50 protein-coding genes and 1 pseudogene are annotated in these 51,824 nt (G+C 70.1%); 16 read left to right on the forward strand and 35 right to left on the reverse strand.

The window, feature by feature from the left end; translation table 11 throughout:
• Positions 1 to 140: 140 nt before the first annotated feature.
• The 4 genes from AB0D27_RS30355 to AB0D27_RS30370 all read right to left on the reverse strand — a co-directional run bounded on the left by AB0D27_RS30355 (position 141) and on the right by AB0D27_RS30370 (position 1,903).
• Entirely contained in the window at positions 141 to 635 is a 495-nt protein-coding gene (locus AB0D27_RS30355; RefSeq protein WP_362515231.1) for a DUF3618 domain-containing protein, read from the reverse strand.
• A complete protein-coding gene (locus AB0D27_RS30360; RefSeq protein WP_362515306.1) occupies positions 632 to 1,045 on the reverse strand; it encodes a phage holin family protein in 414 nt (137 codons plus the stop codon). The genes AB0D27_RS30355 and AB0D27_RS30360 overlap by 4 nt, the downstream gene beginning before the upstream one ends.
• Before the next feature lie 64 nt (positions 1,046 to 1,109).
• The gene (locus AB0D27_RS30365) at positions 1,110 to 1,772 is read right to left on the reverse strand and encodes a hypothetical protein (protein ID WP_362515233.1); all 663 of its coding nucleotides are present in this window, start codon (positions 1,770 to 1,772) and stop codon (positions 1,110 to 1,112) included.
• Positions 1,769 to 1,903 carry a hypothetical protein gene (locus tag AB0D27_RS30370; RefSeq protein WP_362515235.1) on the reverse strand — a complete coding sequence of 45 codons (135 nt, stop codon included), beginning with the start codon at positions 1,901 to 1,903 and terminating at the stop codon, positions 1,769 to 1,771. Before AB0D27_RS30370 ends, AB0D27_RS30365 begins: the two co-directional genes overlap by 4 nt.
• Before the next feature lie 172 nt (positions 1,904 to 2,075).
• Between AB0D27_RS30370 and dapA the strand changes: the two genes are divergently transcribed.
• Entirely contained in the window at positions 2,076 to 3,017 is a 942-nt protein-coding gene (gene dapA / locus AB0D27_RS30375) for a 4-hydroxy-tetrahydrodipicolinate synthase (RefSeq protein WP_362515237.1), read from the forward strand.
• Here the strand turns inward: dapA and AB0D27_RS30380 are convergent.
• Positions 2,953 to 4,146, reverse strand: a complete 1,194-nt coding sequence (locus AB0D27_RS30380) for a WD40 repeat domain-containing protein (RefSeq protein WP_362515238.1) — start codon at positions 4,144 to 4,146, stop codon at positions 2,953 to 2,955. The two genes, dapA and AB0D27_RS30380, sit on opposite strands and share 65 nt — an antisense overlap.
• Positions 4,143 to 4,700: a SigE family RNA polymerase sigma factor gene (locus AB0D27_RS30385; RefSeq protein WP_362515240.1), complete on the reverse strand. Its 558-nt coding sequence runs from the start codon at positions 4,698 to 4,700 to the stop codon at positions 4,143 to 4,145. Before AB0D27_RS30385 ends, AB0D27_RS30380 begins: the two co-directional genes overlap by 4 nt.
• 137 nt (positions 4,701 to 4,837) lie before the next feature.
• Here AB0D27_RS30385 and AB0D27_RS30390 point away from each other — a divergent pair, with 137 nt between their 5' ends.
• Positions 4,838 to 5,350: a hypothetical protein gene (locus AB0D27_RS30390; RefSeq protein WP_362515242.1), complete on the forward strand. Its 513-nt coding sequence runs from the start codon at positions 4,838 to 4,840 to the stop codon at positions 5,348 to 5,350.
• A gap of 50 nt (positions 5,351 to 5,400) precedes the next feature.
• Here the strand turns inward: AB0D27_RS30390 and dapD are convergent, their stop codons facing one another.
• The 3 genes from dapD to AB0D27_RS30405 all read right to left on the reverse strand — a co-directional run bounded on the left by dapD (position 5,401) and on the right by AB0D27_RS30405 (position 7,416).
• Complete coding sequence (gene dapD, locus AB0D27_RS30395; protein WP_362515243.1) at positions 5,401 to 6,390, reverse strand: 2,3,4,5-tetrahydropyridine-2,6-dicarboxylate N-succinyltransferase; 990 nt, start codon at positions 6,388 to 6,390, stop codon at positions 5,401 to 5,403.
• Between the two features lie 134 nt (positions 6,391 to 6,524).
• Positions 6,525 to 7,061: a TetR family transcriptional regulator gene (locus AB0D27_RS30400; protein ID WP_362515245.1), complete on the reverse strand. Its 537-nt coding sequence runs from the start codon at positions 7,059 to 7,061 to the stop codon at positions 6,525 to 6,527.
• Positions 7,062 to 7,095: 34 nt separating this feature from the next.
• Entirely contained in the window at positions 7,096 to 7,416 is a 321-nt protein-coding gene (locus AB0D27_RS30405) for a multidrug efflux SMR transporter (protein WP_362515246.1), read from the reverse strand.
• Positions 7,417 to 7,563: 147 nt separating this feature from the next.
• Between AB0D27_RS30405 and AB0D27_RS30410 the strand changes: the two genes are divergently transcribed.
• Positions 7,564 to 8,643, forward strand: a complete 1,080-nt coding sequence (locus AB0D27_RS30410) for an oxidoreductase (RefSeq protein ID WP_362515247.1) — start codon at positions 7,564 to 7,566, stop codon at positions 8,641 to 8,643.
• Here the strand turns inward: AB0D27_RS30410 and AB0D27_RS30415 are convergent.
• The 9 genes and pseudogenes from AB0D27_RS30415 to AB0D27_RS30455 all read right to left on the reverse strand — a co-directional run.
• Positions 8,629 to 8,760 (reverse strand): annotated as a pseudogene (locus AB0D27_RS30415) (VOC family protein); the annotation flags it as partial. The gene AB0D27_RS30410 and the pseudogene AB0D27_RS30415 sit on opposite strands and share 15 nt — an antisense overlap.
• Before the next feature lie 299 nt (positions 8,761 to 9,059).
• Positions 9,060 to 9,398: a metal-sulfur cluster assembly factor gene (locus AB0D27_RS30420; protein ID WP_362030635.1), complete on the reverse strand. Its 339-nt coding sequence runs from the start codon at positions 9,396 to 9,398 to the stop codon at positions 9,060 to 9,062.
• Complete coding sequence (gene sufU / locus AB0D27_RS30425; RefSeq protein WP_362515248.1) at positions 9,395 to 9,859, reverse strand: Fe-S cluster assembly sulfur transfer protein SufU; 465 nt, start codon at positions 9,857 to 9,859, stop codon at positions 9,395 to 9,397. Before sufU ends, AB0D27_RS30420 begins: the two co-directional genes overlap by 4 nt.
• Positions 9,860 to 9,875: 16 nt before the next feature.
• Positions 9,876 to 11,132: a cysteine desulfurase gene (locus AB0D27_RS30430; protein ID WP_362515250.1), complete on the reverse strand. Its 1,257-nt coding sequence runs from the start codon at positions 11,130 to 11,132 to the stop codon at positions 9,876 to 9,878.
• Positions 11,129 to 11,914, reverse strand: coding sequence for a Fe-S cluster assembly ATPase SufC (sufC, locus tag AB0D27_RS30435; protein WP_362515254.1), 786 nt, complete (start codon positions 11,912 to 11,914; stop codon positions 11,129 to 11,131). Before sufC ends, AB0D27_RS30430 begins: the two co-directional genes overlap by 4 nt.
• A gap of 7 nt (positions 11,915 to 11,921) precedes the next feature.
• Entirely contained in the window at positions 11,922 to 12,260 is a 339-nt protein-coding gene (locus tag AB0D27_RS30440; protein WP_362515255.1) for a bifunctional 3-phenylpropionate/cinnamic acid dioxygenase ferredoxin subunit, read from the reverse strand.
• A complete protein-coding gene (gene sufD / locus AB0D27_RS30445; protein WP_362515257.1) occupies positions 12,260 to 13,441 on the reverse strand; it encodes a Fe-S cluster assembly protein SufD in 1,182 nt (393 codons plus the stop codon). Before sufD ends, AB0D27_RS30440 begins: the two co-directional genes overlap by 1 nt.
• A gap of 59 nt (positions 13,442 to 13,500) precedes the next feature.
• Positions 13,501 to 14,922 (reverse strand): Fe-S cluster assembly protein SufB, encoded by a 1,422-nt coding sequence (gene sufB, locus AB0D27_RS30450; RefSeq protein ID WP_362515258.1) that lies wholly within the window; start codon positions 14,920 to 14,922, stop codon positions 13,501 to 13,503.
• On the reverse strand, positions 14,919 to 15,665 hold the full coding sequence (locus AB0D27_RS30455) for a metalloregulator ArsR/SmtB family transcription factor (protein ID WP_362515260.1): 747 nt from the start codon (positions 15,663 to 15,665) through the stop codon (positions 14,919 to 14,921). Before AB0D27_RS30455 ends, sufB begins: the two co-directional genes overlap by 4 nt.
• 161 nt (positions 15,666 to 15,826) lie before the next feature.
• On the opposite strand from AB0D27_RS30455, the gene AB0D27_RS30460 reads away from it, so the two are divergent.
• From AB0D27_RS30460 to AB0D27_RS30475, 4 genes are read left to right on the forward strand one after another with little or no spacing between them, the layout of a single operon-like run.
• Positions 15,827 to 16,618 carry an AAC(3) family N-acetyltransferase gene (locus tag AB0D27_RS30460; RefSeq protein WP_362515261.1) on the forward strand — a complete coding sequence of 264 codons (792 nt, stop codon included), beginning with the start codon at positions 15,827 to 15,829 and terminating at the stop codon, positions 16,616 to 16,618.
• 56 nt (positions 16,619 to 16,674) lie between these two features.
• Positions 16,675 to 17,598 (forward strand): ABC transporter ATP-binding protein, encoded by a 924-nt coding sequence (locus tag AB0D27_RS30465; RefSeq protein WP_362515263.1) that lies wholly within the window; start codon positions 16,675 to 16,677, stop codon positions 17,596 to 17,598.
• Complete coding sequence (locus tag AB0D27_RS30470; RefSeq protein ID WP_362515265.1) at positions 17,595 to 18,365, forward strand: ABC transporter permease; 771 nt, start codon at positions 17,595 to 17,597, stop codon at positions 18,363 to 18,365. The genes AB0D27_RS30465 and AB0D27_RS30470 overlap by 4 nt, the downstream gene beginning before the upstream one ends.
• A gap of 42 nt (positions 18,366 to 18,407) precedes the next feature.
• Positions 18,408 to 19,415, forward strand: a complete 1,008-nt coding sequence (locus AB0D27_RS30475; RefSeq protein ID WP_362515266.1) for a COX15/CtaA family protein — start codon at positions 18,408 to 18,410, stop codon at positions 19,413 to 19,415.
• Between the two features lie 61 nt (positions 19,416 to 19,476).
• Here the strand turns inward: AB0D27_RS30475 and AB0D27_RS30480 are convergent, their stop codons facing one another.
• The 3 genes from AB0D27_RS30480 to AB0D27_RS30490 all read right to left on the reverse strand — a co-directional run bounded on the left by AB0D27_RS30480 (position 19,477) and on the right by AB0D27_RS30490 (position 22,101).
• A complete protein-coding gene (locus AB0D27_RS30480) occupies positions 19,477 to 20,583 on the reverse strand; it encodes an amidohydrolase family protein (protein ID WP_362515268.1) in 1,107 nt (368 codons plus the stop codon).
• A gap of 124 nt (positions 20,584 to 20,707) precedes the next feature.
• Positions 20,708 to 21,064, reverse strand: coding sequence for a hypothetical protein (locus tag AB0D27_RS30485; RefSeq protein ID WP_362515269.1), 357 nt, complete (start codon positions 21,062 to 21,064; stop codon positions 20,708 to 20,710).
• An 83-nt stretch (positions 21,065 to 21,147) separates the two neighbouring features.
• Positions 21,148 to 22,101: a heme o synthase gene (locus AB0D27_RS30490; RefSeq protein ID WP_362515307.1), complete on the reverse strand. Its 954-nt coding sequence runs from the start codon at positions 22,099 to 22,101 to the stop codon at positions 21,148 to 21,150.
• A 355-nt stretch (positions 22,102 to 22,456) separates the two neighbouring features.
• Between AB0D27_RS30490 and tkt the strand changes: the two genes are divergently transcribed.
• The 5 genes from tkt to pgl are packed head-to-tail and all read left to right on the forward strand — an operon-like array spanning position 22,457 to position 29,026.
• Entirely contained in the window at positions 22,457 to 24,544 is a 2,088-nt protein-coding gene (gene tkt, locus AB0D27_RS30495) for a transketolase (RefSeq protein ID WP_362515270.1), read from the forward strand.
• Between the two features lie 34 nt (positions 24,545 to 24,578).
• The gene (gene tal / locus AB0D27_RS30500) at positions 24,579 to 25,697 is read left to right on the forward strand and encodes a transaldolase (protein ID WP_362515272.1); all 1,119 of its coding nucleotides are present in this window, start codon (positions 24,579 to 24,581) and stop codon (positions 25,695 to 25,697) included.
• Between the two features lie 4 nt (positions 25,698 to 25,701).
• Positions 25,702 to 27,225, forward strand: coding sequence for a glucose-6-phosphate dehydrogenase (gene zwf / locus AB0D27_RS30505; protein WP_362515274.1), 1,524 nt, complete (start codon positions 25,702 to 25,704; stop codon positions 27,223 to 27,225).
• Positions 27,222 to 28,247: a glucose-6-phosphate dehydrogenase assembly protein OpcA gene (opcA, locus tag AB0D27_RS30510; protein WP_362515275.1), complete on the forward strand. Its 1,026-nt coding sequence runs from the start codon at positions 27,222 to 27,224 to the stop codon at positions 28,245 to 28,247. The genes zwf and opcA overlap by 4 nt, the downstream gene beginning before the upstream one ends.
• A complete protein-coding gene (pgl, locus tag AB0D27_RS30515) occupies positions 28,244 to 29,026 on the forward strand; it encodes a 6-phosphogluconolactonase (protein WP_362515277.1) in 783 nt (260 codons plus the stop codon). The genes opcA and pgl overlap by 4 nt, the downstream gene beginning before the upstream one ends.
• 186 nt (positions 29,027 to 29,212) lie before the next feature.
• Here the strand turns inward: pgl and AB0D27_RS30520 are convergent, their stop codons facing one another.
• The 5 genes from AB0D27_RS30520 to AB0D27_RS30540 form a co-directional block, all read right to left on the reverse strand.
• Positions 29,213 to 30,052 (reverse strand): carbohydrate ABC transporter permease, encoded by an 840-nt coding sequence (locus AB0D27_RS30520; protein WP_362515278.1) that lies wholly within the window; start codon positions 30,050 to 30,052, stop codon positions 29,213 to 29,215.
• Complete coding sequence (locus AB0D27_RS30525; RefSeq protein WP_362515280.1) at positions 30,049 to 31,407, reverse strand: ABC transporter permease subunit; 1,359 nt, start codon at positions 31,405 to 31,407, stop codon at positions 30,049 to 30,051. Before AB0D27_RS30525 ends, AB0D27_RS30520 begins: the two co-directional genes overlap by 4 nt.
• Before the next feature lie 5 nt (positions 31,408 to 31,412).
• Positions 31,413 to 32,738 carry an ABC transporter substrate-binding protein gene (locus AB0D27_RS30530; RefSeq protein WP_362515281.1) on the reverse strand — a complete coding sequence of 442 codons (1,326 nt, stop codon included), beginning with the start codon at positions 32,736 to 32,738 and terminating at the stop codon, positions 31,413 to 31,415.
• Positions 32,739 to 32,796: 58 nt separating this feature from the next.
• Positions 32,797 to 34,470 (reverse strand): glycoside hydrolase family 13 protein, encoded by a 1,674-nt coding sequence (locus AB0D27_RS30535; RefSeq protein WP_362515283.1) that lies wholly within the window; start codon positions 34,468 to 34,470, stop codon positions 32,797 to 32,799.
• Positions 34,471 to 34,633: 163 nt separating this feature from the next.
• Positions 34,634 to 35,908: an ABC transporter substrate-binding protein gene (locus AB0D27_RS30540; RefSeq protein WP_362515284.1), complete on the reverse strand. Its 1,275-nt coding sequence runs from the start codon at positions 35,906 to 35,908 to the stop codon at positions 34,634 to 34,636.
• 125 nt (positions 35,909 to 36,033) lie between these two features.
• Here AB0D27_RS30540 and AB0D27_RS30545 point away from each other — a divergent pair, with 125 nt between their 5' ends.
• The 4 genes from AB0D27_RS30545 to AB0D27_RS30560 are packed head-to-tail and all read left to right on the forward strand — an operon-like array spanning position 36,034 to position 40,030.
• Positions 36,034 to 36,549: a PadR family transcriptional regulator gene (locus AB0D27_RS30545; protein WP_362515286.1), complete on the forward strand. Its 516-nt coding sequence runs from the start codon at positions 36,034 to 36,036 to the stop codon at positions 36,547 to 36,549.
• A complete protein-coding gene (locus AB0D27_RS30550) occupies positions 36,546 to 37,316 on the forward strand; it encodes an ABC transporter ATP-binding protein (RefSeq protein ID WP_362515287.1) in 771 nt (256 codons plus the stop codon). Before AB0D27_RS30545 ends, AB0D27_RS30550 begins: the two co-directional genes overlap by 4 nt.
• A 5-nt stretch (positions 37,317 to 37,321) precedes the next feature.
• Positions 37,322 to 37,732 carry a hypothetical protein gene (locus tag AB0D27_RS30555; RefSeq protein WP_362515288.1) on the forward strand — a complete coding sequence of 137 codons (411 nt, stop codon included), beginning with the start codon at positions 37,322 to 37,324 and terminating at the stop codon, positions 37,730 to 37,732.
• Between the two features lie 6 nt (positions 37,733 to 37,738).
• Positions 37,739 to 40,030 (forward strand): FtsX-like permease family protein, encoded by a 2,292-nt coding sequence (locus AB0D27_RS30560; RefSeq protein ID WP_362515290.1) that lies wholly within the window; start codon positions 37,739 to 37,741, stop codon positions 40,028 to 40,030.
• A 6-nt stretch (positions 40,031 to 40,036) separates the two neighbouring features.
• On the opposite strand, the gene AB0D27_RS30565 is transcribed toward AB0D27_RS30560, so the two are convergent.
• The 9 genes from AB0D27_RS30565 to AB0D27_RS30605 form a co-directional block, all read right to left on the reverse strand.
• A complete protein-coding gene (locus tag AB0D27_RS30565) occupies positions 40,037 to 40,939 on the reverse strand; it encodes a hypothetical protein (protein WP_362515291.1) in 903 nt (300 codons plus the stop codon).
• 95 nt (positions 40,940 to 41,034) lie between these two features.
• Entirely contained in the window at positions 41,035 to 42,687 is a 1,653-nt protein-coding gene (gene pgi / locus AB0D27_RS30570; protein ID WP_362515293.1) for a glucose-6-phosphate isomerase, read from the reverse strand.
• Positions 42,688 to 42,756: 69 nt separating this feature from the next.
• Positions 42,757 to 44,025 (reverse strand): MFS transporter, encoded by a 1,269-nt coding sequence (locus AB0D27_RS30575; RefSeq protein ID WP_362515294.1) that lies wholly within the window; start codon positions 44,023 to 44,025, stop codon positions 42,757 to 42,759.
• A gap of 329 nt (positions 44,026 to 44,354) precedes the next feature.
• Complete coding sequence (locus tag AB0D27_RS30580) at positions 44,355 to 44,690, reverse strand: RNA polymerase-binding protein RbpA (protein ID WP_003976875.1); 336 nt, start codon at positions 44,688 to 44,690, stop codon at positions 44,355 to 44,357.
• A 236-nt stretch (positions 44,691 to 44,926) separates the two neighbouring features.
• Complete coding sequence (gene secG / locus AB0D27_RS30585) at positions 44,927 to 45,163, reverse strand: preprotein translocase subunit SecG (protein ID WP_362515296.1); 237 nt, start codon at positions 45,161 to 45,163, stop codon at positions 44,927 to 44,929.
• Between the two features lie 251 nt (positions 45,164 to 45,414).
• On the reverse strand, positions 45,415 to 46,191 hold the full coding sequence (tpiA, locus tag AB0D27_RS30590; protein ID WP_362515298.1) for a triose-phosphate isomerase: 777 nt from the start codon (positions 46,189 to 46,191) through the stop codon (positions 45,415 to 45,417).
• Positions 46,192 to 46,196: 5 nt separating this feature from the next.
• A complete protein-coding gene (locus AB0D27_RS30595) occupies positions 46,197 to 47,408 on the reverse strand; it encodes a phosphoglycerate kinase (RefSeq protein WP_362515300.1) in 1,212 nt (403 codons plus the stop codon).
• A 129-nt stretch (positions 47,409 to 47,537) separates the two neighbouring features.
• Positions 47,538 to 48,548, reverse strand: a complete 1,011-nt coding sequence (gene gap / locus AB0D27_RS30600) for a type I glyceraldehyde-3-phosphate dehydrogenase (protein WP_362515302.1) — start codon at positions 48,546 to 48,548, stop codon at positions 47,538 to 47,540.
• Positions 48,549 to 48,738: 190 nt separating this feature from the next.
• On the reverse strand, positions 48,739 to 51,696 hold the full coding sequence (locus AB0D27_RS30605; RefSeq protein ID WP_362515304.1) for a M14 family zinc carboxypeptidase: 2,958 nt from the start codon (positions 51,694 to 51,696) through the stop codon (positions 48,739 to 48,741).
• Positions 51,697 to 51,824: the final 128 nt, after the last annotated feature.

Here is a 51,824-nt window from a genome sequence, read left to right on the forward strand (position 1 = left end):
GCAACACCTTGATCCCGCAGATGAGTTCGGCCACACCCGCGCCCGTCATGGCCGAGCCGAAGAAGACGGGGTGCACCAGGTCGGCCTACGACCCGCCAGCCGCCGGTGTGCCGGTGTGCCGGGGTGAGGAGCAGCGAGGTTCAGCGGTGTCCGTTGTGCCGCCTCCGGAGGAGCCCCGCCGCGACCACCGCGCCCGCCCCCGCGATCAGCACGGGACGAGGGTGCCGCAACCCGGCCTGGACGACCGTGGTGGCGGCGGCCCGCACAGGCTGCGGCACGGTGTCCTGAACGACGTGCCCGGCCTGCGCCGCCTTCCCCTGCACCGCGTGCCCGGCCTGCGCCGCCCTCCCCTGCACCGCGTGCCCGGCCTGCGCCGCCCTCCCCTGCACCGCGTGCCCGGCCTGCGCCGCACTGCCCTTCATCTGGACGGTCGCCGTACCCGCCCGCTCCTTGAGCTCGGCCGCGCGGGCCCGAGCCCGGGCCTTCACGTCGGCCTTGGCGGCCAACTCCTCGACAGTGTCGCCGAGTTGACTCCTGGTCTCCTCGATCTGCTGCCGCAACTCGTCCGGCCCCTTGGCGCCGGTCTCCGCGGCCCCCGCACCGGGGCCCACGCCCGTACCCTCGTCCTTCGTCATCGATGTGCCCTTTCCTTGATCTCGTCCATGTCGGCCCTGACGCTGTCGAGCGCGCGCTCGGGTGTGGGTGGCGCGGCCCGACGCAGCTGTGCGCGGCCGGTGACGGCCAGTGCCGCCGCGAGCGCGAGGAGCACCGCCGTGACGACGAGTGCCGCCGCCCACACGGGCAGGGTCAGGGAGAGCGCGGCGACGCCCGCGGCGGACAGGGCCATCAGCCCGACATAGCCGACGGCGCCCGCGGCGCCGAGCAGGCCGCCGCCGCGCCCCGCACGCCGGCTCTTCTCCGCCAACTCCGCCTTCGCGAGGGTCACTTCCTGCCGTACGAGCAGGGAGAGCTGCTCGGTGGCCCGACCGACGAGCTCACCCACCGACTGCTGCCCGTGCTCGTCCCGCACGGGCCCCTGGTCCATGGTCTTGGCCACGTGTCCCGCCTCCTCTCGCTTGAGGAGGTCCGAGTACCCGTACGGGCCCGTGCTACCCCTGCGGCCCCCGCTTGTCGAGCCGCGCCAACTGGCTCTGGAACCAGTCGAGTCGGGCCTGCAACAGGGCCGCCTCGGCGACGAGCTCGCAGACTCCGAGATCGACGGGCGGACCGGCCCCGCCGCTCGCGGCGCGGACCCGCAGCCCCTCGCCGGCCAGCCGCGCGAATCCGGCCAGTGACAGGGACGTACGACCACGTACGCAGCCCGCGCACGCCGCCGTCAGCGCGCGCCATCCGGGCCGGCCCCAGCCCGCGTCGGCCAGGGCCCCGGCCGCCGCGCCGCAGGCGCAGGGGCCGACAGTCGCGGTGCGCACGCGCTGCCGGGCGTAGCGGAAGCCGCGTTCGAAGCGGATGTAGGCGCCGAGGACGGAGACTTCGAGGAGGACGGCGGCCCGGTGCTCGGCGAGACAGAGCATCGCCTCGGCGGTGGCGGAGTCGTGCACGCAGTGGAAGCCGCAGTCGCACCGGCGGTGCGGCGCCCGGTGCCGCCGCCCATAGACACACCCGGCCTCGTCCAGTACGCCGTACGGCAGCGCGCCACCCAGTGATACGCCGGTGAACCCGGCCCGCGTGCCGTCCTGGGACAGCACCGGGTGGGCAATCTTGTATCCGGTCGGCGGCTCCGTCGGGCGTTCCTCGGGGAGCCGGGGCCTCATCGGCCGGCCGCGACCTCTTCGGGCACGGAGGCCTCCGGCTCCTCGACGATCTCGGGCAGTTGAAGTTCGTCTTCCCGTGCCTGAGCCCGCTCTTCCGCGACTCCGGTGGCGAGTGCCTTGCCCAGCCTCATGACGCCTCCCGCGCTCTGCCGACGACTGCCGTCCTCGCCATGGTGACCCATGGGGGGCCGGATTCACACCAGGGCCTCGCCACCCCACAACCCCGACTCCGTAGCAACCCTTGCCCATATGTGGTAGCAGAATTAAGTGGAGCTTCACAATCGGGGAGTCGACACTACTCCCATGAACACGACGCACTTCGGCCGCGCCCTCTGCGCGATGATCACCCCCTTCACCGAGGCGGGCACGCTCGACCTCGACGGTGCGCAGCGGCTCGCCGACCGGCTGGTCTCGGAGGGCTGCGACGGGCTGGTCCTGTCCGGCACCACGGGTGAGTCGCCGACCACGACGGACGCGGAGAAGGCCGCGCTGGTGCGGGCGGTGCGGGAGGCGGTCGGCGACCGGGCGTCCATCGTGGCCGGGGTGGGCACGGCCGACACCCGGCACACCGCGGAGCTGGCCCTGGAGGCCGAGAAGGCCGGCGCGGACGGGCTGCTGGTGGTCACGCCGTACTACAGCAGGCCTCCGCAGGACGCGGTCGAAGCGCACTTCCGTGAGATCGCGGACTCCTCGGGGCTGCCCCTCGTGCTGTACGACATCCCGGGCCGCACCGGCACCCGCATCGAGCCGGACACGATGATCCGGCTCGCCGAACACCCGAGGATCGTGGCGGTCAAGGACTGCGCGTACGACCACCTGGGCACCCAGAAGGTGCTGGCCCGCACGGACTTGGCGTACTACGCGGGCTGCGACGAGTACGTCCTCGCGCTGTACGCGATCGGCGCGAGCGGATACATCAGCACCGTGGCGAATGTGGCGCCCCGTCAGTTCCGGGCGATCCTGGACGCGTTCGACGCGGGGGACACCGCCGGGGCGGCACGCCTCCAGCGACGGCTCGTGCCGCTCGTCGAGTCGATGATGTCGGACGGTCTGCCGGGCACCGTGACGGCGAAGGCGGTCCTCGGCGCGCTGGGGCTGCCCGCGGGTCCGGTCCGCCCGCCGTTGCGGCCCGCCGACCGGATGAGGGTCGACGGGCTGCTGGCGGCGTACGAGGAGCTGGTCAGCGCCGGCCGAACAGGGGGTCCCAGTGCCTGGCGTCGTACTCCTGCGTCCCGTAGCCACTGAGCGGCACGAGCTTGTCGGTGCCGAGCGTGAGGAGGACGAGCCTGCGGGGGTTGCCGCTCATGTGCTCGTTGATCTGCCAGGCGACGAGCCGCTTGTTGCCGGCCCAGGCGAGCAGGGCCACGTCGGGCACCCCGGGTACCCGCTTGCCGGTCGCCAGGACTCTCACGCCTGAGGGAAAGGCCACGAGTTTCCCGTCGGGGGAGGCGCCGGTGTCCACGTCGACGAGCTTCTTCTCGTCGGGGGGCGTCGGCACCGTCCTGCCCACCAGGTCGTGATAGACGCGGTAGGGCTGGTCATAGGTGTGCTCGTAGAGGAGCTTGCCGTCGAGGTTGAACAGGAAGTCCGAGCGGGGATTGAGGGAACGGCCGGCCGAGTCCTTCCAGGACGAGGCCTTGTGCCAGTCGGCCTTCCCGGAGGCGACGTCGATGACGCTGAACCCGGTCCTGCTGGGCATGCCCTGCGGTTCGACGACCTTGCCGTGCGGGCCGATGAGCTCCCTCCTGCGGCTCCAGTAGAGCCGGTCCGGATTCTTGTCGTACGTCGTCGCGAGGAGCTTCCTGCCGTCGGGCGAGAAGTCGATGCCGGCCGCGCCCTGCGGCACCGGGATCCAGCGGTCCACCTCACCGGTCATCAGGTTCAGCAACCCGACGCGCCGCGCGGGCAGTTCACGCTCCAGGACGGCCGCCGTCCGTCCGCCCGGCGCGACATCGACGAGGGACCACCGGGAGTCCTTCTCGTATCTGCCGGTCCTCTGGTCGAGCAGACGGTACGTCCGCGTGATGATCTCGTCCTTGTTCGGCTGCTCCACCTTCTGCACGGCGCTGAACGCGGCGAGCACCGTGTCCCCCGCCGCGATCAGGTCGCGCGGCGGCGACTGGTCGGGGTGCGCGATGATGTCGCTCCGGTTCGTCTCACCGGCCGGGCGCACATCGTCCCCGCCGGTGTCGAGCAGCGGCACGGCCACGGCCGCCGCGACGGCGGCCACCGTGGCCACGGCGGCGCCCGCGAGCGTACGGGTCCTGCGGCGCCTGCGGACGGCGAGCACCCGGTCGGCGAAGTCGGGCGGTGTGCGCACGCCGCCCGCGGCCTGCTCGCGGAAGGTGTCACGGACGAGGTCTTCGACGTTCACTGACGCACCTCCACGGGCGAGAAGTCACGGGACGGCGGCTGTACGGGGCTGCCCGCGCCGGGCGCGGCCAGTTCGGGGGCGAGCGCCCGCAGCCGGGCGAGCGAGCGATGGGTCGTGGACCGCACGGTCCCGACGGAGCAGCCGAGGAGCCGGGCCACGTCGGCCTCGGGCAGATCCTCGAAGTAGCGCAGCACCAGCACGGTGCGCTGGCGTGCCGTCAGCCGGGCCAGCGCCCCGCGCATCACCACGCGCAGTTCGGCGGCGGCCGAGAGGTCCGCGCCGGGCGACGCCTCGGGCGGCTCGGCGACGCTCAGTTCCCGTCTCGGCCACTTCAGCCGCCAGCGGCTCACCTGCTGCCGGTACAGGATCTGCCGTACGTACGCCTCGGGCTCGTCGATCCGGTGCCACCGGCCCGCCGCCTTGATCAGCGCGTTCTGCAGCAGGTCCTCGGCCGCGTGCCGGTCCCCGCCGCTGAGCAGGACGGCCGTCCGCAGCAGCGCGGACGACCGGTTCGCCACGAACTCCCGGAAGCTTTCGTGCGCTTCGGCATCCATCGTCACCTTCTCTTCCCCGGCGGCCCCCGTGGCCCGCCCCGTGCCCCTTGTGACGCGCGTGCCCACCCCTCGCTATGCCGCCGGGCCAGGAGCGATTTTCCCCGGCTGTTCCACCAGGCGTCCCTTACGGTGGGCCGGTGAGCCGACCGCTGCTGTTCCTCGACGTCGACGGCCCCCTCAACCCGTACGCCGCCCGGCCGGAACGCGGGCCCGAGGGCTATACGACGATCCGGGTGGCCCTGACCCCCGGCAGGCCCCTGCGCGTCTGGCTCCACCCCGACCACGGCCGCAAGCTCCTCGGCCTCGGCTACGACCTGTGCTGGGCCTCGACCTGGATGGACGCCGCCAACCGCTGGATCGCCCCGGTCATCGGCCTCCCCGGACTCCCGTACGTCGACTTCGCCGGCGCCCTGTTCGCCTCGCGGCCCGACGGGGTCCACTGGAAGACGGAGGCGATCGTGGCGTACGCGGGGGGCCGCCCCTTCGCGTGGGTGGACGACGAACAGAGCCCGGCCGACGAGGCCTACGTCGCCGCCCAGCACCCGGCGCCCGCGCTGCTCCGGTACGTCAGTCCCCGCCTCGGCCTGCGCGAGGACGACTTCACGGCGCTGGCGGAGTTCGCCGCGGCCCTTGGCACGGGCGGCACATAGCCGAGCGCCCTCCCGCCGGTGGCTGGAGGGCGCTCGGCGCAGACAGGCGGCTAGTTGTGGCTGTGCAGGACCTCGTTCAGGCCGCCCCAGACGGCGTTGTTCGGCCGCGCCTCCACCGTGCCGGTGACCGAGTTGCGGCGGAAGAGGATGTTCGAGGCACCGGAGAGTTCGCGGGCCTTGACGATCTGGCCGTCGGGCATCGTGACGCGGGTGCCGGCGGTGACGTACAGCCCGGCCTCGACCACGCACTCGTCGCCGAGGGCGATGCCGACGCCCGCCTCGGCGCCGATGAGGCAGCGCTCGCCGATGGTGATGCGGACGTTGCCGCCACCGGAGAGGGTGCCCATGGTGGAGGCGCCGCCGCCGACGTCGGAACCGTCGCCGATCACGACACCGGCGGAGATACGGCCCTCGATCATCGAGGTGCCGAGCGTGCCGGCGTTGAAGTTCACGAAGCCCTCGTGCATGACGGTGGTGCCCTCGGCGAGGTGCGCGCCGAGACGGACCCGGTCGGCGTCGGCGATGCGAACGCCCTTCGGCGCGACGTAGTCCGTCATGCGCGGGAACTTGTCGATGGACGTCACCTGGAGGTGCAGTCCCTCCGCGCGCGCGTTCAGCCGGACCTTCTCGACGTCGTCGACGGCGACCGGGCCGAGCGAGGTCCAGGCGACGTTGGCGAGGTGGCCGAAGATGCCGTCCAGGCTCTGGCCGTGCGGCTTGACGAGGCGGTGCGAGAGCAGGTGCAGGCGCAGGTAGGTGTCGTGCGCGTCGATCGGCTTGTCGTCGAGCGAGGCGATGACCGTACGGACCGCGACCACCTCGACGCCCCGGCGGGCGTCCCGGCCGATCGCCGCGGTCGCGCCTCCGCCGAGCAGCTCCGCGGCCCTCTCGGCGGACAGCCGCTCCGTGCCGGAGGGGCCGGGCTCGGCGACCAGCTCGGGTGCGGGGAACCAGGTGTCGAGGACGGTGCCGTCGGCGGCGAGGGTGGCGAGCCCGGCGGCGACGGCGCCGGTGGTACGAGAAGCAGTCGTGTCGGTCATGGGTGAAACCTAACGTGGCGAAGGCCGCACGGGCGAACCGGTGCGCGGGGCGTCTCAGGTACCGGGCGCACCGCACGGCTCCCGCCCGGCGCGCGCCACAGGGTGGCGTGTCTCAGGGCCGCTTCCCCTCCCGATCAGCCGATGAGCCGCGCCAGCATCTCCCTCGTGTACTCCTCGTCGTACGCCGCACCCGTGAGCAGCACCTGCAGGCAGATTCCGTCCATCAGGGCGACGAGCGCCCGCGCGGTGACGGGGTCGGTGCGGCGGGCGAGGAGGTCGACGAGACCCTCGGTCCACTCGGCGGCGACGGGGCGCAGGGCGGGGCGGCGGAGGGCGGCGAGATAGAGCTCGTACTCCAGCTCGAGGCCCGTGCGGTCGCCCGCGAGCCACTCGCCCGTGATGCCGGCGAGTTCGGCGGCCAGTTCGCCGCCGGTGTCCTCCAGGGCGCCGCGCGCGGCGAGGACCTTGGCGAAGCCCTCGTTGGCCTGGCGCAGGGCGGCGACCATGAGTTCGTCGAGGGTCTTGAAGTGGTACGTGGTGGAGCCGAGCGGCACATCGGCCTCGGCGGCGACGGAGCGGTGGCTCAGCCCGGCGATGCCCTTGTGCCCCACGACCCGGATCGCCGCGTCGATGATCCGCTGCCGCCGCTCGGGGTCGTACCGGCGCGCCATCAGTGCGCTCCGCCCGGCACGGTGTGCGGCGCCATCAGTGCGCGCCGCCCAGGTTGAGCAGCACGACCCCGCCGATGATCAGCGCGATTCCGGCGATCTTCGCGGCGGTCATGCCCTCGCCGAGGAACACCATGCCGATCGCGGCGATGACGGCGGTGCCGACGCCCGCCCAGATCGCGTAGGCCGTGCCGACCGAGACGGTCTTCAGGGTCTGCGCGAGCAGCGCGAAGGCGATGACGTAGCCGAGGACGGTCACCAGCGACGGCCAGAGCCTGCTGAAACCGTCGCTGTACTTCATGGCGGTGGTGGCGGCCACCTCCGAGGCGATGGCTCCGGCGAGCAGCACGTATCCCATGTGTACGAGTGTACGCATCGATGCGTACGCCCGTACACAGAGCGGTCCGGGATACCCCGTAGGCACCGTCCGCCGCACCGGATATCGTTCGCGATCACAGTGGGGGCCGGAGCCGGAAGGCTCCCGGAGCAGGGGAGCGCAAGAGGGATGTCGGACAGTTCGGGGTGGGGACCAGCGGGGCCGTACGGCGGCCCTCCGGGCGGCTGGGGCTGGGTACCGGCGCCTCCTCCGCCCAAGCCGGGTGTCATACCGCTGGCCCCGCTGGGCGTGGACACGGTCTTCGGCGGCGCTTTCGCCACGATGCGTCGGTACGCGCGGCCGCTGTTCGGACTCGCCGCCTTGGTCCATCTCGCGGTGGCCGTCCTGGTGCTGGCCGCGGCAGCCGTCGCGTACGCCGCGACGAGCGGCCATCTGCACACGATCTACGACACACCCCGTCACCCGCGGTGGGCCGACTTCCGGCCCGTGTTGCTCGCGTTCGGCGCTGTGTGGGCCTTCGCCGTCGTGGGGATGACGGTCGCGGGTGCCTTCGTCCAGGCCTCCTGCGCGGCCACCCTGCACGACGCGGTGCTCGGCCGGCGGGCCACCCTCGGCCAGATCTGGCGGCGCACGTGGCCGCGCACCCCGTCGGTGCTCGGGGTGACCCTGCTGCTGGGGCTGATCCTGGCGATCCCGATGCTGCTGTTCGCCGCGGTGTTCGTCTCGTTCTTCCTGGCCGTCGTGGGGTTCGGCAGCGATCTGCCGTACGGAGTCCTCTTCCTGCTCATGCTGGCGGTCGTACCGCTGACGGTGTGGCTCTGCGTCCTGTTCTGCTTCGCCCCGGCCGCGGCCGTGCTGGAGGCGGCCCGGCCCGTGCAGGCGCTGCGGCGCTCGGCGCGGCTGATGCGCGGCGCGTGGTGGCGCACGTTCGGCATCATGCTGCTCGGCGGTCTGACCGCGGTGGTCGTGTCGCTGGTGATCCGGCTGCCGCTGATGTTCGCGATGCCCGGTCCGCGGCCGTACGACGCCTCGTCGCCTCCGGCCGCGGACGCGGCGGGCGTCTACGCCCAGAGCCTGCCCCACTCGGTCGCCTATCTGGCGCTCTCGGTGGTCGGAAGCCTGGTCACCCAGGTGTTCACGATGGTGTTTTTGCCGCTGATCTCGTCCCTGCTCTATCTGGACCAGCGCATCCGCAGGGAGGGACTCGCGGAGGTGCTGCTGCGCGTGTCGGGGTCAGTCCACGAGTGACTTCTTGGGCCGCAGCACACAGAACTCGTTGCCCTCGGGGTCGGCGAGGACGCCCCAGCTGACGTCCGCGCTCTGCCCGCCGTCGGCCCGGCGCGCCCCGAGGGCGAGGATGCTCCGTGCATGCACCAACTCCCGCCGCCCTGCTTTCCGTTGAAGGGACGCACGCACAGAGACAGAACGCTCGGGCTCGGCACCCGCGCGACGGCAGCCGCGCTCATCGCTGCGGGGGCGCTCATCGCCGGGCGGGGGCGCTCGTCGCCCTCCCCCGCCCGGCGCACGCGGCCACCGTCATGATCTCGACAGCACGCTGTAGCGCGCGGACTCGGCGTTCCGTGTGGTGAAGGGCTGGGCCTGAGCCCGGGAACAGCTGTGGCCCCCGGCACGCCGCCGGGGGCCACACACAGGTTGCGGGGAGATCAGACGTTGAACCCGAGCGCCCGAAGCTGCTCACGTCCGTCGTCCGTGATCTTGTCCGGGCCCCACGGCGGCATCCAGACCCAGTTGATCCGCAGTTCGTTGACGAGGCCGTCCGTGGCGGACTTGGCCTGGTCCTCGATGACGTCGGTGAGCGGGCAGGCCGCGGACGTCAGCGTCATGTCGATCGTCGCGATGTTCGCGTCGTCGATGTGGATGCCGTAGATGAGGCCGAGGTTGACGACATCGATGCCCAGCTCGGGGTCGACGACGTCGTACAGCGCCTCGCGGACTTCCTCCTCGGAGGCGGGCTTCGTCGTCAGAGTCTCGTTCTCGCTCATGCCGTCTTCCTCTCGGCGCTCTCGCCCAGAGCCTGGGCCGTCGCGTCCTTCCATGCCATCCAGCTGAGGAGGGCGCATTTGACCCGGGCCGGGTACTTGGAGACACCGGCGAACGCGACCGCGTCCTCCAGCACCTCCTCCATCGCGTCGTCGGGCTCGATCCTGCCCTTGGACTGCATCAGCTCCAGGAAGGTCTCCTGGATCTTCTGCCCCTCGGACACGTCCTTGCCGACCAGGAGCTCGTTCAGTACGGAGGCCGAGGCCTGGCTGATCGAGCAGCCCTGGCCCTCGTACGAGATGTCCGCGATCCGCTCCCCGTCGTACCTCACCCGCAGTGTGATCTCGTCGCCGCACGTCGGGTTGACGTGGTGCACCTCGGCGTCGCCATCCCGCAGACCGCGCCCGTGCGGGTGCTTGTAGTGGTCCAGGATGACTTCCTGGTACATCGAATCCAGCTTCACGATTCCAGCCAGCCCCTCAGCCGAAGAAGTTCCGTACGTGCTCCAGCCCGTCGACCAGCGCGTCGATCTCGGTCGGCGTGGAGTACAGATAGAACGACGCTCGCGTGGTCGCAGGAATTCCGTACCGCAGGCAGACCGGGCGGGCGCAGTGGTGACCGACCCGGACCGCGATGCCCTGCTCGTCGAGGACCTGGCCCACGTCGTGCGGGTGGATGTCACCCAGCGTGAACGAGATCGCCGCGCCGCGGTCCTCGGCCGTCGTCGGGCCGATGATCCGCAGGTCGGGGACCTCCGCGAGCCGCTTCACCGCGTACTCGGTGAGCGCGTGCTCGTGGGCGAGGACCTTGTCCATGCCGATCGAGTTCAGATAGTCGATCGCCGCGCCCAGACCGACCGCCTGCGCGATCGGAGGCGTGCCCGCCTCAAACTTGTGCGGCGCGGGGGCGTACGTCGACGAGTGCATCGACACGGTCTCGATCATCTCGCCGCCGCCGAGGAACGGCGGGAGGTCCTCAAGCAGCTCCTGACGGCCCCAGAGCACGCCGATGCCCGTCGGACCGCACATCTTGTGGCCGGTGAAGGCCACGAAGTCGGCCTGCAGGGCCTGGACGTCGAGCGGCATGTGCGGCGCCGCCTGCGAGGCGTCGATCAGGACCAGGGCGCCAACCTCCTGGGCGCGGCGCACTATCGCCTCGACCGGGTTCACGGTGCCCAGGATGTTCGACACCAGCACGAAGGAGACGATCTTCGTCTTCTCCGTGATGATCTCGTTGATGTTGGAGAGGTCGAGGCGGCCGTCGTCGGTCAGGCCGAACCACTTCAGCTTCGCGCCGGTGCGCTGCGACAGCAGCTGCCACGGGACGATGTTGGAGTGGTGCTCCATCTCCGTGATGACGATCTCGGTCTCGTGGTCGACCCGGTAGGGCTCGTCGGCCCAGCCGAGCATGTTGGCCACGAGGTTGAGCGACTCGGAGGCGTTCTTGGTGAAGATCACCTCGTCGCGGCTCGGCGCGTTGATGAACGCGGCGACCTTGTCGCGCGCGCCCTCATACAGCGCCGTGGCCTCCTCGGCGAGCACATGCACACCGCGGTGGACGTTGGCGTTGTAGCGCTCGTAGTACTCGTTCAGGGCGTCGAGCACCTGGCGCGGCTTCTGCGAGGTCGCCGCGTTGTCCAGGTACACCAGCTTCTTACCGTCGTGGACCTGGCGGTCCAGGATGGGGAAGTCCTTGCGGATCGCCTCGGTGTCGAGGAGGCCCGGCAGCTGCGTCACGCGGATACGCCACCCTTCGTGTCGACTTCGTCGTGCTTCGCGTAGGCCTCGTAGCCCTCGTTCTCCAGCTTGTCGGCGAGCTCGGCGCCGCCGGACTCGACGATCCGGCCGCCGGAGAAGACGTGAACGAAGTCGGGCTTGATGTAGCGCAGGATGCGCGTGTAGTGCGTGATCAGCAGGGTGCCGACCTCGCCGGTCTCGCGGACACGGTTGACGCCCTCGGAGACGACGCGCAGGGCGTCGACGTCCAGGCCGGAGTCGGTCTCGTCGAGGATCGCGATCTTCGGCTTGAGCAGCTCGAGCTGAAGGATCTCGTGGCGCTTCTTCTCACCGCCGGAGAAGCCCTCATTGACGTTGCGCTCGGCGAAGGCGGGGTCCATGGAGAGGCGCTCCATGGTCTCCTTGACCTCCTTCACCCAGGTACGCAGCTTGGGGGCCTCGCCGCGGATCGCCGTGGCCGACGTCCGCAGGAAGTTGGAGACGGAGACGCCGGGGACCTCGACGGGGTACTGCATCGCCAGGAACAGGCCCGCGCGTGCGCGCTCGTCGACGGACATCGCCAGGACGTCCTCGCCGTCGAGGGTGACGGTGCCGCCGGTGATCGTGTACTTCGGGTGGCCCGCGAGCGAGTAGGCGAGGGTCGACTTGCCCGAGCCGTTGGGGCCCATGATGGCGTGCGTCTCGCCCTGCTTCACGGTCAGGTCGACGCCCTTGAGGATCTCCTTCGTGGCGTTGTCGGCCTCGACGGTGACGTGCAGGTCGTGGATTTCAAGCGTTGCCATGGGTTCCTCAGGACTCCTGGGTGAGGGAGACGAGCACGTCGTCCCCTTCGATCTTTACGGGGTATACGGGGACGGGGCGCGTCGCGGGAAGGCCGGACGGCTTGCCTGTGCGGAGGTCGAAGCTGGAGCCGTGCAGCCAGCACTCGATCTGACAGTCCTCCACCTCGCCCTCGGAGAGCGAGACGTTCGCGTGCGAGCAGATGTCGTTGATCGCGAACACCTCCCCCTCGGTCTTCACGACCGAGACCGGCGTGCCGTCGAGTTCCACCCGCTTCGGGGTGCCCTCCTCCAGCTCGCTCAGCCCACAGGCCCTCTGGTAGTGACCACTCTCGAAGGTCGCGGGCATCAGACCGACGCCTCCAGCTCTTCGTCGATCTTCACAAGAAGGCGCTCTTCGATGTCGTCGACACCGATCTGCTGGACCAACGCGGCGAAGAAGCCGCGGACCACCAGGCGGCGGGCCTCGGGGGCCGGGATGCCGCGGGCCATCAGGTAGAAGAGCTGCTCGTCGTCGAAGCGGCCGGTGGCGGAGGCGTGTCCGGCACCGACGATCTCGCCGGTCTCGATCTCCAGGTTCGGCACGGAGTCGACGCGGGCGCCGTCGGTCAGAACCAGGTTGCGGTTCATCTCGTACGTGTCCGTGCCCTCGGCCTTGGCCTCGATGAGGACGTCACCGATCCACACCGCGTGGGCGCCCTCGCCCTGGAGCGCGCCCTTGTAGGCGACGTTCGACTTGCAGTGCGGGGTGTTGTGGTCGACGAGGAGGCGGTGCTCCTGGTGCTGGCCCGAGTCCGTGAAGTACAGACCGAACAGCTCGGCCTCGCCGCCGGTCCCGGCGTAGGAGACGCGCGGGTGCAGGCGTACGACGTCGCCGCCGAAGGTGACCACGAACGACTTGAAGGTGGCGTCCCGGCCGATCAGCGCGTTGTGCTGGCCCACATGCACGGCCTTGTCGTCCCAGTCCTGGACGGAGACGACGGTCAGCTTGGCGCCGTCGCCCAGGATGTAGTCGACGTTCGCCGCGAGGACCGCGTCACCGGTGTGGTCGATGACGACGACGGCCTCGGCGAAGGCTCCGAGTTCCACGACCTGATGGCCGTAGGCCACTCCGCCCTCGCCGTGCACGGCGATACGGATCGGCTCGGTGAGCACCGTCTCCTTGGGGACGGTGACCACGCCGGCCTTCTCGAACGCCGAGTACGCCTGGGCGGCGACGCGGTCCACCGGGATGCCGGCCTTGCCGATGCGGGCGTCGTCACGGCCGACGGTCTCGACGGTGACGCCCTCGGGGGCCTCGATGTCGATCTTGACGCCGTCGCCGGTGGCGACCGCGGTGCCGTCGTGCAGCCCGCGCAGCCGCTCCAGCGGCGTGAACCGCCACTCCTCCTCGCGGCCGTGGGGGACGGGGAAGTCCGCCACGTCGAAGGACGCGGGCGCGCTCATGCGCGTGGCGACGGTCGACTCGGCGGCCACCGCGATCTGGCCGGCGGTGGTGGACCCCACCGGAATATTCTGAGCCTCAGCCATGGCTGTCGGTCTGCTCGCTTTCTTACGTGAGTGGCTTGATGGGGGACGGCAGTTGGCTCTTAGCCGACCGCGCCTTCCATCTGGAGCTCGATCAGCCGGTTGAGTTCGAGGGCGTACTCCATGGGCAGCTCCTTGGCGATCGGCTCGACGAAGCCGCGCACGATCATCGCCATCGCCTCGAACTCGGTCATGCCGCGGCTCATCAGGTAGAAGAGCTGGTCCTCGGAGACCTTGGAGACGGTTGCCTCGTGGCCCATGGACACGTCGTCCTCACGGACATCGACGTACGGGTACGTGTCGGAGCGGGAGATCGTGTCGACGAGCAGCGCGTCGCACAGCACGTTCGACTTCGAACCGTGGGCGCCCTCGCCGATCTCGACCAGACCGCGGTAGGACGTACGGCCGCCACCACGCGCCACGGACTTCGACACGATGTTCGACGACGTGTTCGGCGCCATGTGGACCATCTTGGAACCGGCGTCCTGGTGCTGCCCCTCGCCCGCGAAGGCGATGGACAGGGTCTCGCCCTTGGCGTGCTCGCCCATCAGGTAGACGGCCGGGTACTTCATGGTGACCTTGGAGCCGATGTTGCCGTCGATCCACTCCATGGTCGCGCCCTCGTAGGCGACGGCGCGCTTGGTGACCAGGTTGTAGACGTTGTTCGACCAGTTCTGGATGGTCGTGTAGCGGCAGCGGGCGTTCTTCTTGACGATGATCTCGACGACCGCGGAGTGCAGCGAGTCCGACTTGTAGATCGGGGCTGTACAGCCCTCGACGTAGTGCACGTAGGCACCCTCGTCAACGATGATCAGGGTCCGCTCGAACTGGCCCATGTTCTCCGTGTTGATCCGGAAGTAGGCCTGGAGCGGGATCTCGACCTGCACGCCCTTCGGCACGTAGATGAAGGAGCCGCCGGACCACACGGCGCTGTTCAGCGACGCGAACTTGTTGTCGCCGACCGGGATGACGGTGCCGAAGTACTCCTTGAAGAGCTCCGGGTGCTCCTTCAGCGCGGTGTCGGTGTCGAGGAAGATGACGCCCTGCTCCTCCAGGTCCTCGCGGATCTGGTGGTAGACGACCTCGGACTCGTACTGGGCCGCGACACCGGCGACGAGGCGCTGCTTCTCCGCCTCCGGGATGCCGAGCTTGTCGTACGTGTTCTTGATGTCCTCGGGCAGGTCCTCCCAGGACTCCGCCTGCTTCTCCGTGGAGCGTACGAAGTACTTGATGTTGTCGAAGTCGATGCCCGACAGGTCCGAGCCCCAGCTCGGCATGGGCTTCTTCTCGAAGAGACGCAGGCCCTTGAGGCGGAGCTTGGTCATCCACTCCGGCTCGTTCTTCTTCCCGGAGATGTCGCGGACGACGTCCTCGTTGATGCCGCGCTTGGCAGAGGCGCCGGCCGTGTCGGAGTCGGCCCAGCCGTATTCGTACTTGCCCAGGCCCTCGAGTTCGGGGTGAGCAGTCTCCGTGGGGAGAGTCATGCGGGGTTCCTCCCGGCCGTGCTTGCAGATGCGTTATCAGTGGTCTTGGGGGCGCTCTTGGGAATGAACGTCGTGCAGACGCCGTCGCCGTGGGCGATGGTGGCCAGCCGCTGGACATGCGTGCCGAGCAGCTGCGAGAAGAACTCGGTCTCCGCCTCGCACAGCTGCGGAAACTGCTCGGCGACATGGGCGACCGGGCAGTGGTGCTGGCAAAGCTGCTCGCCGACCGGTGCGCTGCGCGCCGTGGCAGCGTACCCGTCCGCGCTCAGGGCCTTGGCCAGCGCTTCGGTGCGCTCCTCGGGGGCGGCGGCCTCGATGGCCTCGCGGTACACGGTGGCCTGGGTGGCGATCCTGGCGCGGGCGAAGGCGACGAGCGCCTCGTCCCCGCCCTCGCGTTCCGCGATCCAGCGCATGGCGTCCGCGGCGAGCTTGTCGTAGGACTGGTCGAAGGCGTCCCGGCCGCAATCGGTCAGGGCGAAAACCTTGGCGGGGCGGCCGCGCGTCCGCGCTCCGTAGACCCGCTGCTCACGTGCTTCCACGACGTCGTCGGCGACGAGCGCGTCCAGATGGCGGCGCACGGCGGCCTGGGTCAGTCCCAGCCGTCCCGCGAGATCGGCCACCGTGGACGGGCCGTGGTCCAGGATGGACCGCGCGACCCGGTTGCGCGTCGAACGCTCACCGGTCGCCAGTTCCTCCTGCGGGGCCCCCGTGGGGGTCTCCCGAGCCTCGCCAACGTTTTTCACAACGCCATTGTTGCGTAATTCCTCAGAACCTGACAAGCCGCGTCCTGAGGGGTGGACGGTGCCCTGCATCACTTAGGCATACCTAAGGTGACCTGCGGAAATGATCTTTGCTCGTTCAATTCGGTGGCGCGGGCGCGGGCGCTCGGGGAAACTGCCGACCCATGCCGACACCCCCTCCGACCGGCCCACTCGTCACCAGAGGCACAGTCGCCGCACAGCTGCGCGAGCTGGGAGTACGGCCCGGCGAGACCCTCCTCGCGCACTCCTCCCTCAGCTCCCTCGGCTGGGTCAACGGAGGCCCGGTCGCCGTCGTCCAGGGACTGCTCGACGCGCTCGGTCCCAACGGCGCCCTGGTGGTCCCCACCCAGTCCGGCGACCTCTCCGATCCGGCCCTGTGGAGCAACCCGCCGGTACCAGAGGAATGGTGGTCGGCCATTCGAGTGACGATGCCCGCCTACGACCCCCGTGTGACGCCCTCGCGCGGGGTCGGCGTCATCCCGGAGACCGTACGCAACTGGCCGGGCGCCCTGCGCAGCGCGCACCCGGAGACCTCGTTCGCGGCGCTCGGCCCGCGCGCGGCAGCGATCACCGGGAGCCACGCACCCGACTGCCGCCTCGGTGAGCGCAGCCCGCTGGCCCGTCTTGAGGCCGACGGCGCCCGGGTCCTGCTGCTCGGCACCGGCTACGACACCTGCACCAGCTTCCATCTCGCCGAGTACCGCATTCCGTCTCCGGCCGTCGAGGTAGGACGCCCGTCCTTGGCGGGCTGGCAGGTGGTGCGGGAGGTGTCGATCACCTCGGATCGGTTCGAGGAGCTGGGCCACGACTTCGAACGGGACCGTCCCGTCGTACGGGGCACGGTGGGCGCTGCCGACGCACGGCTGTTTCCGGTCGCCGACGCGGTGGCGTACGCGGAGGGCTGGCTGGCGCTGCACCGGCCACGGGACCTGTAGGTGGATACGGGCCCCGGCGCCCGCGAGGCGCGCGGGCGTCCTTAGACTTGCGCCTCATGCGAAGCGAGCCCGTGGTCCAGGTCCAGGCCCTGGTGAAGCGGTACGGCACGAAGACCGCGGTGAACGGCCTCGACCTGGTGGCCAAGGCGGGCATCACCGCCGTACTCGGACCCAATGGCGCGGGCAAGACGACCACGGTCGAGTCCTGCGAGGGGTACCGGAGGCCGGACTCCGGCACGGTGCGCGTCCTGGGTCTCGACCCGGTGACACAGGCCGGGGAGCTGCGCCCCCGCATCGGTGTGATGCTCCAGTCCGGAGGCGTCTACTCGGGTGCGCGGGCCGACGAGATGCTCCGCCATGTGGCGAAACTCCACGCCCACCCGCTGGACGTGGACGCACTCATCGAACGGCTCGGCCTCGACAGCTGCGGCCGCACGACCTACCGGCGGCTCTCCGGCGGCCAGCAGCAGCGCCTCGCGCTCGCGATGGCCGTGGTGGGCCGCCCCGAGCTGATATTCCTCGACGAGCCGACCGCGGGCCTCGACCCGCAGGCCCGCCACGCCACCTGGGACCTGGTCCGCGACCTGCGCTCCGACGGCGTCTCCGTCATCCTCACCACGCACTACATGGACGAGGCCGAGGAGCTCGCCGACGACGTCGCGATCATCGACGCGGGCAAGGTCATCGCCCAGGGCTCCCCCGAGGAGCTGTGCCGCGGCGGCGCCGAGAACACCCTGCGCTTCACCGGCCGCCCGGGCCTGGACGTGGGGTCCCTGCTCAAGGCGCTCCCGGCGGACTGCACGGCGGCCGAGCTGACGCCGGGCGCCTACCGGGTCGGCGGCAAGGTCGACCCGCAACTGCTGGCGACGGTCGCGTCCTGGTGCGCGCAGCACGGCGTGATGCCGGAGAAGATCTCGGTCGAACGCCACACCCTTGAAGACGTGTTTTTGGAGCTGACCGGCAAGGAGCTGCGTTCGTGACCACCGCCGGTACGTACACCCCGAAGCCGGGGGCGGCCCCGCTGCCCCGCATGATCGGCACCCAGGCCGTACTCGAGACGAAGATGCTGCTGCGCAACGGCGAGCAGCTGCTCCTGACGGTCGTCATCCCGACCCTCCTGCTGGTGCTGTTCAGCTCGATGGACATCATCGACACGGGCAAGGGGAAGGCGGTCGACTTCCTCACCCCCGGCATCCTCGCGCTCGCCGTCATGTCGACGGCGTTCACCGGCCAGGCCATCGCCACCGGCTTCGAGCGGCGGTACGGGGTGCTGAAGCGGCTCGCCGCCTCCCCGCTTCCCCGCTGGGGCCTGATGGCCGCGAAGACGGCGTCCGTACTGGTCACGGAGGCCCTGCAGGTGGTCCTGCTGACGGTGATCGCCTTCGCGCTCGGCTGGTCGCCGCACGGCAACCCGCTGGCCGTACTGCTCCTGCTGGTCCTCGGGACCGCCGCCTTCTCGGGCCTCGGCCTGCTGATGGCCGGCACGCTCAAGGCCGAGGCGACCCTGGCCGCCGCCAATCTGGTCTTCCTGCTGCTCCTCGTCGGCGGCGGGGTGATCGTGCCGCTGGACAAGTTCCCCTCGGGCGCCCAGGACGTGCTCGGCCTGTTGCCGATCTCCGCACTGTCGGACGGGCTGCGGGATGTGCTCCAGCACGGCGCCGGGACGCCGTGGGCGGACCTCGGGATCCTGGCCGTGTGGGGGGTCCTGGGGTTGGCGGCCGCGGGGAGGTTCTTCCGCTGGGAGTAGGTATGGGGCCCTCGTGAAGGCGTGCACAAGCGGCCCCCTACGATGGTGCACGTGCCCAACGTGACCCGAGCCGACGCCCTGCGCGCGGTGCGCAACCCGCTAGCCCTCATCGCCGAACGCTGGACCCCGACACCCCGGACGGTGCGGCGCGCGGCCCTCGCCGCGCTCGTCATGGCGGTGGTCATCGTGGTCACCGGCGGCGCGGTGCGGCTCACGGGGTCGGGACTCGGCTGCCCGACCTGGCCGAAGTGCACCGCCGACTCGCTCACTCCGACCAGCGCGATGAACTTCCACGGACTCATCGAGTTCGGCAACCGCATGCTCACGTACGTGCTGTGCGCCACGGTCGGCTGGGCGATCATCGCCGTGCGCTCTCAGAAGCCGTGGCGGCGGAACCTGACCCGGCTCGGCTGGGCCCAGTTCTGGATCGTCATGAGCAACGCGATCCTCGGCGGCATCGTCGTCCTGGTCGGCCTCAACCCTTACACGGTCGCCGCGCACTTCCTGCTCTCCACGGCGCTCATCACGGTCGCCACGCTGATGTGGCAGCGCACCCGCGAGGGCGACGCCGAGCCGCGTCCGCTGGTCGGCAAGGCCGTGCAGCAGCTCGTGTGGTTCCTGGTCGCCGCCGCCGTCCTGCTGATCGCGGTCGGCACGGTCGTCACCGGTGCCGGCCCGCACGCGGGCGACTCAAGCGATGTCGACCGTATGCACGTGAACTGGGAGAACGTCGCCAAGCTGCACGCCGTGCTGGCCTGGATCGTGGTGACGCTGACGTTCGCCCTGTGGTTCGTCCTCAAAGCGGTCGACGCCCCCAAGGGCCCCCTCCACCGCACCCGCGACCTGTTCCTGATCCTGCTCAGCCAGGGGATCATCGGCTACGTCCAGTACTTCACCGACCTCCCCGAGGCCCTCGTCGGCCTCCACATGCTCGGCTCCTGCCTGGTGTGGATCGGGGTGCTGCGCGTCGTGCTGGCGCTGCGCGAACGCCCGGAGCTCGTGGCGGATCTGCCGGGTCCTTCGACGGAATCGACGCTCACGCGCGCGTGAGGCAGTCGATCGCGGGGCCCGAGGTAGGTGACGGTCGGCCGGGCACCACGGTAGAAGGAGTTCACTCCACCCCGTAGACCCGCCGCGCGTTCCCCGCCGCGATCAGCCCCGACACCCGCTGTGCGTCGGCTGACGACCAGGCCCCCTCGGCGACCCAGGCGCCGAGCACCCGCGCGAGCGCCTCACGGAAGAGGCGTGCTCCGACCACATGAAGTTCGGGCAGTCCGTGTGCGCCGCTGGAGAAGAGGAGCTTGCCGAAGGGCGCCAGCTCGAGGATCTCGGCGAGGACGGCAGCCGCCCGCGCCCCCATACGGACCAGGGCGGCTCCGAGGTCGGCGTACACATGGGGGAAGACGCCGGCGAGGTGGGCCGCGTGCCGGTGGTAGGGGTAGCCGTGCAGGAGGACGAGGTCGGTGCCCAGTCCGGCCGTGGCGCGGGCGAAGTCGGTGAGCAGGACGGGGTCGGTGCGGTCGATGCGCAGGCCGGGTTCGCCGAGTCCTGCGTGAAGTTGCAGGGGCAGGCCCGAGGCGACCGCGATCCACAGCAGGTGACGGAGGAGGACGGGGTCGCTCAGGGCTCCGCCCACCCGGCGTCCGGCCAGCCAGCGGCCCGCCGCGCCCCGCACCTCTCCCGGCCCGGGCGGCTCGGGCGCGAGCGCCAGACCGTGCCGTACGCCCGCCACGGAGGTGAAGGCCACGGCGTTCGCGGCGGCGCCGTGCACGGACTCGGCGAGATTGGCGAGAAAGGACTCGACCGTGCCGGAGGTGTCGGCGACCTGTTCGGCCAGCAGCTCCAGGCGGACGATCTCGTGCGCCTCGGCGGCGCCCGCGGAGGCCATCTCACCGGGCCCGGTGAGATCGCCGGGCAGCCCGGTGTCGACGAGATAGGTCGTGATGCCGCTGCCGCGCAGCAGCCTGCGGCCCGATTCGAGTACGCCGAGTTCGCGGCGCCGGGCCAGATAGCGGGCGGGCGGACAGTGCGGCTCCAGACCGAGCAGCGGTGGGCACCAGCGGCGTACGGCGAAACCGGTCTGGGTGTCGAAGAGGGTGGTACCGGCGGCGGGCGGGCCCTCGGTCCTGGCGAGGTGGGCCTCGAAGGTGCCGAGGCCCAGCTCCGTCCGCAGGACGCCGTGGCAGTACTGGTCCACCAGGGACGGCGTTTCGATCATCCGGGCTCCCGTGACTGGACCGTGTCTACTCAGGTCCTAACGGGTGAACCGGGCGTCAGGTGTTGCTTGCGCACACCCCGTACGAACGGCCGACGGTTGTCGGTCGGCGCGCGATGCGTGATCCTCAGCCGTTGCTGGGCCCGCCGAGCTGGATGCCCGCCATGCGCTTCCACTCGTAGGGGCCGGTTTTCATCTTCGCCGCGAACTCCCCGTCGAACGCCTCGTGCACCGTGATCCCGGACCTCTTCACGGCCTCCTCGGCGATCGCGTATGTGGGCGCCACGAGGTCGCCCCAGCCGCCGTCCTCGCCGACGAGCACGATCCGGGCGCCGCGCTGCCCGATGTACGCCACGTGTCCCTCTGCGCCGCCGTGCTCCTTGGAGAAGGCGGCGATCTGCTTCACGAGCTTGGCCGTCCTGCGCTCGGCCCTGGCGTCCTGGGCGGTGCCGGCCGTCTCGTCAACCTGCTGGGTGTCTGCCATGGCCAGGATGCTACCGACGAGTAGATCAAACGGCGACGGGCGGGGTGCGTGGCCTTGGCCACCCACCCCGCCCGTCGGGAGCCTCAGCGCAGGAAGGGGTCCACCGCGACGGCGACGAACAGGATCGACACATATGTGATCGACCAGTGGAACAGCCGCATCTCTTTGAGCTTGCCGCCCGTCACCTCGGCCTTGGCGCGGCTTTGCAGACCGTGCGCCTCCCACAGCCAGAACCCGCCGGCGCCGAGCGCGACGGCCGTGTAGAACCAGCCGGTGTAGCCGAGCGGGGTGAGCAGCAGCGAGACCGCGACCATCACCCAGCTGTAGATGACGATCTGGCGGGCGACCACCTTGTTGGAGGCGACGACCGGCAGCATCGGCACGCCCACGCGCGCGTAGTCGTCCCTGACCTTCATGGACAGCGGCCAGTAGTGCGGCGGCGTCCAGAAGAACATCACGAGGAAGAGGATGACCGGCGCCCACGACATCGAGTTCGTGACGGCCGACCAGCCGATGAGGACCGGGAGGCAGCCCGCGATGCCGCCCCAGACGATGTTCTGCGACGTACGGCGCTTGAGGATCATCGTGTAGACGACCACATAGAAGAGGAGCGCTCCGAGCGACAGCCAGGCGGACAGCCAGTTGACGGTCAGGCCGAACAGCAGTGTCGAGAGGACGGCAAGCGAAATACCGAAGACCAGGCACTCGCGCGGGCTGACCATGCCGGTGACCAGCGGGCGCTGCGAGGTGCGCTCCATCAGGGCGTCGATGTCACGGTCGATGTACATGTTCAGCGCGTTGGCGCCGCCCGCCGACAGATAGCCGCCGAGGCAGGTGAGGAGCACGAGCTGCAGGTCGGGCACGCCCTGCTGGGCCAAGAACATCACCGGAACGGTGGTGATCAGCAGCAGCTCGATGATGCGCGGCTTCGTCAGCGCCACGAAAGCTTTGACACGGGCCCCGAACGGCCGCTGGCCCCGGCTGCTACTCGCATCGAGTACCCCCGCTGGACGGGATTCGACGGCCGTCACGCACACCCCTGACAGAGACATTCCAGCAAGCCCCGGGTGTGAACTCCCGGTAAAGGCTCGCGCGTACCACGCCACTGTAGACGTTGCCCAGACCCCGGCATTCGCGGGGGTGGGGTCGTGTTGAGCGGCATCGCTGGAAGAGCCGGGCGTCACTCGATTGAGCACTCGGACGAGCGGTTCCGTATTCACATGCCGAACGCGGAACGGACCGGTCGGGAGGCGGATCCCGAAGAGTCCCGGCAGTCTGGAATGACTCGAAAAAACGCACGTACTTACGGGGGTAGGCTCGACAACGGCCGGTGGGCGCCCAGTGCACCGGTATTCGACATGTGTGACATGTGGAGAGGAGCCCTGACCCAGGGTGAGCACCAAGCCGACCACCGCAGACCTCGAGTGGACCGAGTTGGACCAGCGGGCCGTGGACACCGCCCGCGTCCTGGCCGCCGATGCCGTACAGAAGGTCGGCAACGGCCATCCCGGTACGGCGATGAGCCTGGCGCCCGCCGCCTACACCCTCTTCCAGAAGGTGATGCGGCACGACCCGGCGGACGCCGACTGGGTAGGACGCGACCGTTTCGTGCTGTCCGCAGGCCACACGTCCCTGACCCTCTACACCCAGCTGTACCTGGCCGGCTTCGGTCTGGAGCTGGATGATCTGAAGGCGTTCCGCACCTGGGGCTCCAAGACGCCGGGCCACCCGGAGTACGGGCACACCACCGGCGTGGAGACCACGACCGGTCCGCTGGGCCAGGGTGTCGCCAACGCCGTGGGCATGGCGATGGCCTCCCGTTACGAGCGCGGTCTGTTCGACCCGGACGCCCCTCAGGGCGAGTCCCCGTTCGACCACTTCATCTACGCGATCTCCGGTGACGGCTGCCTTCAGGAGGGCATCTCCGCGGAGGCATCCTCCCTCGCCGGCCACCAGAAGCTCGGCAACCTGGTCCTGCTGTGGGACGACAACCACATCTCGATCGAGGGCGACACCGAGACGGCCGTCTCCGAGGACACCGTCAAGCGGTACGAGGCCTACGGCTGGCATGTGCAGCGCGTGGCCCCGAAGCCGGACGGCGACCTGGACCCGCACGCCATCTACAACGCGATCCAGATCGCGAAGCAGGTGACCGACAAGCCGTCGTTCATCGCGATGCGCTCGATCATCGCCTGGCCCGCCCCGAACGCGCAGAACACCGAGGCCGCGCACGGCTCGGCGCTCGGCGACGACGAGGTCGCGGCCATCAAGCGCGTCCTCGGCTTCGACCCGGAGAAGTCCTTCGAGGTCACGGACGAGGTCCTCGCGCACACCCGTGGCGCCCTGGACCGCGGCCGGGAGGCCAAGGGCGAGTGGGAGAAGGGCTTCGCCGCCTGGCGCACCGCCAACCCGGAGCGCGCCGCCGAGTTCGACCGCATCGCGGCGGGAGAGCTGCCGGCCGGCTGGGAGGAGAAGCTCCCGGTGTTCGAGGCGGGCAAGGCGGTGGCCACCCGTGCCGCGTCCGGCAAGGTGCTCCAGGCTCTCGGCGCGGTCATCCCCGAGCTGTGGGGCGGCTCCGCCGACCTCGCCGGCTCGAACAACACCACGATCGACAAGAACAGCTCGTTCCTCCCCGCGGACAACCCGCTCCCGGAGGCGAACCCGTACGGCCGCACGATCCACTTCGGTATCCGCGAGCACTCCATGGCCGCGGAGATGAACGGCATCGCGCTGCACGGCAACACCCGCATCTACGGCGGCACCTTCCTGGTGTTCTCCGACTACATGCGCAACGCCGTACGCCTGTCCGCACTGATGCACGCGCCGGTGACGTACGTCTGGACGCACGACTCGATCGGCCTCGGCGAGGACGGCCCGACGCACCAGCCGGTCGAGCACCTGGCCTCGCTGCGCGCCATCCCCGGCCTCAACGTGGTCCGTCCCGCCGACGCCAACGAGACCGCCATCGCGTGGCGCGAGATCCTCAAGCGCTGGACCAAGGTGTTCGGCAAGGGCGCCCCGCACGGCCTGGCGCTGACCCGTCAGGGCGTGCCGACCTACGAGGCCAACGAAGATGCCGCTCGCGGCGGTTACGTGCTGTTCGAGGCCGAGGGCGGCACGCCCGAGGTCATCCTCATCGGCACCGGATCCGAGGTGCACGTCGCCGTCGAGGCGCGCGAGCAGCTGCAGGCCGCCGGCGTTCCGACGCGGGTCGTGTCCATGCCGTCCGTGGAGTGGTTCGAGGAGCAGGACCAGGGGTACCGGGACAGCGTCCTGCCGCCGTCCGTGAAGGCGCGGGTCGCCGTCGAGGCCGGTATCGGTCTGACCTGGCACCGGTTCGTCGGGGACGCCGGACGCATTGTTTCGCTGGAGCACTTCGGTGCTTCGGCCGACGGCAAGGTGCTCTTCCGCGAATTCGGCTTCACTCCGGAGAACGTCGCCAATGCCGCCCGGGAATCGATCGCCGCAGCCCAGCGCTGACGCTGATATACGACACGTAGGAGATGGAATTTCCATGACAGACGCACTCAAGCGCCTCTCCGAGGAAGGCGTCGCGATCTGGCTGGACGACCTGTCGCGCAAGCGGATCACGTCCGGCAATCTCGCCGAACTGATCGACCAGCAGCACGTCGTGGGCGTCACCACCAACCCGTCGATCTTCCAGAAGGCGATCTCACAGGGCGACGGCTACGACCAGCAGCTGTCGGACCTCGCCGCCCGCAAGGTCACCGTCGAAGAGGCCGTCCGCATGATCACGACGGCGGACGTCCGTGACGCCGCCGACATCCTGCGCCCTGTCTTCGACGCCACCGGCGGCCAGGACGGCCGGGTCTCGATCGAGGTCGACCCGCGTCTGGCGCACAACACCAAGGCGACCGTCGCCGAGGCCAAGCAGCTGGCCTGGCTGGTGGACCGCCCCAACACCCTGATCAAGATCCCGGCCACCAGGGCGGGTCTCCCGGCGATCACCGAGACGATCGGTCTCGGCATCAGCGTCAACGTCACGCTGATCTTCTCGCTGGAGCGCTACCGCGAGGTCATGGACGCGTACCTGTCCGGCCTGGAGAAGGCTCGTGAGAGGGGTCTCGACCTCTCCAAGATCCACTCCGTGGCGTCCTTCTTCGTGTCCCGTGTGGACACCGAGATCGACAAGCGCCTCGACGCGCTCGGCACGGACGAGGCCAAGGCCGCCCGCGGCAAGGCGGGGCTCGCCAACGCCCGGCTCGCCTACGAGGCGTACGAGGAAGTCTTCTCCTCCGACCGCTGGGCCGCCCTCGACAAGGCGCAGGCCAACAAGCAGCGTCCGCTGTGGGCCTCGACCGGCGTCAAGGACAAGGCGTACAAGGACACCCTGTACGTCGACGAGCTGGTCGCGCCGAACACGGTGAACACCATGCCGGAGGCCACCCTCTTCGCCACCGAGGAGCACGGCCAGATCACCGGCAACACCATCGCCGGTACGTACGAGCAGTCCCGCGCCGAACTGGACGCACTCGAGAAGCTCGGGATCTCGTACGACGAGGTGGTCCAGCTCCTGGAGGAAGAGGGCGTCGAGAAGTTCGAAGCCTCCTGGAACGACCTGCTCAAGTCGACCGAGGCGGAGCTTGAGCGCCTCGCCCCCTCGGAGGGCTGAAATCTTGTCGAGCAGCAACCCGCTGCGTGACCCCGCAGACCGACGGCTCCCGCGTATCGCGGGGCCGTCGGGCCTGGTCATCTTCGGCGTCACGGGCGATTTGTCACGCAAAAAGCTGATGCCCGCCGTGTACGACCTCGCCAACCGAGGTCTGCTGCCGCCGGGCTTCTCGCTCGTCGGCTTCGCACGCCGCGAGTGGGCCAACGAGGACTTCGCCCAGGAGGTCCACGACGCGGTCAAGGCGCACTCCCGTACGCCCTTCCGCGAGGAGGTCTGGCAGCAGCTCGTCCAGGGCATGCGCTTCGTGCAGGGCACCTTCGACGACGACGACGCCTTCGAGCGGCTGCGCTCCACGATCGACGAGCTGGACAAGGCCCAGGGCACGGGCGGCAACTTCGCCTTCTATCTCTCCGTGCCGCCGTCCGCCTTCCCGGTGGTCATCCAGCAGCTGAAGAAGCACCGTCTCGCCGAGCAGGAGGGCGGCTCATGGCGGCGCGCGGTCATCGAGAAGCCCTTCGGCCACAACCTCAAGTCGGCCGAGGAACTCAACGCGATCGTGCACGAGGTCTTCGCTCCGGACCAGGTCTTCCGCATCGACCACTATCTGGGCAAGGAGACCGTCCAGAACATCCTGGCGCTGCGTTTCGCCAACCAGATGTTCGAGCCGATCTGGAACCGGTCGTACGTCGACCATGTCCAGATCACGATGGCCGAGGACATCGGCATCGGGGGGCGCGCGGGCTACTACGACGGCATCGGCGCCGCCCGTGACGTCATCCAGAACCACCTGCTCCAGCTGATGGCGCTGACCGCCATGGAGGAGCCCGCCTCCTTCGGCGCGGACGCGCTGGCCGCCGAGAAGACCAAGGTGCTCGGCGCCGTGAGGCTCCCGAAGGACCTCAGCAAGAGCACCGTACGCGGACAGTACGCGGCGGGCTGGCAGGGCGGCGAGAAGGCGGTCGGCTACCTCCAGGAGGAGGGCATCGACCCCAAGTCGAAGACCGACACGTACGCCGCGATCAAGCTGGAGATCGACAACCGCCGCTGGGCGGGCGTGCCCTTCTATCTCCGTACGGGCAAGCGCCTCGGCCGCCGCGTCACCGAGATCGCCGTGGTCTTCCAGCGCGCCCCGCACTCCCCCTTCGACCACACGGCGACGGAGGAGCTGGGCCAGAACGCGATCGTCTTCCGCGTCCAGCCCGACGAGGGCATCACGGTCCGCTTCGGCTCCAAGGTGCCCGGCACCTCCATGGAGATCCGGGACGTCTCGATGGACTTCGCGTACGGCGAGTCGTTCACGGAGTCGAGCCCGGAGGCGTACGAGCGGCTGATCCTCGACGTCCTGCTCGGCGACTCGAACCTCTTCCCGCGCACCGAGGAGGTCGAGCTGTCCTGGAAGATCCTCGACCCGATCGAGGAGTTCTGGGACAAGCACGGCAAGCCCGCGCAGTACCCGTCCGGAACGTGGGGGCCCGTCGAGGCGGACCAGATGCTCGAGCGAGACGGACGGAGCTGGCGTCGCCCATGAAGACGGACCTCACGGACACCACGGCCGGCAAGATCAACAAGGCGCTCGTGCAGGGCCGCCGGGCCATCGGCACTCCTGCCGTCGGCATGGTCCTCACCCTCGTCATCGTCACCGACGAGGAGAACGCCTACGACGCTCTGAAGGCCGCCAACGAGGCCTCCCACGAGCACCCCTCGCGCACCCTCGTGGTCATCAGGCGGGTCTCCCGCTCGCCGCGCGACCGCACGAAGTCGCGCCTCGACGCCGAGGTGCGCCTCGGAGTGGAGGCCGGCACCGGCGAGACGGTGGTGCTGCGTCTCTACGGCGAGGTGGTCAACCACGCCCAGTCGGTCGTCCTGCCGCTGCTCCTGCCGGACGCGCCCGTCGTCGTCTGGTGGCCGGTCAACGCGCCGCTCGACCCGGCGAAGGACCCGCTCGGCGCGCTCGCCCAGCGCCGTGTGACCGACACCTACGCGGCCGAAGCCCCGGTACGGGAACTGAGCGCCCGCGCCGACGCCTACACGCCCGGCGACACGGACCTGTCGTGGACCCGCATCACGCCCTGGCGCTCGATGCTGGCCGCGGCCCTGGACCAGGTCACCTGCGACGTGGACGCCGTCGAGGTGGAGGGCGAGGAGTTCAACCCGAGCTGCGAGCTGCTCGCCATGTGGCTCGCGGACCGCCTCGACGTCCCCGTCAAGCGCTCCCTGTCCTCCGGTCCCGGTCTCACCGCCGTGCGGATGGCCACGAGCTGCGGCCCGATCGTTCTGGACCGCGCCGACGGCTCCCTGGCGACTCTTTCCATCCAGGGACAGCCCGACCGCGCGGTGGCCCTCAAGCGCCGCGAGACGGCCGAGCTGATCGCGGAGGAGCTGCGCCGTCTCGACCCGGACGACACCTATGCCTCGGCGCTGAGGTACGGGGTGGACCGGCTGAACGCGACGACGGCGGAGGCCGCCGAAGAGGCGCCGGGCCCGGTCAGGACGGCGACGAAAAAGGCCCCGGCCAAGAGAGCCCCCGCGAAGAAGGCGGCCGCCAAGTGAGCACTCCGCAGCTCGTCGTCCACCGCGACAAGGAGCTGATGGCGCAGGCCGCCGCGGCCCGGCTGATCACGAAGATCGTGGACGCTCAGGCCTCGCGCGGTTACGCCTCGGTCGTCCTCACCGGCGGGCGCAACGGCAACGGGCTCCTCACGGCGCTCGCTGCCGCGCCCGCCCGGGACGCCATCGACTGGGGCCGCCTCGACCTCTGGTGGGGCGACGAGCGGTACCTGCCCGGGGGCGACCCCGACCGCAACGACACCCAGGCCCGGGCGGCGCTCCTCGACTCGGTGCCGCTGGATCCCGCGCGCGTGCATCCGATGCCCGCGTCCGACGGTCCGTATGGCGCCGATGTGGACGCGGCGGCGGAAGCGTACGCCGCCGAGCTCGCCAAGGCCGCGGGGCCCGAGAACCACGGCTCCGTTCCGACCTTCGACGTGCTGATGCTGGGCGTCGGGCCGGACGCCCATGTGGCCTCGCTCTTCCCTGAGCTGCCCGCGGTGCGGGAGACGGAGCGGACGGTCGTCGGCGTGCACGGCGCCCCGAAGCCGCCGCCGACCCGCATCTCGCTCACGCTGCCCGCGATCCGCTCCGCCCGCGAGGTGTGGCTCCTCGCGGCCGGCGAGGACAAGGCGCAGGCGGCTGCCATCGCCCTCTCGGGCGCGGGCGAGATCCAGGCACCGGCCGCCGGCGCGTACGGCCGCTCTCGGACCTTGTGGCTCCTGGACGCGGCGGCGGCCGCCCAGCTGCCCCGGTCGCTCTATCCGCCGGCTTCGCCGTGACGGGCGGGGCGGTGGGGGTCGTTTTCGCCCCCCACTGCCCCGATTTTTAGCCCGTCCGGCGTTTGAGGACGAGCGCGAAGCGCGACACGGGGGGTCTGGGGGGCGGAGCCCGCCAGGTACGGGACGGGCAGGGGCGGAGGGGGCGAAAACCCCGTAGGGCCCCCGACCGCCCCCACCCACCCCCCGTCACTTCACCGACCCCGCCATCACCCCCTGCACAAAGTGCCGCTGGAAGGCGAAGAACACGACCACCGGCACCACCAGGGACAGAAACGCCCCCGGCGCGAGCACGTCGATATTGCTCCCGAACTGCCGTATCTGCGACTGGAGTTCAACGGTCAACGGCTGCGACGAGCTGTCGGCGAAGAGCAGCGCGACGAGCATGTCGTTCCAGACCCACAGGAACTGGAAGATCGCCAGGCTCGCGATCGCCGGCCGCCCCACCGGCAGCACAAGCCGGGTGAAGATCCGCCACTCACTGCCCCCGTCCATCCGCGCCGCCTCCAGCATCTCCCGCGGCATCTCCGCGAAGTAGTTCCGCAAGAGGAAGATCGCGAACGGCAGCCCGTACGAGACGTGGAAGAGGACAACCCCGGGAATCGTGCCGAACAGCCCCAACTGGCCGAAGAGTTTGGCCACGGGCAGCAGCCCGATCTGCACCGGCACCACCAACAGCGCCACTACCAGCAGGAAGAGCGGCTCGCGGCCGGGGAACTCCAGCCAGGCGAAGGCGTATCCGGCGAGCGCGGCGATGACGACGACGAGGAACGTGGCCGGAACCGAGATCAGTACGGTGTTCCAGAACGCCCGCGTCATCCCCGAATTGCCGAGCAGCGCCGAGTAGTTGTCGAAGGACAGCCGGCCCGGACTCGCCAGAGCCGTCCACCAGCCGCCCTTCGCGGTGTCCTGGGCGGACCGCAGCGAGGACACGAACAGCCCCGCCAGCGGGGTGAGCCACACCAGGCCCACGAGCACGAGGAACGCCTGCACCAGGCTGTTGCCGAGCCCTCGCCTGAGCGCGTTCATCGTTGACTCCCTCGGAAGCGGCGGACGTTGAAGACCATGGCGGGGATCACGAGGAACAGGAGCAGCACTCCCAGCGCACTGCCCAGCCCCTGGTTGTTGCCGCCGCCGAAGGACACCAGCCACATCTGGGTGGCCAGCACGGTGGCGTCCTCCTGCACCGGCCCCGGCGCGATGATGTAGACGAGGTCGAAGACCTTCATCACGTTGATCACCAGGGTCACGAAGACCACGGTGAGCACGGGGCCGAGCAGCGGCACGGTGATCCGGCGGAAGATCTGCCATTCGTTCGCGCCGTCCATCCGGGCCGCCTCCAGCGCGTCGCGCGGCAGCGCGGCGAGCCCCGCGCCGATCAGGACCATGGCGAAGCCGGTCCAGATCCACAGATAGGCACCGATGATGGCGGGCGTGACGAGCGCGGGGCCCAGCCAGGAGACACCGTCGTAGGGCGGGGCGAAGTTCGCGGCGGGCAGCCGCACGGTGTAGGAGCCCGGACCGAGGTCCTGCAACCGGAAGGAGCCATCGGCCGCGGTGGTGGCGCTCGCGACCGTCTTGCCGTCACGCACCGCCTCGACCTTCATCCGAGGCAGTCCGCTCTCGGCCCTGTCGACCTTGCCCTGCTCCCCTCCCCCGCCCCGCGTGAAGTCCAGGTAGACGACACCGCGCAGCTCGCCGGCCGTCGCCTTGCGCGCCGCCGCCGGGTACGCGGGCCGCGCGCCCTGGGGCAGGTCATCGGCGAGTACGCCGACCAGACCGAGGTCGACGGTGTGGCCGGGCGACGCGGTCGCGGTCGTACGGTACGAGCCGTCGGTGCCCTTGGTCAGGCCCTGTCCGTCGCGGGCGCGGGCGGTCGGGTACGACGATGTGCCCTTGAAGGCGTCGTGCACGGAGACGACGGCGGCGTTGAGGACGCCCTTCTCGGGGTCCTCGTCGTAGGCGAGCCGGAAGATGATGCCCGCGGCGAGGAAGGACACGGCCATCGGCATGAACAGCAGAAGCTTGAACGCCGTTGCCCAGCGCACCTTTTCGACGAGGACGGCGAGGATGAGCCCGAGCCCGGTGAGCAGCGCCGGTGCGACGACCACCCAGATGGTGGTGTTGCGGATGGCCTTGATCGTGGCGGGGTCGCGAAACATCTCGCGGTAGTTGTCGCCGCCCACGAACCGGGTTCCGGAGGCGTCGAAGAAGCTGCGGCCGACCGAGAAGAGAACGGGATAGACGACGAGCGCGCCGAGCAGGAGCAGGGCGGGGAAGACGAAGGCGAGGGCGATGACCCGGCCGCGACGCCTGGCGCGCCGTCTGCGGTCCGCCATGCTGACGGCCGGGGGACTCGCGTCCTTCACGAGAGTGGCGGTCATGGCGATCAGTCCTGGTAGGCCTTGGCCGCCGCGTTCTCCAGCTCGGCCGCGGTCCCCTTCGGGTCGGACGGGTCGCGCAGGAAGTCCTGGAGGAGCTTCCACTCGCCGGCGCCCTTGGTGCCGCCGAACGCGGCCGGGGCCTGGTCGGACATATCGAAGCGGACCGAATCCCCGGCGGTGATCAGGGACTTGGCCGTCTCGCGGGTGATGTCGTCGCCGTAGGAGGCGAGGTCGAGCTTCTTGTTCGGGGACAGGAAGCCGCCCACCTGGGCCCACGCGGCGGACGCTTCGGGCGTCGCGAGGTACTCCAGGAACTTCATGGCGGCCTTCTGGTTCTTGCCGTCCTTGAGGACGACCGCCGCGTCACCGCCGCTGACCACGGGCGCCTTGCCGCCGCCGACCGCGGGGAAGGGGAAGAAGTTCGCGTCCTGACCGATCTTCTTTCCGAACTGGTCCTTGGCGACGCCGGCCACGAAGTCGCCCTCGTAGACCATGCCCGCGGCGGGCTTCGGGCCGAAGACCTTCTCGACGGAGCCCGGGAAGTCGGTGTTCAGGGCCCCCTTCTGACCGCCCGCTATCAGCTGCTTGTCCTTGAACAGCTTGCCGAGGGTGGTGAGGGCCTCGACCACGGTCGGGTCCGTCCACTTGATCTTGTGGGCAGCCAGGGCGTCGTACTTCTCGGGGCCGGCCTGGGAGAGATAGATGTTCTCGAACCAGTCGGTGAGGGTCCAGCCGTCCTGTCCGGCCACGGAGAAGGCCGCGAGGCCCGACTCGGAGACGGTGTGCCCGGCCTTCAGCATCGCGTCGTACGTCGTCGGCGGCTTGACGCCCGCCTGGTCGAGGGCGTCGGGGCTGTACCAGACGGTCGACTTGTGGGCGGCCTTGAAGTACAGCCCGTACAGCGTGCCGTCGACGCTGCCGTAGTTCTTCCACACACGCGCGTAGTTGGAGTCGACGGACTGCTCGGTGGTCTTGGACAGCGGCTTGAGCCAGCCCTGCTTCGCGAACTGCTGGAGCACGCCGACCTGCGGGACCATCACCACGTCGGGGGCGTTGCCGCCCTCGATCTTGCTGCCGACGACGGTGGAGACGTTGTCGCCGGTGGACACGAACTGGGTCTTGGCACCGGTCTTCTCGGTGAAGGCGTCCAGGACCTTCTGGAAGTTCTTCTGCTCGCTTCCGGACCAGACACCGGCCACGCTGATCGTCTGGCCGCTGAGCGACTTGCCGCCGCCGCCCGCGGAGACAGGGCCGCCTCCGCAGGCGGTCGCGCCGAGGGCCAGGGCGAGGGCGGTGCAGCTCGCGAGCAGGGTCGTACGTCGTCGCATCATCGTTGATGTCCCTTCGAGGGGGCGGGGAAATTGACGGGTGAGCAGGAGGGATGGCGGCTCAGGGGTTGGTGCTGTCGCTGATCCACCAGGCGGTCGTCGAGCCGGGCAGGACGCCGGGCGCGCAGGGGCCGCTGGACAGCAGGGGTGTTCCCGAGACGGGCGCGGGCGTCGGCGCCGTACCGAAGTTGACGGCGCACACCAGGCCGTCGCCGCGGACGAAGGCGAGCACGCCGGGCGGGGTCTCCAGCCAGCGCAGCGTGCCCTCGCCCAACTGGGGCAGCGCGGCGCGCAGTTGGAGGCCGTCGCGGTACAGGTGCCAGAAGGAGCGGGTGTCGGCGAGGGCGCGGTCGGTGGCGTACTCGGCGAAGTAGGCGGGCTGCGGCAGCCACGGTTTGGCGCCCTCCGCACCCGAGGTGAAGCCGAACGGGGACGCGTGCCCGGACCACGGCAGCGGCACGCGGCAGCCGTCGCGGATGCGGGCCCGGCTTCCGGTGCGCCGGAAGATCGGGTCGGTGAGCACGTCGTCGGGCAGGTCGACGACCTCGGGCAGCCCCAGTTCCTCGCCCTGGTAGATGTACGCGGCGCCGGGCAGCGCCAGCATCAGCAGGGCGGCGGCGCGAGCGCGGGCGGCGCCCAGGCCGCTGCCTTCGGTGCCGAGTTCGCCGTAACGGGTGACCGTACGGACCTGGTCGTGGTTGTTGAGGACCCAGGTGACCGTCGAGCCGGTGCCCGCGATGTCCTGCATGGCCTCGGAGATGACCTTGCGGAAGGCGTCCGCGTCCCAGGCGGCGCTCAGCAGGTCGAAGAAGAATGCCTGGTGCAGTTCGTCGTGGCGTACGTACTGGGCGTGTTCGCGGGCGGTCGGGACGGAGACCTCGCCGACGAGCAGCCGCTCACGGCCGTCACCGGCGGCGTACTCCTCGCACACGGCGCGCCAGTGCCGCCAGACGTCGTGCACCTCGGGCTGGTTCCAGGCGAGCGGGTTGACCGAGTCGCGGGTGCGGGCATCGGCCTCGGGGTCGGGCGAGTCGGGCAGGTCGGTGTGCTTGAAGAGCCCGGCTGCCACGTCGATGCGGAAGCCGTCGACACCTCGGTCGAGCCAGAAGCGCAGGACGTCCTCGAAGTGGGCGCCGACCTCGGGGTTGCGCCAGTTCAGGTCGGGCTGCTCGGGCGTGAACATGTGCAGGTACCACTGGCCGGGCCTGCCGTCCCGTTCGGTGACCCGGCTCCAGGCTGGGCCGCCGAACATGGCGTGCCAGTTGTTGGGCGGCTCGGCCCCGTCCGGGCCGCGGCCGTCGGCGAAGTGGAAGCGGGCACGGGCCGCGCTGCCCGGCGCCGAGACCAGCGCCTCCTGGAACCACGTGTGCTCGCTGGAGCAGTGGTTGGGGACGATGTCGAGGAGCACCTTGACGCCGAGGCGCCGGGCGTCCGCCATCAGCAGGTCGAACTCGGCGAGGTCGCCGAAGAGCGGGTCCACATCGCGGTAGTCGGCGACGTCGTAGCCGTGGTCGTGCTGCGGCGAGGGATAGAAGGGGCTCAGCCAGATGCCGTCGACCCCGAGTTTCTTCAGGTACGGCAGTCCGGCCCGGACCCCGGCGAGATCGCCGATGCCGTCCCCGGTGCTGTCCAGAAAGCTCCGGACGTACACCTGGTAGATCACTGCGTCGCGCCACCAGCGGTGCGTGTTGAGCGTCACCCGTTGACCTGTCTGTGCGTGCCTCCGGTTATGCATGCATGTTAGGTAGGCATGTCGCACAGGTGTCAACGAGTAGGCAGGCCCGGTCTCGGAGTTGGGGCTTTATATCCGGACTTTTCCAGCCACAAAACCGAAGATGAGATGGGCGCGTTACCTAACATGTAACTAGGATCCCGGCGATGTGTCCGAGGAGGCGGGCTCAGCCCCGGCGTGAAATGTCCGCCAGCTCGCGCGCCAGCCTGCGCACCGCGTCCTCGGGCGTCTCGTGCCCCGTCATCGCGTCGTGCACCACGGCCTGCACAGCCAGGCTGACCTGGTCGTACCGCGGGCTCTTGGGGCGCGGCGCGGCCGCCAGGACGCTCGCGCGGAGCGTCGGCAGATAGGGGAACTCCCGGATCAGTTCCGGGTCTTGGTAGAGCGCGGCCCGTACGGGAGGCAGCGCGCCCTTCGTGAGGACCTGCCGCTGCACCCGCTCGCTCGTGAGGTACGCGATGAGGCGGGCGGCGGAGGCGGGGTGCCGGGCGTGCGCGTTGACCGCGAGGTTGGAGCCGCCGAGCACGCTCGCACCGGGGCCGCCGGGTCCGGGCAGTGGCACCGCGCCGATCTTCCCGGCGACGGCGGAACCCTTGCCGGAGGCGCTGACGTAGGCGTACGGCCAGTTGCGCAGGAAGAGGAGGTGGCCGTCCTGGAAGGCCTGCCGGGACTCCTCCTCCTTGTACGTCAGCGCCTTCCGCGGTATCCAGCCGTCGCGTACGCCGCGGGCGAGGAAGCCGATGCCCTCCCGGGCCGCCGCGGAGTCGACGGTGACGCGCTCGCCCTCGTCGCCGAGGATCGTGCCGCCCGCCGAGTAGACCGCCTCGGCGGCGTTCACCGTGAGGCCTTCATAGGGCAGGAACTGGCCCGCGTAGCCGTCGAGTCCGTACTTCGGCGCGATGGTCTTCGCCTGCCGCTCCAGCTCGGCCCAGGTGCGCGGCGGCGCGAGACCCTCCTTGGCGAGGATGTCCTTGCGGTACAGGAGGAGTCCGGCATTGGTGACGTACGGGACGGCGTACAGCTTTCCGTCATACGTGGCCGTGTCCACGACCGGGGGCAGGAAGCCGTCGAGCGGGAAGCGGTCCCGGGCCAGCGGGGAGATCCAGCCCGCGGCGGCGAACTCCGAGGTCCAGGCGACGTCGATATTGAGGACGTCGAAGCGGCTTCTGCCGCCGCCGCGCAGGTCGGTGGTCATTTGCGCGTGGGTCTCGTCGGCGGAGTCCGGCAGCTCGACGAGGGTGACCTTCTCGCCGGGGTGGGTGCGGTTCCAGCCCCGCAGCAGCGGGCCGAGGTAACTGGTGAGGTCCCCGGCGGTGGCCAGGGTCAGGGGGCCGCGGCCGCCCCCGCTCCCCTCGTCGGCCCGCGCTCCGGAGCCGACGTAACCGGTCAGGACCACGACGAGGACGAGGAGGCCCCTACCGGCGGCGTGTATCCACCGCATAGGTTCCTCCCTGTGCACCTGCGCCGGGCACCTTCGCCCGGAGTCAGAGGCCATGTATACCTGTTAGGTATGGGCGATACTAGGGCCTGCGACACATTACAAAGGACGCGAAGAGGAGAGCACGAGTGCGCCTGCCCCTCCTGGCTCTCCTGGCGCGCGGTCCGGCCCACGGCTACGAGCTCAAGCAGGACCTTGAGCAACTGCTGGGTGCCGCGTACCCTCAGCCGAACGTCGGCCAGATCTATGTGACGCTGGGCCGCCTCGAGAAGTCGGGACTGATCGAGGGCGAGGAAGTCGAGCAGTCCAGCCGGCCCAACAAGAAGATCTACCACCTCACCGACGCCGGGCGTGAGGCGCTGCGCGCCTGGTACGAGGAGACGGCGGAAGAGCCGCGGGTGCGGGACGAGTTCTTCATGAAGCTCGCGCTCGCGCCGCAGACCGGTCTCGCCGACCAGATCGCCCTCATCAACAAACAACGGCGCCACTACCTGAACACCATGCGCAGCCTGTCGAAGCTGGCTGCCGCCGAGAACCGGGACAACCGCGTCTCCCAGCTGCTCATCGAGGGCGCCATGCTGCATCTGCAGGCCGACCTCGACTGGCTGGAGCGCTGCCAGGAGGAACTGGAGGAGCTGGAATGAGCCGCACCGCTCCTTTGCCGCGCGCCGGGGACGCTCCTGTGCTGCGCGCCGAGGGCCTGGTCAAGACCCACTACGGCGAGGGCGCCCCCGCGCACGCCGTGCGGGGCGTGGACCTTGCCGTACGGCAGGGCGAGTTCGTGGCCGTCACCGGCCCGTCCGGCGCCGGGAAGTCGACGCTGCTGCATCTGCTCGGCGGGCTTCAGCGACCGGACTCCGGCAGCATCTGGCTGGACGGCGAGTGCACGGACGCGTACGGCGAGGCGCGCTGGGCGGTCGAGCGCCGGCGCCGCATCGGCATCGTCTTCCAGTTCTTCAACCTGGTGTCGAACCTGTCGGTCGCCGACAACGTCGAGCTGCCCGCCCTGCTCGCCGGGGTCTCCCCCAAGCAGGCGCGCGCCGAGCGCGAACAGCTTCTCGCCGAGCTGGGTCTTCAGGGCAAGGAGCGCAGCATGCCGGGCGAGCTGTCCGGCGGCGAGCAGCAGCGCGTGGCGCTGGCCCGTGCCCTGGTCAACCATCCGCCCCTGCTGCTCGCCGACGAGCCGGCGGGCAGCCTCGACAGCAAGGGCACCCGCGAGGTGACGCGGCTGCTGTCCCGCTTCCACCAGCGTGGCCAGACCATCCTCCTGGTCACCCATGACGCACGGCTCGCCAGCGCCGCGGACCGGGTGATCAGCTTCTTCGACGGCCGAATAGCCGACGACGCGGAACTCGCCGGCACGCCGGCACGCGGCACGGGGATATCCGGTGTACTGGAACTGAGGGACTGAGCGACGTGCGCAACACCGACCTCCTGCCCACAGCCCGGTCCACCGGGGGCGGACTCCGGCTCACGGACAGTTCCGGCGCGGGCGGGTTCCTGGTTGCGGGCGGGTTCGTCGTGGGCGGGCCCCTGGTCGCGGGCGGGTTCGTGGTGGGCGGGCTCCTGGTCCCGGGCCGTTTCGTCGCGGGCGAGCCCCGGCACGCGGACAGTCCCGGCGCGAGCCAGCCCCCGGTCCCGGGCCGCTCCGTCCGGGGCGGGCCCCCGGTCGGAGCTGGTTCCGGCGCGGGCGAGCCCCGGCACGCAGACAGCCCCGGCGCGGGCGGCCCCCGGCTTGCGGTCGGTTTCGGCGGATGCGAGCCGCAGTTCCGGCCGGTCTCGCGCGGGGCGCGCGGCTGGGTCCTCGTCCGTGAGTCGAGGGGCTGAGCCGGGATGCGGGCCACGCTGCGCTGGGCGCACGCCGATCTGCGCAGGCATCGCGGTGAAGCGCTGTTCATCGTGCTCGCCACCGCCGGGATCGTCGCCTCGCTGCTGCTGGCCACCGCGCTCTTCGGGTACGCGACCAACCCCTGGCAGCGCGTCTTCACCCAGTCGCACGGCGCGCACGTGTGGATCCACACCGGACCGTCGGCCGATGCGCGCGAACTCGCCGAACTGGACGGGGTCCAGTCCGTCGCGGGCCCGTATCCCACCGCCACCACCGCCGTCGAATCGCGCGGCACCCGCGCCTCCGTCGAACTGCGCGGCACCGTCGAACCGCCCGCCACCGGCCGTCCCCTGCTGGTCTCCGGCCGCTGGCTCGACCCCACCACGCCGGACGGCGTGGTCCTTGAGAGCAGTCTCGCCCGGGGCCTGTGGGCCGAGCCCGGCGACACCCTCACCGTTCCCGGCACCGCACGGACCCTGACCGTCCTCGGTATCGCGGACAGCGCCGAGCCGCATTACAGCCCCGGGGAGCGCTCGGGCCTCGTATGGGCGCTCCCCTCCGCCGTGCAGCGCACCGCCGGGCGCGGCGGCCAGGTGACCGGCCTTCGGCTGTCTGATCCCGGCGACACGGACTACGCCGTCCAGCGGGCGGTCACGCTCCTCGGCGCCGGCGCGGTCACCGAGGTCTCCCCCTGGCAACAGGCGCGGGCGGAGGCGCAGGGCGACAACCGGCTGCTCGGCCAGGTCCTCGCCCTGTTCGGCGTGGGCGCCCTGGTCGCCGCCGCGCTCGCCGTGCACGGAGCCATCGGCACCCGTATCCGCGGCCACCTCCGGGACATCTCGGTGCTGAAGGCGATCGGTTTCACTCCGGGCCAGGTGGTGCGTGTCTTCCTCCTCCAGCACGTGGCGTTCGCGCTCATGGGCGCCGTGCTCGCCACGGCCCTCGCCCAGGCCCTGGGCAGTCGTATCCCCGGACGTCTCGGAGACGCGGTCGGTGTGTGGCAGGGGTTGCCGGGGCACACGGCGGCCCTGTTCGCGGTACCCGTGGCCGCGGTGCTGTTCATCGCCGCGACCACCGGGCTCGCGGCCTGGCGAGCCGGACGGGTGCCCCCGGTGCCGGGCCTGCGAGGCGCGGCGCCGCTCGGCGGGCGCTTGTCGGGCCTGGCGCGCGGCGCCCTCGGGCTGCGGCTGCCGTCCGCGCTGGTCCTGGGCTGGCACAAGGCGTTCACCCGACGACCGCGCTCGCTCGCCACGGTGGCCCGCCTCACGCTTCCGCTGCTGCTGATCGTGGTGGCGATGAGCGCCTGGACCACCATCGACCGCTTCCACAGCAGACCCGAGCAGATCGGTCTCGCCGCGGCGCTCACCGTACGGGCCGACGAGAGTCTGAACGATCCGGACGTACGGGCCCTGCTGGCCAAGAATCCGCAGGTCACCGCCGTCCACCCGGGTGTCGAGGTGGCCGCGCTCGTCCCCGGCCAGACGGGCACGATCGCGCTGCGCGGGCTCGGCACGCGCAAGGAGCCGTACCCCTTCTCGCTGGCCGAGGGCCGCCCCGCGCGCGGACCCGACGAGGCGGTGGCCGGTCAGGGGCTGCTCGACCTGCTGGATGTGCGGGTCGGCGACTGGGTGCGGATGACGGTGGGCGCGCAGCCGCAGATCCTGCACATCGTGGGGCGCAGCATCGAGCCGGAGAACGGCGGCCGGGTCATCTCCACCTCGCTCGACACCCTCCGCGAGAACGACCCCGGCCTCCGGCCGACCCTCTACCAACTCCAGCTGCGCCCGAGCGCCGACCCGCACCAGGTCGCCACCGCGCTGACCGCCGCCGGGCACGGCCACGTCGACGTGCACGCCGTGACGAACCCGGCCGACGGGCTCTCGCCGCTGCGCGGAGTCGTCGTGGGGCTGATCGCCGTACTGGCTTTGATAGGCCTCATCGAGCTGCTCACCGCGATCGGCGGCACCGTGCGCGAGGGCGAGCGGGATCTGCTGGCGCTGAAGGCGATCGGGCTGACTCCGCGGCAGATCACCGCGGTCACCGTGATGGCCACGGGGTGCACGGCCCTGGCCGCGGTCCTCCTCGGTACTGCGCTGGGGGTGCCCCTCGCGCATTGGCTGATCGACGCCCAGGGCAGGTCGAGCGGCATCGGCGCCGGGATCGCCCGGGGGCCGTCCCCCGTCCTCCTGCTGCTGTTCGGCACGGCGGCCGTGCTGGGCGCCGCCGCACTCGCCGCCCTGCCCGCGGCCCGAGCGGCCCGCCGACGACTGGCCGACACCCTGAGCGCGGCGGCTTGAGCCGGGTCAGCTCCCGTACGGAGCTTGGCCGTACGGGAGCTGCGGGCCGGGCGGCCCGTAGGGATGGCCCTGCGGATACGGGGCGTACGGGTTCTGCGGGCCGGGCGCGTAAGGATTCCCTTGCGGCGGTACGTACCCGCCGGGCGGTGTGTACGCGGGGCGCGGCGGCGGCAGGGTCGCGGGATGGGCGCGCAGCCGGATCCCGTAGCGGCGCTTGAGTCGGCTCATCTCCAGCAGGGCGATCCCCGTGACGGTCATCGGCGCACCCAGGATGAAGACGATCCCCATCGTGAGGCTGAGGCCGTGCAGGTCGCCGGTGACGAGATCGGGAAGGGCCATCAGCCAGGTCGTCACCGTGGCGAGCAGCGGCGGCAGACACCGGTGCACGGCCGCCGTGCCGAAGAAGTTCCCGGACACCTGCACCGCTCCGTAGGCCACGAAGCCGGTCAGCCAGAGCGCGGTCAGACCGAGCAGCACCAGCATGAGGCCGCCGAGCGAGGTCGACGTCTGCCACAGGAACACCGTCCCCACGACGGTCCCGATGAAGAGCAGCAGCAGTTTGAGCGAGTTGAACAGGGACGTCCGCAGCTGGCGGACGGTCCCGGTGCGCCGCCACACGAAGAGCATCACGCCCACGGTCAGCGGTGTGATGAACAGCAGGACGGCGGACGCCGTCAGCATGTTCTCCAGCACTTCCGTGAAGTCGAACTTGCCCTGTACGAAGGTGTACACGCCGAACGCCGCGACCGCTCCGGCGATGACCCGCACCCGCTTGAGCCGCTCCACGGACAGATCGACGGACTCCGGGATCCACGCCGGGTGGAACACCGCCTTCGCCACCTGCTTGGGCTGCAGGAACGACCTCGCCGACAGCGTGCCGCTCGTCCAACTCCCCCGCGAACCAGCCACGTTCCGCTCCCCCGAGCCATCGCCTTCATGATCGCCCGGGGATTCTACGGGAAGCGGACGGACTCCCGCCGCCCGCTTCCCCGTATGCGGGCTCCCTACCGGCCGCGCAGCTCCCGGTACTTGGCGACAAGAGCCTTCGTCGACTCGTCCAGTCCCGACACCTCCGCGCCCTCGGTCAGCGCGGGTTCGACGCGCTTGGCGAGGACCTTGCCCAGCTCGACGCCCCACTGGTCGAAGGAGTCGATGTTCCAGACGGCGCCCTGCACGAACACCTTGTGCTCGTACAGCGCGACCAGCTGCCCCAGGACCGAGGGGGTCAGCTCACGCGCGAGGATCGTGGTCGTCGGGTGGTTGCCCTTGAACGTCTTGTGCGGCACCAGCTCGTCGGCCACCCCCTCGGCGCGCACCTCGTCCGGCGTCTTGCCGAAGGCGAGGGCCTGCGTCTGCGCGAAGAAGTTCGCCATCAACAGGTCGTGCTGACCGACCAGACCGGGCAGCAGGTCGGCGACCGGCTCGGCGAAGCCGATGAAGTCCGCCGGGATCAACTTCGTCCCCTGATGGATGAGTTGGTAGTACGCGTGCTGCCCGTTGGTGCCGGGCGTCCCCCACACCACCGGCCCCGTCTGCCACTCCACCTCACGTCCGTCACGGTCCACGGACTTGCCGTTGGACTCCATGTCCAGCTGCTGCAGATACGCGGTGAACTTGGACAGGTAGTGCGAGTACGGCAGCACGGCGTGCGACTGGGCGTCATGGAAGTTGCCGTACCAGATGCCCAACAGGCCGAGGAGCAGCGGCACGTTGGACTCGGCGGGGGCGCTCCTGAAGTGCTCGTCGACGAGGTAGAACCCGTTGAGCATCTCGCGGAAGCGGTCGGGGCCGATCGCGATCATCAGGGAGAGCCCGATGGCCGAGTCGAACGAGTACCGCCCGCCGACCCAGTCCCAGAACTCGAACATGTTGGCCGTGTCGATGCCGAAGTCCGACACCTTCCCGGCGTTCGTCGACAGCGCCACGAAGTGCTTGGCCACGGCCTCCTGACCGGCCTTCAGCTCGGTCAGCAGCCAGTCGCGCGCGGAGGTCGCGTTGGTGATCGTCTCGATGGTGGTGAAGGTCTTCGAGGCGATGATGAACAGAGTCTCGGCCGGGTCCAGGTCCCGTACGGCCTCGTGCAGGTCGGCGCCGTCGACGTTCGACACGAAGCGGACCGTGAGGTTGCGGTCGGTGAAGGAGCGCAGCGCCTCGTACGCCATCGCGGGACCGAGGTCCGAGCCGCCGATGCCGATGTTGACGATGTTCTTGATACGCCGGCCGGTGTGACCGGTCCACGCGCCGGAACGGACGCGCTCGGCGAAGTCGGCCATCTTGCCGAGCACGGCGTGCACCGCCGGGACGACGTTCTCCCCGTCGACCTCGATCACGGCGTCGAGCGGGGCGCGCAGCGCGGTGTGCAGCACCGCGCGGTCCTCGGTGACGTTGATCTTCTCGCCGCGGAACATGGCGTCCCTCAGCCCGAACACGTCGGTCGCCGCGGCCAGCTCGCGCAGCAGCCGCAGCGTCTCGTCGGTGACCAGGTGCTTGGAGTAGTCGACGTGCAGATCGCCGACCTGGAGCGTGTAGCCGGAGCCGCGCCCGGGATCCGCCGCGAACAGGTCCCGCAGGTGGGTGTCCCCGAATTCCTCGCGGTGCTTGGTCAGAGCGGTCCACTCGGGCGTCTGGTTGAGCCTGGTACGGCTTTCTGCGTTCATCTCGGACTTCCGCCTTCTTTCCTGCCTGTGCTGCGCACCTTGCCCCGCTGCCGGTTCCAACCTAATTGATCAGGGCTTGACGTGAGCGGTTGTGGCGCCGTCGTCCGGCTCAACAACAGATACGTCCGGCTTGACCGCGGGTATCAGCGAGATGACGGCCAGGGCGAACAGCACGGCCGCGAACAGCGCCGGCCCGTTCAGCCCGTACGCCGTCGCCACCGCGCCGCCCAGCAGGGCGCCGAGCGGGGCACCTGAGGTCGAAGCCGTACGGAACGCGGAGCTAATGCGGCCCACCATCTCCCGGGGGCTGCGCTGCTGCATCAGCGTGACCTGGTTGACATTCCACACCATGTTCATCAGGCCGAGGAGCGCCATGGCCACGACCAGGGCTCCCAGGTGACGGACGGTACCCATGAGCACCAGCGAAGCCGTCTGGACGCACCCGCCCAGCAGCAGGCTGCGGGCCCGCCCCACCCGGCGGGCGATGGGCTGGGCCGCGAAGCCGCCGCAGAAACTGCCCGCCGAGTACGCCGTCATCGCCGCCGCGTATCCCGCGTTCCCCGTGTGCAGCCAGCGGGTCACATGCAGCACCAGGGTGGCGATGAGCGCGCCCATGCCGATGTTGCACAGCAAGGTGGCCGTGCAGGTCGCTCGCAGCACCCGGTCGCCCCACAGGGCGCGCAGGCCCTCGCCTATCTCCGCCCGCAGGGTGTTCCCGGCCGGACGCGGCTCCCGCTCGGGCGCCCGGACACGCAGGGAGGCCACCAGCGCGGCGGCAAGCAGATAGGAGGTCGCGTCGGCGGCGAACGGCACGGCGGCCCCGACGGTGAGCAGCAGCGGCACGAAGGGGCCGGCCAGCAGGCCTCCGGCGAGCTGCTGTCCGGTCATCAGCCGGGCGTTGGCGCCGCCGAGACTTTCGCGGTCCACCAGAGACGGCAGCAGGGCCGTGGACGCGTTGTCGAAAAGCGTCTGGAGGGTGGTGAGGGTGAAGGCGAGGGCGATCAGCAGGGCGATCGACGCCTGCCCGAGCCCGACGGCCAGGGCGAAGCCCGCCACCAGTGTGCCGCGCAGGGTGTCCACCGCCCACATCGCACGCCGCTGGTCCACGCGGTCGGCGATGGCCCCGCCCAGCAGCCCGAAGAGGAGCCACGGGAGGTAGCCGCAGGCCGTGACGGAGGCGATGACGAGCGGATCGTCGGTGAGCCGCACGGCCAGCAGCGGCAGCGCCGCACCACGCAGCGCGTCCCCGAACCGCGACACCACGGCCGCGCTCCACAACCGCCCGAACCCCCCGCGCCACGCGGGCGCCCGCACGCCCGCCACCTCAGCCGTCGTCACAACGCCCCCTCCGGTTCCGCCACTTCAAGAACCGTAGAGGGCGCCACTGACAATCGGCCGCCGAGCGGGCGGGGCATGGCCGGAGATCCGGCGACGGCACGGAACCCGCGCACGAAACGGCGCGGGCAGCGCGCTCGGCGAGCGGCGGCAGCGCACCCCCAGGCCAGCGACGGCAGGGCACGGCCCGGCGAGCGCCGGCAGCGCACCCCCAGGCCAGCGACGGCAGGGCACAGCCGGGCGAGCGCCGGCAGCGCACAGCCCGGCGAGCGGCGAGGACCGCGAAACAGCTCCGGCCAGGCGCACTCTGGCGCCCGGCCGGTTCTCAACTCCTAGATCTCGCCTCGCAGTTTGGCGAGCGCCTCGGCGAGGATCGCCTCACCGTCCGCGTCGCTGCGCCGCTCCCGTACGTACGCCAGATGCGTCTTGTACGGCTCGGTGCGCGGCGGGTCCGGCGGGTTGTCCCGGTCCTGTCCGGCGGGGAAGCCGCAGCGCGGGCAGTCCCAGGTCTCGGGAACCTGCGCGTCGCTGGCGAAGCTGGGCTGCGTCTCGTGCCCGTTGGAGCACCAGAAGGAGATGCGCAGCCGGGGCGCGGACTCGCCGCGCTCGGCCTCGCCCATCGGCCCCGCCCCGACCCGGCTTCCTCGGATCGCGTTGCCACTTGCCACGGTCGTAACTCCCTGCGTAATGGTGCCGCGAAGCGAGTCGGCGTGACGCTTCGCTGCGAGCGCCTCAGTCTACGTAAGGCCCAACGCGCGTCCAGTGATTGGAGTTACCTCCCCACCCCTAGACGCAAGCCCCATGATAGGCCGCGCCCGCGGGCGCGTACCGGACATGGGGCCTTACGTGCGGAATGTGCTTGCGTAATGTGCAGTTGTGCTGCCGTACCGATGTCGGTCGGAGATCAGTTGTTGACCTTCATCACGATGCCGAGCACGACAATGGACGCGAACCAGAGCAGACCGATCAGCAGGGTGATGCGGTCGAGGTTGCGCTCGGCGACCGAAGAGCCGCCGACGGACGACTGCATGCCGCCACCGAACATGTCGGAGAGGCCGCCGCCCTTTCCCTTGTGCATCAGCACCAGCAGCATCAGCAGCAGGCTGAAGACGATCAGGGCGATCGAGAACCCCAAAACCACGGCTGGACCAACTTCCTCGGAACTGGATGGACGACGGGGGTCCGGTGCCACCGCACCAGACCCCCGCAAGGGTACGACGAATCGCCGCTACCGCATACTCACAGCTTGCCGGTTCGCCTCCGGGGCGCTCGAAGCCGGTGTCGAGAGGCCGACCGTGCTCAGCCCTTCGGGCCTCCGCGCTCCCCCACGCTCGGCTCCGCTCGAGCGGGGGGACCCCCATGCCCTCTCGACACCGTCCGCGCCCCTTCGGCTCACTGGTCGCGGAACCGGACGATCTTGACGAACTCTTCGGCGTCGAGCGACGCACCGCCGACCAGGGCGCCGTCGATGTCGGGCTTCGCCATGATCTCGGCGACGTTACCCGACTTCACGGAACCGCCGTACTGGATGCGGACCTGGTCGGCCAGCTCCTGCGTGTACAGCTCGGCGACCTTGCCGCGGATCGCCGCGCAGACCTCCTGGGCGTCGTCGGCGCCGCAGACCTTGCCGGTGCCGATGGCCCAGACGGGCTCGTACGCGATCACGATCGACTCCGCCTGTTCGGCCGGGAGGTCCTTGAGACCGCCCTCGACCTGCGCGAGCGTGTGCGTGACGTGGTTGCCCGCCTCCCGGACGGCCAGCTCCTCGCCGACGCACAGGATCGGGGTCAGACCGTGCTTGTAGGCGGCCTTGACCTTGGCGTTGACGAGCTCGTCGGTCTCGGCGTGGTACTGGCGGCGCTCGGAGTGCCCGATGACGACGTACGTGCACTTCAGCTTGGCCAGCATCGAGCCGGAGATCTCGCCGGTGTAGGCACCTGCGTCGTGCGCCGAGACGTCCTGAGCGCCGTACTTGATCTTGAGCTTGTCACCGTCGACCAGGGTCTGCACGGAGCGCAGGTCGGTGAAGGGCGGCAGGACGGCGACCTCACAGGCCTCGTAGTCCTTGTCCGCCAGGGCGAAGGCGAGCTTCTGGACGTGCGCGATGGCCTCGAGGTGGTTGAGGTTCATCTTCCAGTTGCCCGCCATCAGCGGCGTGCGCGTGCTCATTGAGGTCAGTCCTCCAGTGCGGCGAGGCCGGGGAGCGTCTTGCCCTCGAGGTATTCGAGGGAGGCGCCGCCACCGGTCGAGATGTGGCCGAATGCCGTCTCGTCGAAGCCCAGGATGCGGACGGCCGCGGCGGAGTCGCCGCCGCCGACGACCGTGAAGGCCGGGGAGTCGAGGAGGGCCTGGGCGACCGCCTTGGTGCCCTCGGCGTAGTCGGGGTGCTCGAAGACGCCCATCGGTCCGTTCCAGAAGACGGTGGCCGCGTCGGCGAGCTTCGAGGCGTACTGCTTGCGGGTCTCAGGACCGATGTCGAGACCCTCCTGGTCGGCCGGGATGGCGTCCGCGGCGACGGTGGTGGGGTTGGCCGGGGCCTTCGTCTTGAGGTCCGGGAACTCAGGGGCGACGAGGACGTCGACGGGGAGGACCAGCTCCACGCCGTTCTTCTCCGCGCGCTCGATGTACTCCTTTACGGCCGGGACCTGGTCCTCCTGGAGGAGGGAGATGCCGACCTCGTACCCCTTGGCCTTGAGGAAGGTGTACGCCATGCCGCCGCCGATGAGGAGACGGTCGGCCTTGCCGAGCAGCTGGTCGATGACGGCGAGCTTGTCGGAGACCTTGGCGCCGCCGAGCGCGACCACATAGGGGCGCTTGACGTCCTCGGTGAGCTTCTTCAGGACGGCGACCTCGGTGGCGATGAGGTAGCCGGCGTAGTGCGGCAGGCGGGCCGGAAGGTCGTACACGGAGGCGTGCTTGCGGTGCACCGCACCGAAACCGTCGCCTACGTAGACATCGGCCAGGGCCGCCAGCTGGTCGGCGAACTCGGCGCGCTCGGTGTCGTCCTTCGACGTCTCGCCGGCGTTGAAGCGCAGGTTCTCGATGACCGCGACCTGGCCGGGCTGCAGGCCGTTCACGGCGTCGTGGGCGGCGGGGCCGACGGTGTCCTGCGCGAACGCGACGGGCGCGCCGAGGAGTTCACCAAGGCGCTCGGCGGGCTGCAGCAGGGAGAACGCCGGGTCCGGGGCGCCCTTGGGACGGCCCAGGTGCGAGGCGACGACCACCTTGGCACCCGCCTCGGCGAGGGCCTTGACGGTGGGCAGCACGGCGCGGATGCGGCCGTCGTCGGTGATGAGGCCGTCGGCCATCGGCACGTTCAGGTCGGCGCGGACGAAGACCCGCTTGCCGTCCACGCCTTCGGCGAGAAGTTCGTCGATCGTCTTCATAAGGGGACTCCTAAGGAAGGCTCTTCAGATCCGGGAGGGCTGATCGATCACTACGTAGCACAGGGCTCGGACAGCGCGGCCTTGCGCTGCCCGAGCCCTGTGCTCACATCGAGGTGCCTGCTCCGGGACTTAGAGCTGGCCGCCGACGAAGACCGTGAGGTCGACGAGGCGGTTGGAGTAGCCCCACTCGTTGTCGTACCAGCCGAGGATCTTCACCGTGTTGCCCTCCTGAACCATGGTCAGGAGGGAGTCGAAGGTGCAGGAGGCCTGGTCGCCGACGATGTCCGAGGAGACGATCGGGTCCTCGGTGTACGACAGGTAGCCCTTGAGGTCGCCGTCGTCGGAGGCCTTCTTGAACGCGGCGTTGACCTCGTCCTTGGTGACCTCGCGCTGCAGCGTCACGACCAGGTCGGTGGCCGAGCCGGTCGGGACCGGGACGCGCATCGCGATGCCGTCCAGCTTGCCCTTGAGCTGCGGGAGGACCAGGGCGGTGGCCTTGGCGGCACCGGTGGTGGTCGGGATGATGTTCTCGGCGGCGGCGCGGGCGCGGCGCAGGTCCGAGTGCGGGAAGTCCAGGATGCGCTGGTCGTTCGTGTACGCGTGGACCGTCGTCATCAGGCCCTTGACGATGCCGAAGTTCTCGTCGAGAACCTTGGCCATCGGCGCCACACAGTTGGTGGTGCAGGAGGCGTTGGAGATGACGTGGTGGTTGGCCGCGTCGTACTTGTCCTGGTTGACGCCCATCACGATGGTGATGTCCTCGTCCTTGGCCGGAGCCGAGATGAGGACCTTCTTGGCGCCGCCGGCGATGTGCTTCTCGGCGTCGGCCTTCTTCGTGAAGATGCCGGTCGACTCGATGACGATGTCGACGCCCAGCTCGCCCCACGGGATGTCGGCGGGGTTCCGCTCGGAGAGCACCTTGATGGTGTGACCGTCGACGGTGATCGTGTCGGCGGTGTGCGTCACCTCGGCCTTGAGGCGGCCCAGGATGGTGTCGTACTTCAGCAGGTGAGCGGTGGTCGCGGTGTCACCCAGGTCGTTGACAGCCACGATCTCGATGTCTGCACCCTGCTCCAGCAGCGCGCGGAAGTAGTTACGACCGATGCGGCCAAAGCCGTTGATGCCTACGCGGATCGTCACGAACCGATCTCCTCGTTAGGTACGCCGGCTCAGATGCCGGCGAGTTGTATGGGATGTCCCCGACCGCCTACGACCCTACCTCCCTGAGGCGCCCGGGGTGACATCGAGAGGGCCGTACACGGCAGGGCGATCCGTACCCACCAGTAGGAGTACGGACCGCCCGTGATGTTCACGTGATCGTCATGCCGGGTCAGCCGCGCAGGGCCGCGAATGCCTTCCCGATGAGCGCCGTGCGGTCGGCCGCCGCGGTGACGTGCTCCAGGCCGAAGCCCAGGAGCACGGTGTCGTCCGTGGTGACCGCTCCATACGTCTTGAAGAGCTCTCCATAGCGCGCCCAGTCCTTGAGGACGGCCGGGCTGCCCGCGGGCGGTCCGGGAACACTCCAGGGGCCGAGAGAGCTCTCGAAGCCCTCCGTTCCGGTGGCCGTACCGCCGACGACGAGGGAGGTGTCGTCTACGAGGACCCCGTGGCCGCCGGTGTTCGGGTCGGTGATGTAGCCGATGGAGACCTCGACGGACTTTCCGGCGTACGCGCTCAGGTCGAAGTTGACCTGCTGCCAGCCGTCGGAGGCGCCCGTGAAGCTGTTCCACGAGCCGCTGGTGCCGGTGCCCGTGCAGCCGGCGGAGCTCACGGTCAGATACCGCTTGATCCAGGGGTGCTCCCTGGCGAAGAATCCGGCCTCACAGTCCGCGGGAACCGCCGTGCTGGTGGCACCTCCCGCCTCCGGGAGTGTCGTCCAGTCGTCGGCCCCGGACGTGTGGATCTCGAGCACCGCGTGGTCGTAGCCGGGCTCGGTGTCCCACAGGAGCTGGGAACGCAGCGTCGGCTTGTTGGCCGCGCTGACACCGGTGAGGTCGATGGTGCGAGTGAGTCGCTTGTAGGCGTCGTCCGTGTGCACCGCGGCGGCCATGTAGGAGCCCGCGTACGGCCCGTACGGGTTCGCGGTCCCGGCGAATTGACCGGCTCCCGCGCTGATCGCGAACTGTGGGTACGTCGCCGCGGGCAGCGAGTCCGAGGTGACGCCGTAGGTGCCCGCCGCGTTCAGCGGGTTGCCGGGCGCGTCGCCGAGCGCTCCGGTGGCGCCGGAGAGGTTCCCGGAGCCGTTGAAGCCCGTGGCCCCGGGAGTGGACGTACGGGAGTAGGCGCCCAGGTAGTACTGGCTGAAGTCGTTAGAGAAGGTGCCGCCGCCGAGGTCGACGCTGCCGCCGGCCAGCTCGCCCGCCTCGATCAGCTTGCCGCCCTCGTTCAGGAAGGCGCGCAGCTGCAGCTGGGTGGCATTGCCCGGCCGTACACCGCCGGTGTAGTGGACGACCGTCTTGAAGTGGTCCAGCACACCGAGCGCGTCCGGTGCGCCGAGGGTCGCGACGTCCCAGACGAGGGCCTTCTTGCCGTTGGCCTTCAGCGCGTCGACGTACGTCTGGGCCTGTGTGGCGGTCGCGCCCTCCTCGGCGACCACGAGCGTGTCGGCGCGCGGCCGTTCGGCGACCGTGTACGTGAAGTGCGTGCTGGAGGTGGGTTTTCCCCTCTTCGTCTCGCCGGTGAACCAGACCTCGACCTTGTCACCCGGGTCGCCGTCCTGGACCTTGGCGCGGTACTCGTCGAAGTAGAGGTTGTCGTTGCCGCCGTAGGTCTCGCCGCCCTTCCAGGCCTTGAGCGCCATGTCTTGCGTACGGCCGCCGTTGACGCGGTACTTGAGCTCCTTGTCGCGTACGGACTCGCGTACGACGACGGAGACCTTCTGGTCGGCGCCGCGGGAGTACGACGTCGGGAAGGCGGCGGGGGTGAAGTCGGGGGCCTCGAGGCCGACCGAGGAGGACGGCTGGTCGGGGTGGGCGGCGGTCTCGGCGACGGAGAGCGCGAACGGGATGTTCTTCTCGAACTCCTGCTCGATCAGTTTCTCGTCGTCCGGGAAGGTGAAGACCGAGGCGCAGTCGGCCGCGTTCCAGGCGTCGTTCGGGTCGAGGTTCGACGTGGTCTGGCAGGTCGACATCTCGGGGGTGAACATCGCCATGCCGTTGACGTTGCCCGCGTGTCCGTCGGCCTCGCCGTTGGTGGTGTAGAGCTCGGAGGAGACCTGCGGACGGTAGCCCGGGATCGCCGACTTCTCGGGCGTGCCGGCGAGCGCCTTGTAGAGCACGTCGTCCGGGGTCGGCGTCGCCACCTGCCAGCCCACTCCGTAGAGGAGCAGTTCGGCGGCGGAGTGGTAGTTGATGCCGTACGTGAAGCCGATGCGCTTCTCGAAGGCGTCGAGGGCCTTGGTCTCGGGCTCGGAGCTGGGGCCGGTGCCGCGGTAGGTCTCGCTGGTGGGGTTGGGGGACGAACCCTCGTCGTCGTAGCCCCACTTGTAGGCGAAGTTGCGGTTGAGGTCGACGCCGTCGCCGGTGGAGATGACGCCGTCGCCGTTCACGTCCCGCAGGTTCTTGCGCCACTGGCGGGCGTCAGCGTCCTTGAACGTGTAGTCGTAGCCGTCGGGGTTGGCAGACAGGACGAACCACAGTTCGGTGGAGTCGACGATCTTCTTGATGCGCTTGTTCGTCGAGTAGTTGTCCAGGTAGTAGTGCATCAGACGCCGTGTCATCTCGGGCGTGATCCACTCGCGCGCGTGCTGGTTGGACAGGTACAGCACGGACGGCTTGGCGCCGTCCTTGGTCTTCTTGGCGCCCTTGGTCAGTTTGAGCGCCAGGATGTCCTGGCCGTTGATCGTCTTGCCGATGGAGACGACCTTGGTGAGGTCGGGATGCTCCTGGCCGGTCTTGACGATCTCCTCCTGGAGATTGCCCTTGCCGCTGTACGGGCGGAACACGCCCTGCGCCGCGTCCTCGACACGGTCCTCGGCCTTGGCGGTGAGCGTGTGCTCGGTGAGCTCGACGCCCTGTTTCTCCAGCTTCTTGGCCTGCTGGTCGGTGACGTAGACCTCGACCGTGCTCTTGCCGTTCTTCCAGGTCGTGTCACCGAGTTCATGGCCGTCCTGCCCGGCCGCGAGCAGCAGGGGTATCTGCTGCTTCGTGACCTCGGCGCGGAACACCTTCACGGCGTTCGCGTCGGGCTTGGGTGAACTGCCGCTCTGCGCCTGGGCGATGGGCGCCATGCCCGCACCGCCCAGCAGGAGCGCGCCGGTAGCGAGGATCGCTCTCGCTCTTCGTCTCATGAGCCCCCCTTGCACTGGTCCGCCACAGCAGCGAACAGATGCCAGGCTCATGACACTTCATGGTCAAGTCAAGGGCGCCTCAAGCAAGGACCAACGCCGGTGCCGACGCCCCAAGTGGGCGTCGGCAC

This window comes from Streptomyces sp. NPDC048415, assembly GCF_040651675.1.
GTDB lineage: Bacteria > Actinomycetota > Actinomycetes > Streptomycetales > Streptomycetaceae > Streptomyces.

Excerpts from the sequence above, each read along its gene's own strand:
- AB0D27_RS30355 (WP_362515231.1), bottom strand. The coding sequence starts at position 635 with ATGACGAAGGACGAGGGTACGGGCGTGGGCCCCGGTGCGGGGGCCGCG.
- AB0D27_RS30360 (WP_362515306.1), bottom strand. The coding sequence starts at position 1,045 with ATGGACCAGGGGCCCGTGCGGGACGAGCACGGGCAGCAGTCGGTGGGT.
- AB0D27_RS30365 (WP_362515233.1), bottom strand. The coding sequence starts at position 1,772 with ATGAGGCCCCGGCTCCCCGAGGAACGCCCGACGGAGCCGCCGACCGGA.
- AB0D27_RS30370 (WP_362515235.1), bottom strand. The coding sequence starts at position 1,903 with ATGAGGCTGGGCAAGGCACTCGCCACCGGAGTCGCGGAAGAGCGGGCT.
- dapA (WP_362515237.1), top strand. The coding sequence starts at position 2,076 with ATGAACACGACGCACTTCGGCCGCGCCCTCTGCGCGATGATCACCCCC.
- AB0D27_RS30385 (WP_362515240.1), bottom strand. The coding sequence starts at position 4,700 with ATGGATGCCGAAGCGCACGAAAGCTTCCGGGAGTTCGTGGCGAACCGG.
- dapD (WP_362515243.1), bottom strand. The coding sequence starts at position 6,390 with ATGACCGACACGACTGCTTCTCGTACCACCGGCGCCGTCGCCGCCGGG.
- AB0D27_RS30400 (WP_362515245.1), bottom strand. The coding sequence starts at position 7,061 with ATGGCGCGCCGGTACGACCCCGAGCGGCGGCAGCGGATCATCGACGCG.
- AB0D27_RS30405 (WP_362515246.1), bottom strand. The coding sequence starts at position 7,416 with ATGGGATACGTGCTGCTCGCCGGAGCCATCGCCTCGGAGGTGGCCGCC.
- AB0D27_RS30410 (WP_362515247.1), top strand. The coding sequence starts at position 7,564 with ATGTCGGACAGTTCGGGGTGGGGACCAGCGGGGCCGTACGGCGGCCCT.
- AB0D27_RS30420 (WP_362030635.1), bottom strand. The coding sequence starts at position 9,398 with ATGAGCGAGAACGAGACTCTGACGACGAAGCCCGCCTCCGAGGAGGAA.
- sufC (WP_362515254.1), bottom strand. The coding sequence starts at position 11,914 with ATGGCAACGCTTGAAATCCACGACCTGCACGTCACCGTCGAGGCCGAC.
- AB0D27_RS30440 (WP_362515255.1), bottom strand. The coding sequence starts at position 12,260 with ATGCCCGCGACCTTCGAGAGTGGTCACTACCAGAGGGCCTGTGGGCTG.
- sufD (WP_362515257.1), bottom strand. The coding sequence starts at position 13,441 with ATGGCTGAGGCTCAGAATATTCCGGTGGGGTCCACCACCGCCGGCCAG.
- sufB (WP_362515258.1), bottom strand. The coding sequence starts at position 14,922 with ATGACTCTCCCCACGGAGACTGCTCACCCCGAACTCGAGGGCCTGGGC.
- AB0D27_RS30460 (WP_362515261.1), top strand. The coding sequence starts at position 15,827 with ATGCCGACACCCCCTCCGACCGGCCCACTCGTCACCAGAGGCACAGTC.
- AB0D27_RS30465 (WP_362515263.1), top strand. The coding sequence starts at position 16,675 with ATGCGAAGCGAGCCCGTGGTCCAGGTCCAGGCCCTGGTGAAGCGGTAC.
- AB0D27_RS30475 (WP_362515266.1), top strand. The coding sequence starts at position 18,408 with ATGGTGCACGTGCCCAACGTGACCCGAGCCGACGCCCTGCGCGCGGTG.
- AB0D27_RS30480 (WP_362515268.1), bottom strand. The coding sequence starts at position 20,583 with ATGATCGAAACGCCGTCCCTGGTGGACCAGTACTGCCACGGCGTCCTG.
- AB0D27_RS30485 (WP_362515269.1), bottom strand. The coding sequence starts at position 21,064 with ATGGCAGACACCCAGCAGGTTGACGAGACGGCCGGCACCGCCCAGGAC.
- tal (WP_362515272.1), top strand. The coding sequence starts at position 24,579 with ATGACAGACGCACTCAAGCGCCTCTCCGAGGAAGGCGTCGCGATCTGG.
- opcA (WP_362515275.1), top strand. The coding sequence starts at position 27,222 with ATGAAGACGGACCTCACGGACACCACGGCCGGCAAGATCAACAAGGCG.
- AB0D27_RS30520 (WP_362515278.1), bottom strand. The coding sequence starts at position 30,052 with ATGAACGCGCTCAGGCGAGGGCTCGGCAACAGCCTGGTGCAGGCGTTC.
- AB0D27_RS30525 (WP_362515280.1), bottom strand. The coding sequence starts at position 31,407 with ATGACCGCCACTCTCGTGAAGGACGCGAGTCCCCCGGCCGTCAGCATG.
- AB0D27_RS30530 (WP_362515281.1), bottom strand. The coding sequence starts at position 32,738 with ATGATGCGACGACGTACGACCCTGCTCGCGAGCTGCACCGCCCTCGCC.
- AB0D27_RS30535 (WP_362515283.1), bottom strand. The coding sequence starts at position 34,470 with ATGCATAACCGGAGGCACGCACAGACAGGTCAACGGGTGACGCTCAAC.
- AB0D27_RS30540 (WP_362515284.1), bottom strand. The coding sequence starts at position 35,908 with ATGCGGTGGATACACGCCGCCGGTAGGGGCCTCCTCGTCCTCGTCGTG.
- AB0D27_RS30550 (WP_362515287.1), top strand. The coding sequence starts at position 36,546 with ATGAGCCGCACCGCTCCTTTGCCGCGCGCCGGGGACGCTCCTGTGCTG.
- AB0D27_RS30560 (WP_362515290.1), top strand. The coding sequence starts at position 37,739 with ATGCGGGCCACGCTGCGCTGGGCGCACGCCGATCTGCGCAGGCATCGC.
- pgi (WP_362515293.1), bottom strand. The coding sequence starts at position 42,687 with ATGAACGCAGAAAGCCGTACCAGGCTCAACCAGACGCCCGAGTGGACC.
- tpiA (WP_362515298.1), bottom strand. The coding sequence starts at position 46,191 with ATGAGCACGCGCACGCCGCTGATGGCGGGCAACTGGAAGATGAACCTC.
- AB0D27_RS30595 (WP_362515300.1), bottom strand. The coding sequence starts at position 47,408 with ATGAAGACGATCGACGAACTTCTCGCCGAAGGCGTGGACGGCAAGCGG.
- AB0D27_RS30605 (WP_362515304.1), bottom strand. The coding sequence starts at position 51,696 with ATGAGACGAAGAGCGAGAGCGATCCTCGCTACCGGCGCGCTCCTGCTG.